Genomic DNA, 53,220 nt, shown 5'->3' with positions numbered 1-53,220 from the left:
TTCCGCTCGCGGACGGTCAGCCCGTCAGCGACGTGGCGTAGCTCTGGTTCGTCTTGAGCCACTCGTCGACGGCCTGGTCGGGCTTGCCCTTGTACTTGTTCTCCATCAGGTCCTCAAGCGAGCCCAGCTGCTTGTCGTCCATCCGGAACTTCTTCAGCCAGCCGGCGACCTCCGGCTGGTCCTTGCCGAAGTCCTCGCGGGCGACCGTGTAGATGCCGTCCGGCTTGCCCATCGCGCCCTTCGGGTCCTTCAGGTCGCGGATCGGGAACTTCGTGTACGCCCAGTGCGGGCGCCACAGCGTGACGACGATGTCCTTCTTGCCGTCGATCGCCTTCTTCAGCTCGGTCAGCATCGCCGCCGTCGAGGACGTCGTCACCTTGTACTCGTCCTTCAAGCCGTACGCGGGAAGCATCTCCTCCTGCGACACCCGGTACAGGCCCGAGCTCTTCTCGATGCCGACGATCTTGCCGTCGTACTGGCCGCCCTTGCCCTTGAGGTCCTCCAGGGACTGCAGCGGCGAGTAGTTCGGCACCGCGATCGTCAGCGGGGCCGAGTCGTACCAGGCGCCGATCTTCTCCAGCTTCTTGCCGTACTGGTTCCAGTAGTCCTCGTGGGTACCGGGGAGCCAGGCGTCCACGAAGAGGTCGACGTCGCCCTTCGACATGCCCGCGTACAGCGGCCCGGTGTCGAGGGTCTTGACCTCGACCTTGTAGCCCTTGTCGGTCAGGAGCCGCTTCCACAGCGCCGTCGCGGCCTCACCCTCGGCCCAGCCGGAGACCATGCCGATGGTGATGTTCTTGTCGTTCTCACCCCCACCGGAGTCGGAGTCGCCGCACGCGGCGGCGCTCAGGCCCAGCGTGAGCGTCAGCGCCGCGACCGTGAGGCCCTTGAACTTGAAGCGCATGCCCATCCTTTCGTCGGCTTGCATGGTGTGGGGGGAACGGGTAGAAGGCGTCGAACCGGCCGGGGCCGCGGCTAGTCGGCGCCTGCGGTGACCGCGACGGCCGGGGTACCGCGGGAGAACAGCGCGCGCAGCAGTCCGGCGCCGCCGCCGAGCGAACCGGTCAGCCGGTCCAGGTAGATGGCCAGGACGACGACGGCGATGCCGCCCTCGAAGCCCTTGGCGACGTCGACCCGGTTGATGCCCTCCAGCACCTCGCCGCCGAGGCCGCCCGCACCGACCATGCCCGCGATGACCACCATGGACAGCGACAGCATGATCAGCTGGTTGACGCCCGCCATGATCGACGGCATCGCGAGCGGGATCTGGATCCGGGTCAGGATCCGGTTCGGCGGCGTCCCGAACGCCTCGCCCGCCTCGACCATCTCCGGGTCGACGCCGCGGATGCCGAGCTCGGTCAGCCGCACCCCCGGCGGCATCGCGAAGATCACCGTCGCGACCACGCCGGGCACCGCGCCGATGCTGAAGAAGAAGATCGCCGGGATCAGGTACACGAACGCCGGCATCGTCTGCATGAAGTCGAGGACCGGCCGCACGATCCGGCTCACCACGTCGCTGCGCGCCGCCGCGATCCCGATCGGTATCGACAGGACGGTCGCCACCACCGCCGACACCAGCACCAGCGCCAGCGAGTCCATCGCCGGCTCCCACAGCTCCATGCTGTCGATCAGCGCGAACCCGAGGATCGTGAAGACGCCCAGCTTCCAGCCGCTCACCACGAGCGCGAGCACCGCCAGCACCAGCGTCAGCGCCAGCGGCGGCAACACGGTCAGGACGTCCGTCAGCACCTCGACCGACGAGTCGATCGCGGAGCCGATCCCATCGAACAACCACCCCAGGTTGTCCGTACACCAGTTCACCAGGCTGTCGAACCACTCGCCCACCGGAACCCTGGGCAGCTCGACCGCACTACTCACCGTCAACGCCACTGCCCTCCTTCGTCAGCGCGAGTTCCGTCTCGGCCACGACCTCGTCCACATGGGAGTTGATCGCACCCAGTGCCGCCAGCAGCGTCACCCGCGGGATCACGCCGAGCAGCGTCCCGTCCTCGTCCGCCACGGGGACCGGCAGGTCGCTCTCGGCGCACCGCACGAACAGGTCCGCGACCGGCGTGTCCGGCGCCACCGGCGCCGGGTCCTCCGGGTCGACCAGCCCGTCCAGCGTCTGCACGTTCTTCTGCACCGCGTCGGCGATCACCGTCGCCCGCACCCGGCCGACCAGCTTCCGGTCGCGCCCGACCACGAACGCCGCCGACGTCTGGTGCTCGCGCATCGTCCGCAGCGCCGTCCGCGGCCCCGTCGACGCCAGCACCGTGACCAGCGGCTTCTCCATCACCGAGGACGCCGTCAGCACCCTGGTACGGTCCACGTCCGCGACGAACTGGGCGACGTAGTCGTTCGCGGGGTCGGTCAGGATCTCCTCGGCCGTGCCGATCTGCACGATCCGGCCCTCCCGCATCACCGCGATCCGGTCGCCGATGCGCATGGCCTCGTTCAGGTCGTGCGTGATGAACACGATCGTCTTGCCGAACCGCCCCTGCAGGTCGAGCAGCAGGTCCTGGACCTCCCGCCGGATCAGCGGGTCGAGCGCGCTGAACGCCTCGTCCATCAGGATGATGTCGGTGCCGGCCGTCAGCGCCCGCGCCAGCCCCACCCGCTGCTGCATCCCGCCGGACAGCTCCCGGGGAATTTTGCTCTCCCAGCCTTCCAGGCCGACCAGGGCCAGGAACTCTCGGGCCTTCTTCTCCCGTTCCTCCTTCGGGACGCCCCGGACCTCCAGTCCGTACGCGGCGTTCGCCAGGACCGTCCGATGGGGGAACAGCGCGAAGTGCTGGAAGACCATGCTGATCTTGTTCTGCCGGAGCGCACGCAGCGCCTTCGGCGACATCTTCGCGATGTCCTGGCCGTCGATCTCGACACTTCCGGACGTGACCCCGAGAAGCCCGTTCAGCATCCGGATGAGGGTCGACTTCCCCGACCCCGACAGGCCCATGACCACGAAGATCTCGCCCTGGCGGACCTCGAACGAGGCGTCCACCACCGCGGGGGTGACCCCCAGGTCGCGGACCGCCTCCAGGTCGGCGCCCGCCTTGAGCTTCCGCTGTGCCTCGGCCGTCTTACGTCCGAAGAGCTTGGTGACGCTTTCCGCGCGGAGTACTGACACGATCTCCTTTCGGGTTCCCACGGCATAGCGCGGAAACGGGTCGCCCTGTCCGTCCGAGCGTCCGGAGTCTCATGTAAAGAGACTGTCAACCAGACGCCAACGTTGTGCGTCGCCCGAAACTACCCGTCCAGAGAACATGTTTCATCTTTTGGTGATCTCCGTCACGTTCAGGTCACGAACCGACTACACCTTCGTCCGATGAAAGTTCAGGTAGGACCGCGACGGCGTCGGTCCCCGCTGGTCCTGGTACCGCGACCCGTACTTCTCCGACCCGTAGGGGTACTCCGCCGGCGAGCTCGTCCGGAACAGGCACATCTGCCCGATCTTCATCCCCGGCCACAACTTGATCGGCAGCGTCGCCACGTTCGACAGCTCCAGCGTGACGTGCCCGCTGAACCCCGGATCGATCCACCCGGCCGTCGAGTGCGTGAGCAGCCCCAGCCTCCCCAGGCTGGACTTCCCCTCCAGCCTGGCCGCCAGATCGTCCGGCAGTGCGAACACCTCGTACGTCGACGCCAGCACGAACTCCCCGGGATGCAGGACGAACGCCTCCTCGGGATCGACCTCCACCAGCCGCGTCAGATCCGGCTGCTCCACCGCCGGATCGATATGCGGATACCTGTGGTTCTCGAACACCCGGAAGTACCGGTCCAGCCTCACGTCCACACTGGATGGCTGGACCATCCCCGGCTCAAACGGGTCGATCTTCACCCGTCCGGACCCGAGTTCGGCCCTGATGTCGCGATCGGAGAGCAGCACCCCGAAACGCTATCCCACACCCCACCCCACCCGGCGATCCGGTACAGTAACCACAGCATGGAGCCCCGCGGGGCCCCACGCGGGTGTAGTTCAATGGTAGAACTTCAGCTTCCCAAGCTGACAGCGCGGGTTCGATTCCCGTCACCCGCTCCACCGCGAAGGCCCAGGCCAGGGACATGATCCCCGACACTGGGCCTTGATCGTTTTTGATTGACATCACTGTCGTGCAATTAGCGTGCAACTAGGCCACGGGCACCAGCGACCCCGCCGCCCCGTCATCGTCGTCCCCGTCCCGCTTCTGGTCGGCCTGGACGAGCGCGTTGAGCCCGTCCGCGATCGCACGGTCAGCGGTGCTCGACCGGTGCTGATACCGCAGCGCCGCCCGCTCGTTGTCGTGCCCCATGCGCGCCATCAGGTTGCGCAGGGAGACGCCCATGTCGGCGGCGAGCGTGTTCCCCGTGTGCCGAAGGTCATGGAAGTGCAGGTTCGGGACGCCGAGCGCCTCCACGACCGGCGTCCACCGGGTCAGCTTGTTGAACCCGCTACGCCGCAGCGGCCCGCCCTTGACGCCCGTGAAGACGAGGGCATTGTCACCCTTCGTCGTGTACTTGGTCAGGTGCGCGACCAGGTGAGGGACGATCGCGTCCGGAATCGCGACCGTGCGCAGGCCAGCCCGTGACTTGGTCGGCCCCAGGATCATCTGACCGTTCGCCCGCTCGACGTAGGCACCGCGGACCCGGACCGTACGGTTCACGACGTCGATGTCACACCGCCGGAGTGCCGTCACCTCGCCCCAGCGCAGGCTTGCGAACGCGGCGAGGAGGATGAGCGCCCGCAGGCGATCGTCTCTGGTCACGTCCGCCCGCCCGTCCTCGGCCAGCTTCCACAGCGCCCGATCGGCGTCCGGCCGGGTCGCGAAGGTCTGGGGGAGCCGCCGCATGTCGCCGTCTTTGGCCCGGTACCGGACGCGGTACTCGCCGGAGTCGAGTTTGCGGATGTTGCCGACCGGCCGCACGCCGACCCGTTCGGCCAGTTCGAAGACCTGCGCCACGGTGAGGACGGGACGCTCGGCCGCCTCTTCAGTGCCGGCACCGCGCACGCGGCACGGGTTCCGAAGGAGGATCTTGTCCTCTTCGACGGCCGTCATGAGGACGGCCCGCAGCAGCCGGTACGCCTTGGCGGTCATGGTCCCCGACACCCCGGAGGCGAGGAGCGTCGACCGCCACTCGCGGATCATGGCCGTACTCAGCTTGCCGAGGGGCACGGCGCCCAGGTGCGGGACGATGTACTTCCCGAGAAGCCACGTGTACAGCTCGACCGTCCGAGGCCGCAGGCCCGCACGCTGCTCGACCCACTTCGCGGCGTAGTCGCCGACCGTGACCTTGGCCCGCTCAGGGTCGGTCCACTCGCCGCTGAGGATCTGGGCCTCAGCGAGCGTCAGCCACTTCTCGGCGTCGCTCTTGCGCGCGAAGGTCTTGGGAGCCGTCCGGCGCTGCCCGTTCGGCGCGAGGTAGCTTGCTTGGAACCGCCCGGAGGGCAGTTGCCGGATGTTGCCGAAGCGCCGGTGTCCCGCCTTGTTGCCCTTGGCCATTACGCAGCCCTCCAGACGTCGGACGCGGTCATGGGCTCGACGAGACCGGCCGCGATGAACTCGTGAAGTGCGGATTCGGGGATGCGGACGAAGCGTCCGAGCTTGACGAAGCGGATGCGCCGTTCGGCGACGAGCCGACGAGGGAACCGGGGGGAGGTGTTCAGCCGCTCGGCCGCTTCGGTGATCGTCAACAGCCGTTCGTTCGGGTCGATCGAGGCTGTCTGGGGCCTTGCCTTGGTCAAGCTGCGCTCCTAGCGGTCGCTTGTGACGGAGGTGGGAGAGGTCTTCCGGTGAGCGCGGCAGTGACGAGCGCCTCGCCGCGTGTGAGGCCCTGGCCGTGGAATCGCCATTCGCCGATGGCCAGGACGAGGTCAGGGTTTTGGTCGTCGGTCGGCAGCCAGCCGGGGGACTGCTCGCGGACGTAGGCGATGCGAGCGGCCCGCAGCGCGCCGAGGGTGGTGGAGTAGCGGCGGGACTTGGTGGAGAAGTGGCCCCGGAACCCGAGCATGTGAGCCCACTGGACGAGCCGGAGATCGGCGAACTCGTCCAGGGCACCCAAGGTCAGGCATGCGCTCATGAGCCGCCGGGCATGTGCGGTGATCGGCAACGCGTCCAGGTCGTCAGAAGGTTGAAGCCGCCGGTCGAGGGTGCCGACGCATTCGGCGGCCTTGGTGGCGTACTTGGCGATGTAGCCCGCTACGGCCTGCTGCGTGAGCGCGCCCGAGGAGGCGATGGCCCGGATGTCGACTTGCGGACCCCAGGACAGGGGCCGGGCCGGGTGACCGGGGGCGGCCGGAGTGGTGACCGACACGGCGCCGGCGGCGTGCCGGACGGCGTCCTCCAGGAGCCGGACGTTGACCCAGCCGGGCGGGGGCGTGGACGGCCCGTCCGGACCGTCGAAGCGGATGACCGCATGGAAGTGGACGACGCCGCGCCGCTGGTATTCGGCGACCTTGGCGAAGGAGACCGCGAGCGTCTCGCGGAACTCTTTCTGTGTCAGCCCGGCCGACTTGGCGAGGTACCGGCGCAGGGCGAGTGTGAAGCGCCGCCACAGTTCCGGCGCCAGGGCGTTGAACAGGACCGACCCGGCGTAGTCATAGCAGTCGACGCAGAGCGGTTCGCCGAGGCGAGGGTCATCGTCGGAGTGCCGGACGCCGCAGGAGGCCACCACGCCATGCGGGCACGGGGTGGCGTTGCGTCGAGGGTGGCAGCGTTCGACCCGTCCGCCGTTGCGCACCCGCCGAGCGTGGACGGGACCGAACGAGGGCGCGGTCAGCGTGACGAAGGCCGCCGGGTGGCCGGAGACGCTTTCCGGGATGCCCTTCCCACCGGCCAGGCCCGCCCGGATGAGTTGATAGGTGTCGGCCCGGTAGATCTCGGCGCAGGCCGGGCAGCGGGAGGCGCGCCGGGTCTTGCAAGCCACGGGGAGCGCGCCGTCCGGTTCGGAGTCGGTGGAGTAGTTGTGCAGCAGTTCGCCGGTACCGGTGTGGACGTGCTTGACGGTTCCGGTCAGGAAGACCGGTTGAGCGCAACCGCCGGTTGCGCGGGCACGAGCGGCCCAGCGCTCGAAATCGGGCCGGTCAATGATCTTCGCCATCAGCCGGGCGTCCTGCGGCGTGACGACAGGGTGAGGCACGATGAACGGGTCTCCTTACCGATTCATGCGGGACAGGGGATGGCCCCCGACGTGACGGCGTGACTTGGCGGTTGAGCGGTCACGCCGGGGGCGTTCAGGTCACTGGCAGTTGCCGAGGCCGGAGCAGTGCGGGCAGGTGTCGCCGTAGGAGTCCAGGCCGGTCCCGCCGCAGTTGCAGCACTGCCACCACTCGCCGACCGGCGCGAGCGGCCGCGGGAAGGCGACGGCCGATCCGGTCGCGGAGTCCTGCGCGGTCACCTCGGTGGAGCCGCAGGCCGAGCACGAGGGACCACCACGAAGGCCGAGCAGGGTCACCCAGCCGAGCCCGCCGGCGGTGACGTTGCAGTCCCGGCAGCGGAGCCGCCACGTCGACAGGTTCTCGACCGTCATCAGGCCGCCCGCCCGGTGTCCTGGTCGCCGTTCTGGTCGTCCTGGTGGGTGTCGTCGAGGGTGATGTTGTCGCGGTAGCTGGTCTCGGCGCGGTACTGGAGGCGGCGGCGTTCGGGAATGTGGACCATGCGGTAGGTGACGCGGCCGAAGGTGCGGGTGGCGATGTAGTGGCCGCCCCGGTGGGTGTCGTCGGTGACCTCGACGCCCAGGAGGGCCGCCGTCCGGTCGACCAGCGCGGCGGCCGAGGCGTCGTCCATGTTGCGGACGCTGAAGGTGAGGTCGTAGCCGTACTCCTCGACGGGCACGGCGGGGTTGGCCTCCAGGAAGTCGGCCAGGGCGCGCAGGCCGGTGATGGTCTGGTGCCGGGCGAACAGGTCACCGGGCACGACCGGGGCCGTCTGGCCGGTGGGGTTGGTGTGGGTGGTCATGGCGGTTTCCTCCAGTGGTCAGGCGAGGGATGCGGTTTCGGTGCGGAGTTGGCGAAGCAGGTCGGAGGCGAGCTGGTTGGAGACCCCGAGACGTGCGCGGAGCGCGTCACGGGTGATGGGCCGCCCGTGCTCGGTTTGGTGTTCGGTGGCGACACGGCGCGCGAAGTCGACCAGCGGACCGGCCGGAGCCGACGAGCCCGACGCGGCCGAGGACGACGCGGCCGAGGACGACGAGGCGGACGGCGTCGAGGCGGAGTGTTCGGCGGGCACCGGGATGGAGGTCTGGCCGTCCTGCTCGTCCTGGCCCCGCTTGTTGCCGTGCTGGACGGCCGGGACGGCAGCGGCGACCGTGGGCCGCTCGTCCTCCCACACCACCCACGGCGACGAGACCGAGGACGAGACGGACGAGCCAGCCGAGGACGGGGACCGCGTCGAGGACGGGGACGGGTGGCCGAAGGAGTCCGGGACCGGCGAGGGGCGAGCCGCCGCACGGGCGCCGGCCTTGCGGCGTTCGAGCATGGAGACGGCGACCAGGAACGCGCCCGCCGGGGTGCCCGCGGTGATCCAGCCCCAGACCGAGGGGTCGGCCTGTGCGAGGTTGGCGGCCAGTGACAGCAGGATCCCGCCGACCAGGACGAGGGTCGGCCAGGACAGCCGCCCGGTGTCACGTCCGGTGTTCTTGTCGCGCTGCCGTTCTCCGGCGGCCATGACGCATGTCAGGTCGATGCAGACGGCGATGGCCCAGGCCATCCAGCCGCGTTGGCCGTGTTCGGTGGCGGTGTCGCGGATGTGGGTGAACGAGCCCGCCGCCGCGATCCCGGCCAGGACCACCACCGGCCCCGAGTCGGCGACCGCGCCGAGGATGCGGCGGGTCATGCCGCCCGCCGCACGTCGACCAGGGCCAGCAGCGCGGCCAGTTCGGCGTCACAGCGGTGCGTGTCCGCCCAGTCGTCGACCTCGCCGCAGGACGAGGAGGCGAACGACTCGGCGCAGCGCTGGCAGCGGGCGACGTGCAGGGAGCGGAACTCGTCCCACTCGACCCCGACCGGCCACACGTCCCAGGACGACACCACCGACGACGACCCGGACGGCGAGGACGAGCCGGAGGGCGACGGGCCGGACGGGGACGAGGGGGACGGGACGACGACGAACCGGGGACGAGGACGAGGACGGGGACGATTGACACGGACGCGGGCGACCATCGGGCAGCCTCCAGGGGGACGGTTTTGGGCATGGGTCGGGTAGGGACGTGGCGCGAACGGGCTCGCGCCGAGCCGGGAGAGAGGAAGGGAGAGGGAGCCGGGCCGGTTATGCGGCCGGGTCGATGGCCGGGACGGAGCCGATCAGCGCGTCCCAGTCCGGGGTCAGGTGCGCGTATTCACGCGCGGCCTGTTCGGCCTCGCACTCGGGGACGTAGACCGACCGGGCGCGGTGCCACGAGCCGTCTTGGCCAGCGACCACGCACACGCCCGGTGTCTCGGCGGGGATGGCGCGGGCGGCGTCGAGGGCGGCGGGGTCGAGGTCCCCGAGGGTCATGTTGGCGGTTTCGGGGTCGTTGACCCGGTGGCACACCCGCCCGGACAGTTGGGCGCGCAGGGCGGTGACGCCGGGTCCGAGGTCGGAGCCGATGCGCTGCCCGCACACGATCAGGTGGACTGCGAACGCCCGCCCGAGCTGGGCGAGGCGCAGCAGCGCGGTAGCCGTCCGCGACACCTCCTCCTTCTCGGACTTGTCGGCCATCAGGAACAGCTCGGCGACCTCGTCCACCAGGACGACGACGGGGACCGGCCGCAGGTGCTCGGGGAGCGTCCAGACGTTGCGCGCACCGTGCGCGCGGCACAACGCCATCCGGTTCTCGACCTCGCCGACCAGATCCGACAGCAGGTCAACCGACTCTTTCCGAGTGGTGGCCAGCGCCGACAGACGCGGCGCGTAGGGGGTGAACTCGACCCCGCCTTTGAGGTCGAAGCCGACCAGCGCGACCGGCTGAGGAGCCAGGCCCTTAATCAGGGCATTGGCCAGGTTGGACTTACCCGATTGGGTTGCCCCGGCGTTGAGCCAGTGCGGCACGGTGCGGAAGTCGATCAGCCAGTCACGTCCGTTCTCCAGCTTGCCGGGACGGACGGTCAGCAGTTCGCCGGTTTCGGGTTCGGTGACCACGTCGACCAGCGGGTCACGCATCGTGGCCCACAGGGTGACGTAGCCGGGCCGGACGTCGACCACGCGCACCGAGTGGACGCGCCAGGCGTGCGCGATCCCCTCAGCAGCCTTTTCATAGTCGGCAGGGACTTGCCCGTCGTGGAGCCGCAGCCGCATGCGCCACCCGAGCCGGGTACGGCGAGGCACGCCGAGGCGGGGAGCCCGCTCGACGTCGACCCGCCGCACCCGCCGCTTCTGCTCGACCACCGTCGCCGCGTGACGGCTTGCCGGCCCCACCACCGGGATGGCGTCCAGGGTGAGCCGGAACCGCCGCCGGTTGCGGGTGAGCTTGCAGCCCGAGGCGACGTGATGCCACGTCAGATACACCAGCAGCAGCCGGAGCGGGAAGGCGACGCCGTACCAGAACGAGGCCGGGTGATACCGGCGCCAGGCCCAGAGCCCGACCGCCGCAGCGGCCAGGACTCCGAGCACCAGGGCGAAGTCAGTCATGACCGGGCCGCCGTTCAGGCCACGCCCGCCGAAGCGGACGCGTCCGACGAGGAGGCCAAGGGCGGGGCGACCGAGGAGACAGGCGCGATGCGGTCGGCGCGGTAGGCCACACCCCAGCGCTTCTCACCGCCGAGCACCGCCTCCCACGGGAACGCCACCAGGCCGACCGGCGTCACCACCTCCCCGATCGTCACCGACTGGTCCCCGACCACCGCGACGTTGAGCAGGTCCACCCGCCCCGACACGTCGGCGGCCGACAGACCGACCGTGAACACCGTGTGCCCGTTGCGGTCCGTCTTCACCTCCCCCGTCTCCTGGTTGACCAGCTTGGGACGCGGCGGCGACACGCACACGAACGTCAGCGCCGACACGTCCACCGGAATGTTTCGCACGTCAGCCTCCAGGCCATCGCTTGCTACCTACATTCCTAGGTTACATAGGAAAGTGAGTAGGTCAAGCAGGTGACCGAAACTTTTCTAGGAACCCACGAACCTGAGTGGGCCGGTTATGCTGCTGACATGGGAAAACCTGGTGCAGCGGACCGCCGGAAGGTCTACGTCCGCATCGCTGACGAGCTGCGTAGAGACATCGCAGGAGGGCGGTACCCGGTGGGGGAGGCGCTACCGTCCATAGCCAAGTTGGGTGAACGGTTCGGCGCGGCCGGCGCCACCGTGGAACGCGCGCTAGCGGTCCTGCGCGAAGAGAACATCATCATGAGCAGGCAGGGCACGCCGAGCATTGTTACGAGACGGCCGGAGGAGGAGGCGGCGGGCGAACCCTCTGCGGAGACGGCCGAAGGCCCAAGCGAAGAGTTCACTCTCCTTCTTGGACAGCTCAAGGAGATCCGGGAGCAGGTACGTCGCCTCAGCGTGAAGGTTGATGACCTGGACGAGCGAACGAGGGATCTCTAAGCCGAGCATCGCCAACCGCCCCGCCCGCCCACAAAAAGCGACGACCGCACGGCACAGGAACCCACGGTGCCCCACCGTTACCCCCGCGCCGCACGGCCGTCACGGCCACGGCCAGCCGTCAGGATGCGTGATGGCCATGGCCAGCTCTCGAACCGACACCGCCTCAACCAGCCGCCACCCACGGTCGCAGCGCACTAGCGCCCACAGCGACCGCGTGTAGTGCCCCCGCCAGCACGTGACCCCGAAGTGGTCCGAGATCTCGGCGAGGGCTGCCCCGGCGTCCATCAGACCCCGTCCGTCCTCCAGGACGAGCCTGCCGCCGCGATCCACCGATCTAGCGACGTCATCACCCGCAGGACGGCCAGCTCCACATCCGAGCACGGCGCCAGCAGTTCCCCCGTACTGGACCGGTACCACCACCCCCCATCCCCGCCGACGACGGTGACGCTCTCACCCAGGCCCGCAACATCGGGGAAGTGCACCCGCAGCACGGGCAAGGTCTCGGCGTAACGGTGCTCCACCCTCCACCCGCGCCGCCGCAGCGCCCGGCCGAGCCGGTTGAGCAGCAGTCGCGCAGTGAACGGCCGAGGCAGCGCGGCCAGTGCATCCGGGGGGATAGGCACCCGCCGCGCCGCCTCAGCCTCCCCCGAGGCCGCCCCACCCAGCGCAGGGACGGCCTCCTCCGGTGATGGCGGGGGAGTCCATGCCACCATCACCAGGCCCTTTTCAACACCGGACGCCCCGCACGCTGCCGCTCCTGCATCAGCGCCTCACGCAGCGCCGCCGAGTCCGACCGGATCACCGTCGCATCGACGCCCGAGGCCGAGTCGTGAAGCGTCGCGACCCAGTCGCCGAGACGCCCGTCCCAACGCCGAGCCCGCCAGATCCGGTGACCGGTGAACTCCTCCTGAAGCCGACGAAGCACCGGGTCATCGTTGTGCGCACGCGTTTCCATCGCAGGGTTCCTCAGTTGAAGTCGTTGGTCTCAGGCCGCCCCGGTCTCGTGAACCGGCGACGCCGTACCGGCCCGGTGAAGCCGAGCCGCGATCTGCCGTGTCCGGACGTGGAGTTCATCGAGTTCCGCAGTGACCTCGGCGAGCACCGCGAGAAGGACCTGACGCTCTTCTTCGGTCAGCCCGCCGGCCCGCCCCGAGTCATTGCCGCGCAGACGCGGCATGGCGAGCCGCACCACCTTGTCTTCCGAACGCACACGACCGCTCATGCCAACCACGGTGTCGTGTCGGCCGCGCCTTTCCCATGTCCTGACACCGACGCAGCACTGAACTTGTCCTGCACCCGGCCATGTGAGCAGCCCATATCTACTGACAGACTGAGCCCCATGGCTGAACTCAACGGCGTACCTGTCACCCCGGATGAGCTCAAAGCGCTAGCTCTGGTGAACTACGGTCATTTCACCTCGATGCGCATGGAAGACCAGCACATCAGAGGCTTTTCGCACCACCTAGAGCGACTCGTCCGAGACTGCCGCGTTCTCTTCGGCCAGGAGCTCGACCGCCTACAGGTCCGGGAGTACGTCAGACAGGCCACCGCCGGACGAGACGGCGCGTTCGTCGTCCGCGTGACGATCTACGACCCCGACCTAGAGCTAGGCCACCCCGGAGCCCAAGCCGAGCCGAAGATACTCGTCACGACCCGGCCGTCCGGGACATGGCCGATGGCCCCCATGCGGGTGCAATCCGTCCCGTACGTGCGCGAACTACCCGAACAGAAGCACGTCGGCCTGTTCGGCGCCCTATGGCACCGCCGCAACGCCCAACTCGACGGATTCGACGATTGCGTTTTCACCGACCCGGAGCTGTACGTCTCTGAGGGCGCAACGTGGAACATCGGCTTCTACGACGGACAGCAAGTCATCTGGCCCAACGCCGAAGTTCTTCCCGGCGTGACCATGCGCCTACTCCACCAGGTGCACGACGCGACATCCCTTGGCCCCGTCAACCTCTCCGACCTACCGCGCATGGAAGCCGCGTTCGCCACCAACACCGCCATTGGCGTACGAGCGATCACGGCTATCAACGACGTGGAGTTCCCAGACGCGCACCCGATCTTGGCGACTCTCCGCAAGGAATACGAAGAGATCCCCGCCGAAGCCGTCTGAGCACCGCCCCGCTACGGAGAACCCGACATGCCCCCCACAGTCTCACGCTGGACCGGCAAGGAAGCCCGCGCCCTACGGGACGCCAAGCGCGTCAGCCAGGTGGAGTTCGCCGCAGAACTCGGCGTCAGTGAACGCATGATCGTCAGATGGGAGAAGGGGAACGTCACGCCCCGCCCCATCAACCAGCAGGGCCTAGACACCATCCTCGCCGCCTGCAGCCCCGACGTGCAGGCACGCTTCGCCGAGATGATCGGCTTGACGAGCCCGGCCACGTCCGCCCAAGATCCGGGCGTGTCCTCAGAGCAGCCAGCAAGCCCCCAGTCAGAGCCGGACGTGCCCGTCGGCGACGAAGACCAGGTCAGGCACCCCATCGACGGGAAGTTGATGACGCTCGTCCCGGCCGGCGTCTACTTCGCGGGCGAGAACAGCGAACCCGTCTACCTCCCGGCGTTCTACATCGACGTGTTCCCCACCACAAACGCCGACTACGCCCGGTTCGTCACAGCGACCGACCACAAGCCGCCGCAGCACTGGGAGAACGGCGTCATCCCCGAGGGACTCGACAACCACCCGGTCGTGTTCGTCACCTGGCACGACGCCCACGCCTACGCCCAGTGGTCCGCCAAGGCCCTCCCCAGCGCCCAGCAGTGGGAGAAGGCAGCCAGAGGGACACGAGGCGAGATCTACCCATGGGGCAACCAGCGGACCCCAGCGAAGGTCAACTGCCGAGAGGGCGGAAAGCGCAGCACGACCCCCGTTGACTGCTACGCCAGCGGCGTAAGCCCGTACGGCGTCTACGACATGTGCGGCAACACCTGGGACTGGTGCTCCACCGAGACCGAGCCAGGCCGCTACGAGCTGAAGGGAAGCGCGTTCACGAGCCCCTTCCTGCGCTGCGCACCCGCCACGTTCAACGACGCCTCAGCAGACATGCTCGACGACGACACTGGCTTTCGCTGCGTGACCCCAGCCGAGACCATGCGAGCCCTGCTCAACGTGAGAGGCCAGTCAGCCACCTGACGCCACGACCGGCGCACGGGACCGGATGAGAACTTTCTTTACGTCTTCAAGGGCGCCCGCTACGCGGCCGCCGCCGGCCGCCCGCCCCGGCGCGCCGGGCGTGCGGCCTGTCCCGTCCGGTCCCGCCACGCCGCGTCGCCCGTCCGCCCAGCAAGCCAGCATCGACCATGGGCCGCTTGTTCGCGAGTTGGACAGAGGCTCGGTCGCTCCCGAGGGACAGTCAAGCGCGTGTGACTGGGGAACCCCGTGGTCCCCCAGACCCCTCGTGGGACCGGGGTGCGTCGTTAACGGGTACCTGCTCTTAGGGGCCGGGGCCGGGGCGTGAGTGTGTGGTTGGTGGACCGGTTCCAGCTGTGGCGGGGCTGCCGAGTAGGTCAACGGACATCGCTGGACGGGCGTGAACCTTGCTCGTCAGACTGTTAATGAAAAGTGCAGAGAGCAGCTTCTTAGCACCTGATGCCGTCACTTCTTGGCATGGAGTATCGAATCAGCGTCCCTTTTTCAAAGGGCACGGAGAGAGTGATGACTTGGTGCCGGACTGGCCAAAGATAATGATTCCATCTCTCAAGTACGGCATCCTAAATTCAGACTCCGGGAGTCGGCAGTACTGTCGATTCAAAATTTGGTCGTTATGAACCAACTCAAGGCCGCCTTGATAATGAAGTATCGACGTATATTTTTCGTCAACGTTTAGGATGTATACGGTTTGCGGAGCGCGTCCTGTGACGGATACGACTTCAGTCGGGATCCATGACGCCGTGGATGCTGGAAGCGCATTGACCAGTTGGAGGGCGATTATGACAGCAAAAGTCAAGCTGAAGAATCGCCATGGCTTGTGTTCATCTCCGACCTTCAGTGCGACACCTCGCATCGCAACACCTAGAATTGCCCCGGCGATCGCAGCTATCAGTCCGACTTTGCCAGACGATAGCAAGCCGAAGAAAAATCCGCCGGTACCAAACGCCGTATAATAGGCAGGGGGGAGGTGGTAGTACAGAACTGCCATTGCGACACCTATGACGGCTGGCCACATGGCTATTACGGTGGAGGTCAAAATTGCAATAATATCCAGCCCCCTCAGGAGGGCGGTGAATGTTTCGAGGTCACCCTCGGCGAGCGAAATCGTGCGGAGGACGGAAATGACAACCGGGGAAATAGTTGCAAAATATGCAATGATTCGGAGTGAAGTGGCGAGTTCCAACTCTTCATGCTCCGCCGATCGCGACGAATCATCTCGCTCCTCGGTGGCTTCTGTATCGCGTGAGGCTCTGCCTTCGCTGTCATCCTGGGCAGTCATGGAAAGGGAGCGTAGCCGAGACGATGGTCACATGTGTGCGTTTGTGTCGGTTGGTCGGCAAGGCTGCAACGATCGATTTCGATCAAGATCGGTACGAGAGTAACTGTGTGTGCTAACACGGATGGTAACAACGGTGCTGGATGGACCTCGGACGAGCGTGATTGTCCGGGAGGCTGCGCAGCTGGTCAGAGGAAGGGCCGGTGCGGAGCGCTTGGGCTTGCTAACGCAGGTGCTAACGGCGGGTCTGGACAGGCCGGGACGGTGGTGGAACCCAGGGGCTTGCGGGAACCTCTCCAGCAGATCAGCGGACGAGGCTGGACGAATGTGGATCTTGCTCGTGAGACTCGTGATGAAACGCTCCGTGGCTCAGCCCTACGATCGCCACAGCCTGGCTGAGGTGGGTTGCGTAGTTGGGGGCGATCGCTGCCGCGCGGCTTCCGGTGCTCGGGCCGTGGCCGGCCCTGCGCTCCGGGTCCGCTTGCCCTCGGATGACCGGGTGCTGTCCTGGTCTCGAGCAGGCTGAAGACACGCAGCTCAGCACCTACGACGGCGTGCAATTAGCGTGCAATTAGGCAGGGTGATCAAGGGGCAGTCACGGTCACTAGCGGTATGAGTGGAGGCCAGGTCAGCCGGTATGACGGCCTAGATCGGCTTGATTCCCAAGCTGACAGCGCGGGTTCGATTCCCGTCACCCGCTCACGCGGAAGGCCCAGGTCAGGGACATGATCCCCAAGCCTGGGCCTTGATCATTTCTGCTGCCGTTATTGACGGGCCATTAGCGGGCCATTAGGCCACCGGCACCAACGTCCCACCCGCGCCGTCGTCCTCCCCCTCGTCCTGGTCACGCTCCGCACGGACGAGGGCGTCAAGACCATCGGCGATGATGCGGTCACCCTTGGCCGACCGGTGTTGGTAGCGCAGCGCGGCCCGCTCGTTGTCATGGCCCATGCGCGCCATCAGGTTCTTGGTCGAGACGCCCATGTCGGCCGCGAGCTGGTTTCCGGTGTGCCGGAGGTCGTGGAAGTGCAGGTTCGGGACGCCGAACGCGTTCACCACGTGGCGCCAGTTGGTGACCTCGTTGAACCCGCTACGGCGAAGCGGCCCGCCCTTAAGGCCCGTGAAGATCAGGGCCTGCGCCTCCTTCTCGGTGTACTTGTTCAGGTGCGCCGTCAGAGGCGGGACGATCGCCGCCGGGATCGTGACCGTTCGGACCCCCGCCCTGGACTTGGGAGGCCCGAGCAGCATCCGACCGTTGGCCTGTTCGACGTAGGCGTGACGTACCCGGACGGTGCGCGTGGTGAGGTCGATGTCGCAGCGGCGAAGCGCCGTGATCTCGCCCCAGCGCAGGCTTGCGAAGGTGGCGAGCAGGATGAACGCCCGCAGCCGTTCGTCCCGGATCACGTCGGCGTGCCCGTCCTCAGCCATCTTCCACAGCGCCCGTTCAGCCGCCGCGCGAGTGGCGAAGGTCTGCGGGAAGCGCCGCATGATCCCGTCCTTGACGCGGTAGCGGAGCCGGTACTCACCCGAATCCAACTTGCGGAAGTTGCCGACCGGCCGGGCGCCGACCCGTTCGGCCAGCTCGAAGACCTGAGCGATGGTGAGAGTGGAACGTTCTTCGGCGTGCTCGGTGCCGGCCCCGAGCACCTGGCAAGGGTTGCGGGACAGAAACTTGTCTTCCACGACCGCCGTCATCAAGACGGCCCCCAACAGCCGATACGCCTTGGCGCGCGAGGTCGCCCCGACCCCGGCGTTGGCAAGGGTCGTCAACCACTCCGGATCATTGGCGTGCTGAGCCTGCCCAGGCTCACGCTGCCAAGGTGGGGAGCGATGTGCTTGCGGAGCAGCCACGCGTACAGTTCGCGCGTGCGCGGCCGGAGCGTCTGACGTTGCTCGATCCACAGTTCGGCGTAGGCACCGAGCTTGATCTTGGCCCGCTCAGGGTCGGTCCATGTCCCGCTGAGTATCTCCGCTTCGATCAGCGTCAGGGCGCGTTCTGCCTCTGTCTTGGAGGCGAACGTCTTGGGCGCAGTGCGTATCCGTCCGTCCGGGCCGGGATAGCGGACTTGGTACCGCCCGGACTCGCGCTTGCGGACGTTGCCGAACCGGCGGTGCCCGCCCCTGTTCGCCATTAGGCAGCCCTCCAGACGTCGGATGCGGTCATGGGCTCGACGAGACCGGCCGCGATGAACTCGTGAAGTGCGGATTCGGGGATGCGGACGAAACGCCCGAGCTTGACGAAGCGGATGCGCCGTTCGGCCACGAGCCGACGAGGGAACCGCGGGGAGGTGTTCAGACGCTCAGCCGCCTCAGCGATCGTCAACAGCCGCTCGTTCAGGTCGATGGGGGTTGTCCGCGGCCTTGCCCTACTCAAGCTGCGCTCCTAGCGGTCGCTTCTGACGGAGGCGGGAGGGGTCTTCCGGTGAGTGCGGCGGTGACGAGGGCTTCGCCGCGTGTGAGGCCCTGGCTGTGGAACCGCCATTCGCCGATGGCGAGGATCAGGTCAGGGTCTTGGTCGTCGGGGGGTTGCCAGCCGGGGAACTGTTCGCCGACGTAGTCGATGCGCGCCTGTCGGAGTGCGCCGAGGGTGGTGGAGTACCGGCGGGATTTGGTGGAGAAGTGGCCGCGGAACCCGAGCATGTGAGCCCAGTGGACGAGCCGGAGGTCTGTGAATTCCTCCAGGGCACCCAAGCGGAGGCATTCGCTCATCAGCCGCCGGGCGTGCGGCGTGATCGGTAGCTCGGCCAGGTCGTCAGCGGGACGTAGTCGCCGGTCCAGGGTGCCGACGCATTCGGCTGCCTTGGTGGCGTATTTGGCGATGTAGCCCGCTACGGCTTGCTGCGTGAGGGTGCCTGATGAGGTGATGGTTCGGATGTCGACCTGTGCGCCCCAGGACAGCGACCGTTCCGGGATGCCGGGGGCGGCCGGTGTGGTGACCGAGACGGCGCCGGCGGCGTGCCGGATGGCGTCGGCCAGGAGTTCGACGGTTGCCCAGCCGGGCGGGGGTGTGGTCGGGCCGTCGGGGCCGTCGAAGCGGATGACGGCGTGGAAGTGGACGACGCCGCGCCGCTGGTATTCGGCGACCTTGGCGAACGACACGGCCAGGGTTTCGCGGAACTCTTTCTGTGTGAGCCCGGCCGATTTGGCGAGGTAGCGGCGCAGCGCGAGGGTGAAGCGTCGCCACAGTTCCGGGGCCGTGGCGTTGAACAGCACCGACCCGGCGTAGTCGTAGCAGTCGGGGCACAGCGGCTCACCGAGCCGGGGGTCATCGGCTGAGTGCCGGACGCCGCAGGATGCCACCACGCCATGCGGGCAGGGTTTGGCGTCCCGCCGGGGGTGGCAACGCTGGACCCGCCCGCCGTTGCGTTCGCGGCGTGCGTGGACGGGACCGAACGAGGGTGCGGTCAGGGTGACGAAGGCGGCCGGGTGTGCGGAGACGGTTTCGGGGATGCCTTTGCCGCCGGCCAGGCCCGCGCGGATGAGCTGGTAGGTGTTGGCCCGGTAGATCTCGGCGCAGGCGGGGCAGCGGGAGGCCCGCCGCGTCTTGCACGCCACCGGAAGCGCGCCGTCGGGTTCGCGGTCGGTGGAGTAGTGGTGCAGCAGTTCCCCGGTACCGGTGTGGACATGATCGACGGTTCCGGTGAGGAAGACCGGCTGTGAGCAGCCGCCGGTGGCGCGGGCTGGCTCAAATTCCGTGAAGCGGTCACGGTCTGTGCAGAGTCACTCGGTGAAGGCATGGGCGGTAAGGACGCGAACCATGACGCCCCCGAAACCGGCCCCCTGAAGGTGCTCCCGCCAACGCTTCGGGGCCCGGGGCATCCCAGGGGAGCGACATGACGAACAGACCGCGCACGTCCAGGGCGAAAACGACCGGCGCGTCGCCGATCAGGATCGCGGCGACGATGCCCGCGCCGGCCACCGCCAGGACGATCAGAACGATCAGCCCCGTCCGGAAGTCCGGCTGAACCACGAGATCATCCTGAACACCGCTCACACCGACATCAGCCCCTTCTCCGGCCGCTCAAGAACTTGCCGCATCGGCGGCGATGCTCCGGCCGCGCGCCCTCCCGGGACGTGTGGCGGTGGGTCCTATCGCAAGAAGTCCGAGCGGCGAGGATTACCCCGGGCATCGGGACGCGGGACGATCGCGATCATCGCGGGCGCGGTGGACCGATCAGACGCCGTTCGGTGCGCGGAGCCAGAAGTCGGGTCGGACAGGGGAGCCTCATGCTGCACCGTTCAGGGCATCAACGAACGGTGACCGCGGCAGCCAGTCAGCCGTTGACCCGGGAAGAGGTGAAGGGGCCTGGATGCTGCCAGGCCCCCTAGTGTGAGGGCTTCAGCTCGGCGCTGAAGCCTTGGTGATGTGTGACGGCCGTTGCTCGTGGCGGGTCAGGCGCTGTTGCGAAGAGTCTTCTCCCCGCAGTTGCTGCCGAACTTCACGGCCTTTTCCTTCCATGTACCGCAGAGGCGGACGGCCCCACCCCAAGAATCGATCCGGAGCAACTGGGGGGCATCCGCCATGATCCGCACACGCCCACCGAGCGTATGCACCCGGAGCTCACCGCTGGTCTTGCCGACCTTGAAGGAGCTCCCCGCGCGATATGTGGACAGATAGGCGCTGGAGGCCGAGGTGATCTCCTCGACCTCGATGCTTCGGCCGGCGGTCAGACTCATGTTCCTGACCGGTCCGAAAGCGATGATCATGCCTCGGGTGTGCACCCAGAGGAGCTTGTCGAAGCCAACTGGGACGCGGATGGTGATGCCCATGACGGGCCCACCCCACCCCGGCGAGTCACCCTCGATGTTGAGGCGTTCCCCGTTGACGCGGATCAGACGCGTTTCCTTGGGCATCCTGCCGAAGCTGAGGGCCGTCACAAGGACCTGAATGTCCTCACGGACCTCGGCGACGATGGTTACCGGGGCGCGCCCGCCGGAGACGAAGGGTTCGTAGGTGGGCTGCACGACCAACTGGCCCCGCTGGAGAAAGGGAAGCATGCAGTGCTCCTGAGTGTGAGTTGCGTTGCACACGCGCCGTTTGCGCGGGTGCCATGTCTCACCGTTCGGAGGGTCAGCCCATCCGCAAATAAGGGCTCTGGCTCAAACCGTGAAGCGGTCACAGAGTGTGTTTCGTGGTTGGTGCGACGGCCGAATCGCGGTTGGGTAACTCTGCGCGCATGGGCGCGGCCGCATCGTCAGGATCTTGTTGATCCCGGAACTGATCCCTACGAGCGGCCGCGAGGTCATTGTGCTGCATGCCCGCACGGGCGAAAACCCCTGCTGCGTCGACCTGGTCTTCCCGCACCTGAAGGATGTGCCGGCCGGGCGCACGCCCACCCGCTGCGGGAGCTCGAAGACCTGGGCGACCGTGAGCGTCGGTCGCTCGGCCGCGTGCTCGGTGCCGGCCTCGCGCACCTGGCACGGGTTGCGGGCGAGAATCTGGTCCTCGACGGCGGCCGTCATCAAGACCGCCCGCAGGACGGCAACCCGAAGGATGCCGCCCTGCCCCCCGCACAGGTCGGTGCCTTCGGCGGCGTGTCCGTCAAGCCCGCGCGCTGAGGCGCTCGGCCAGGACGACGGGAACGGTGGCCGCGGCGAGCCCGGCGCCGATCCACGCGACGGTGGTGATGGCCGCCCCCGCGTTGAGCGAGATGCCCGCCAGCAGCGGGACGAGGCTGATGCCGAGCTGGAAGGCCGACACCGTGGTCGCCCCTGCCAGCGTGGTCGCGTCCGAGGCGATCGTGAACACGCGGCCGTAGATGGCGGGGTTCAGCACGAACCCGGTCACGCCGAGGAGCAGCACGAGCGGGACGACCGTCACCGCGTGCCCGGCCAGCGTGGCGATGAGCACCGAGGACACGCCGATCCCGGCCGCTCCGGCGACGAGCGCGTGGTGCGGCCGCCGGTCGGAGATGCGGCCGCCGATCGCCAGGCCGATGTAGGCGCCGACGCCGAACAGCACCAGGACGGCGGCGATCCAGCCGTCCGGGATGCCGGTGACGTGGGTGAGCAACCGGGCCAGGTAGTTGAACGTGATCATGTAGGACGCGGTGCTCAGCAGCGTGGCGGCGTAGACGAGCCACAGCCGCGGCCGCCGCATCGCGCGCAGTTCCCTTCCGATGCCGGAGGGCTGCCCGCCGGCCGTCCGGGGCATCGCGGCGGTGACGGCGGCGGCAGCGGCGAGGGTGAGGGCGACCACGAGCCAGAAGCCACCCTCCCAGCCGGTGCGGTAGCCGATCAAAGTCCCGGCGGGGCCACCGAGGATCATGGCCATGCTGAGGCCGCTCACCACGACGCCCGAGGCGCGCGCGGCGCGGTCGGGGGGGACCAGGCTGACCGCGGTGGCGGCGGCGACGGCGAAGAAGCCCGCGTAGGCGAGCCCGGCGACGAACCGGGTGACCAGCAGCGCGGGATAGGTGCCGATGAGGATCCCGGCGGCGATGCAGCCGGCGAAGACCAGCAGGGTCAGCACGAGGGCCGTGCGGCGCGGCCACCCCAGGCTGATGACCGCGAACGGCGGTCCGCCGATCACCACTCCGATCGCGAACGCGGTGATGAGCCCGCCCGCGGTGGCCAGACTGACGTCGATGTCGGCGGCCACCGCGGGAAGGACCCCGGCGAGCAGGAACTCCGCGCTGCCCATGGCGAACAGGCTGAACGACAGGAAGTACACGCCGAGCGGAAGGAGCCGCCCGGTCGCCTGCGCCGGCCGTGCGGCGGTGTCGACGCTCATCGGCGCTCACCCCGTTCCGCCGCGTCCATGTCCGCCTCCAGAAGCCAGGACGTCATCGCGATGCCGGCGGTGGACGCCTCGCCCGCGGCCGTGACGACCTGCGCCCGCGGGTTCGTCACGTTCCCGGCCGCCCAGACGCCCGGCACGCTCGTCGCTCCCGAGGCGCCGACGCGGACCCAGCCCGTGTCGGGATCCTGCTCGCAGCCGAGCGCCCGCAGGATCCCGTCGTTCGGACGCGGCCTGGGCGCGACGAAGACCGAATCGCACTTCTAGACGCCGCCGTCTTCGAGCTCGACTCCGCAGAGACCGCTCTCGCCGCCGACGAGTCCGGTGACGGCCCCGTCGACGATCCGCACGCCGAAGGCGCGCAGCCGCGCCAGTTCGGCGTCGGAGACGTCCATGCCGTTGGGGCAGAGCGTCACGCGGTCGCTGTAGCGGCGCAGCAGCGCGGCCTGGTGGAGGGTCACGGCTGGAACCGCGCCGCCGATGACGACGAGTTCCCGCCCGCGCACCTCGTAGCCGTGGCAGTGGGGGGCAGTGGTGCACCGCCGCCCCCCACCGCTCGCGGAGTCCGTCACAACATCGCGATGGTCGTCCACCTCGAATCACCTCCGGGACGACCGTCACGCGACCGGACCCTGGACGGCAACTTGTGTTGCCGGAACAGGAACGACCTAGTGTCCTGGGGGGATGGAGTCACACCCCGCGGTTGACGCGACCCTCAGCCAGATCGGCGGCCGCCTGCGCCGGCTGCGCGAGAGGAAGGACGTCTCCCTCGCCGAGCTGAGCCGCCGCACCGGCATTTCCAAAAGCACCCTGTCGCGCCTGGAGACCGGGCACCGCAAGCCGAGCCTGGAGCTGCTCCTGCCGGTCGCCGCCGCCCTGGCCGTCCCGCTCGACGAGATCGTCGCCGCGCCGCGCATCGTCGACCCGCGGATGCCGCAGGAGCCCCGGAAGATGCGGGGGCGCGTCATCGTTCCGCTGTCGCGGACGCAGGGCGAGCCCAAGGCGTACAAGCTGACGATCCCGGCGAACGAGTCGGAGCCGTTCACGCGGACCCACGCCGGATACGAGTGGCTCTACGTGCTCAGCGGACGCCTCCGACTCGTCCTCGGCGACTATGACCTGGTCCTCGGCCCGGGCGAAGTCGCCGAGTTCGACACCCAGCACCCCCACTGGTTCGGCTCGACCGGCCGCGGCCCCGTCGAGGTCCTCAGCCTCTTCGGCGGCCAGGGGGAGCGCACCCACATCAGAGCGAGACCGGTCATCCGCAGGCCCACCGGCCCGGAGGCGGAAGACGGAACGTGACCATCCGAGGGGCTGCGGGCGCACGGGACCGTCCTGGTCGCGACGTTCCGCCGTCATGTCCGTCGCCGGCGGCTAATTCCGTACGTGGAGGCCGAAGCCCTTGCGGCCCGGCGCTTCCAGGCCCTCCTTCAACCGCAGTGACGGCATCTCGTAGTCACCGAAGTTCTGGCGCCGGAACGCGATCGGCTCGGTCGACTCCAGGGTGAGCAGGCGCCGCTCCCATGCCTTGGCGACGTCCGGGTAGTCCTCGTCGGTCATCCGGTCGGTGCCGTACAGCACGAACGGCGGCAGCACCTCCATACCCGGGTAGTACAAGATTCCGTGGTGGATCGGGAACAGCAGGTCCTCGATCGGGCCGTTGATCCCGCGATCGGTGTAGTGGGACTCCAGGCCCCCGATGGTCACCGACAGGATCGCCCGCCGCCCCTGCAGCGTCCCCTCACCGAAACGCTCGCCATACCGGGTCTCATCGTGCGCTCCGACGCCGTATGCGAAGTGGAAGGAGAACACCCGGTCCACCCAGCCTTTGAGGATCGCCGGCATCGTGTACCACCACATCGGGAACTGGAAGATCACCATGTCGGCCCACAGCAGCTTCTCCTGCTCGGCGGCCACGTCGGGCGTGAGTGCGCCGGCGTCGTATGCCCCGGCCGAACTCGGTATCACCTGCAGGGGGCTCGTGGCGTGCTCGCCGAAGTCCGCCGCGTCCACCACGGCCTTCCAATTCATCGCGTACAGGTCACTCACCCGCACCTGGTGCCCGGCGGCTTCGAGAGTGGCCACGGCGAGGTCCTTCAGAGAGCCGTTCAGCGAACGCGGCTCGGGGTGGGCGTAGACGATGAGCGTCTTCATGGCCGTCCCTTCAACGAGGTGTGTCGCCATAGATCCTCGGTGGCCGAGGCCTCGTCATTCAGGGGCGCCTCTTCCATTGGACGGGACTTCCTGGTAATAGCAGGACCACCTTCACGTGCGTTGCCGGAGCCATACTGGAGACATGGACGATCTCGCGGGCTTCCTTCGCACCCGGCGCTCCCGGGTCGACCCGGCGGCCGTCGGCATCCCCACCGACAGCCGCCGCCGCGTCGAAGGGCTGCGCCGCGAAGAGGTCGCGCACCTTTCCGGGGTCAGCGTCGACTACTACGTACGCCTGGAGCAGGGCCGCGCCACCCAGCCGTCCGAACAGGTCCTCGACGCGCTCGCCCGCGTCCTCGGCCTCGACGAGACCGAACGCGGGCACCTGTACCGGCTCGCCCGGCAGCGCCGCCGCCGCCCGAAGTCGCCCAGCGGGCGCCTGCGGCCGGAGCTGCTGCGCGTACTCGACCTGGTCACCGACGCACCCGCCCTGATCATGGACCACCGGATGGACGTGGCCGCCGCGAACCGCCTCGCCGGGCTCCTCTACGGTCGGGAGATGCCGGGCCTGAACACCGCCCGGCACATCTTCCTCGATGAGGACGAGCGCGGCCTGTACGCCGACTGGGAGAAATGCACCCTCGACGCGGTCGGGCACCTGCGCCTGGCGGCCGGGAAGTTCCCTGATGACCCGCGCCTGGCTTCACTTATCGGCGAGCTGGCGATGGGCAGCCAGCGCTTCCGCCGCCTCTGGGCCCGCGCGGACGTACGCGCCCGCACACATGGACGCAAGGCGTACCGGCACCCGCTGGTCGGACTGCTGGAATTGCACCAGGAGAACTTCGCGTTGCCGGATGAATCGGGAATGGAGCTGCTGGTGCTGTCCGCGGCCCCCGGGAGCCCCACCGAGGACGGGCTGCGCCTGCTGGGCGCGCTCAGTGGTGATGGACAACCCACAGTTAAGGCTCGCCGATAACTACCTGACGCTGCCGAAACGAGTGTGACGGGCACGGTCCCTACTGCCTGGAGTCCCGTTTCATCGTGAAGGGGGAGTGGTGTGTGTCCGCCGGCAGGCTTTTAGTCGTTCCGGTCACTCTCACGCTGCCGGGCAAGTAAGCCACCGGCACCAGCGCCCCTGCCCCTCCGTCGCCGTCCGGACTGCCCGCCATCAGGCCCCGTCGAGGCGCAGAACTCAAGAACGAGGCGGAGGGCCCCCATCGGCGGTGCGTATGAGATGAGGTATGCACACAACGCCGCACGCCCCTGACTTATAGTCATCCTCGCCGGACACCACCGGACCGCGAGGGCGCCGTGGGTCAGCCTCCGCCTCCGCCTCCATCGCCGCCTCCGCCTCCATCGGAGCTGCCCCCTCCGTCGTTCGAACCCGAGTCCCCGCCGTAGAAGGGCGGGGAGCCGCCGTACGATTGGCGCCTGGACGTGCCGCCACGGGACCCGCCACCCGATACCGCGACCATCAGGACGCACAGGAACACAAGCGCGATCAGGAAGATTGCCCAAGCCCCGCCGTTCATCTCGTCTCCTTTTCGAAAGGCAGCTTTCGGAATTGGACGTCGCATTGGGTGGGCCGGTTCGTTGGAGGACCGTCAGTTGGTCGTGGTCGCCCTCGGGGACAGGACCGTGTGCGCGGACCACCTCGCGCGCCACCGGGCGGCGTTGAGGTCGGCGGCCAAACCCGCCCTGCGGGAGACGTCCAGATGGCGAACAAGCGTGGGAGAGCACCCAGCTCAGCGCATACGCGTCGTAGTGGCCGCCGACCGAGACGCTCCGGGCGACCGGGCTCGACCGGGCGCTTTCGGTTGGGTTGGAGCGGTGGCGCAGGCCGCGTGCGGTGCACGTTCGCCCGCGCCCGGGCCTGGGAACTGGCCGGCGAGCACGCCCCCTGGGGCGGTGGCGGCTTGAAGCATCCTCCGGAGGAGTTGAAGGCCGACGCGGTGACGTTGTTCCTGGCCGATCCGTCCAGCACCTACTTGGCGGGTCCGTGTGGTGAATCCGTACCATGGCGAGGATCGGTTGAGGCGCTGAGTGTCCTGCGGCTGGCTGGTGGGCTGGACAGCATGCCAGGGACGGCCGAGCTTGTTAGAGGTGTCGGATGAATGAGGCCGGGCTTCCGCCGGGGATCGATCCTCGGCTGGCGGAGGTCGAGATGGTCGTAGGTGCCTGGGCAAGGACCTTCGGCTATCGGGTGCGATCTTTTCGTGGAGCGCTTCCGCTCTGGGGCATCGACGATGTCCGCCCTTACCTGCGTGTCGACCTCGTCGATGGTCGAGACGATGTTGTCGATGTGATTCCACTGGACGGCGGTGGTCTGGTGGTCGGCATGGTTAACGGGTCGAGCGGGATTTGCAAGGGGTGGGAGTGTGACCCTGACCAGCTCCTCGACGTGCTCAAGGAGGCGGATGAGCACTCACGGTCCTGCGAGCACTTCGCAGGTGGCGGCCTGCACTGATCGCGGCGCCGTTGAGGATTCGAGGGCCACGCCCAAAGCCCTGTGGAGGTGTCTGCGAACTGTGGTGGAGCTTCGCGGAACCAGGGGGCTCCAGGCCCCTGGACTCCCGGAGCCGGAGCACTCATTCGCGCGAATCGGTCCTCCCCCCCGGCCGTTCGCGCGGAGAACCTCACTGAAAAGTCCGGCTGCCACCTGAGAACCCTCAGATGACAGCCGGTCAATAGCTGTCAAGTATCGAATCAGAAGAAATCGGCTTCCCAGCCGGCCTGAGATTTGGCCGATTCCATGGCTTGGTTCCAAGCGCCTTCGGGACCGTGTCCGTCGACGAACTCGCCGTAGATCTTCGCGAAGCGCTCGGCGATCTTGGCGCTGGCCCACTTTTTCTGCTCGGTGTCCGGCTTAAGCCCTCGATTGTCGATCACCGACTGCAGGATGTTTCCCGCGACGTTCTCGGCTGAGCTAAGGGCAAGCGTTTGAGCGGCCATGAGGCCCTCCTTCAAAGGACCCACGTCGTGGCCAACCACCTCCCCTACGCCACCGGCCCGTCGACAGCGCGTCACCACGATCATGGAAAGCACCTTTAACGGGCCTGGCATGAGGGACGCGCGATCGCGAGGCGAAGGCGGCTATGCGCTCCGGGCCCGCCTGCCCTCGGATGATCCGGGTGCTGTCGCCGTTCCGAGTAGGCCGAGGACGAGCAGCTCAGCTGGCTGCGGTGGCGTGCAATTGCCTGCAATTAGGCACGGTGATCAAGGAGCAGTCACGGAACTTTTTCAACGTGCGTTGAGCTCGCGGTTCTGGAGGACGTGGATGGCCTTGGCCAGGTGACCGGCCCGGTGGGGGCAGCAACGTAGCTTGGTCAGGATCTTCCATTGCTTGAGCTGGGCGTTGGCGCGTTCACCGGGGCCGCGGAGCTTGGTGTGGGAGCGGTTGGCGTCCTTGAGCGGCTCGGGCTTGTTCTTGCCCTTGTAGGGCGTCTTGACGTGCGGGCCGGCGCCGACGTAGCCCTTGTCGGCCGGCACCAGGATCCCGGCGGCGGCCAGTGCGCGGACCAGGGTCCGCATCGCCGCGGAGGCCGACGACACATCGCAACTGTTGATTCGTCGATGTACCGGGCGACCTGCGCAATGTGGACGTCCAGCCTGGTCAGGGATTCGGCGGGCCGTACCCGGCGAGGCATGGCCGGCATCTCGCCGTGGATTGCCTCATGCGCGAGTGGCCGGTCGATACCGGCGGCGGGCGCCGGGGGCATATCCGCCCAGCCGGGCGTAGCGCTACATTGCCGGGGCCGATGTCGTCCTCTCCGGGAGCGACCGGTGCCCGCAGCCGGCGGGCGTTATGCGGCCGGCAGGTGGGCACCGGGACCGTCGGTCCGCCGCAATCGGCGGCGAGATCCGGCAGGGTGGTACCGGCCCCCGTACTTCTCCGTCAGCGCCATCGGACTCCGACGTGAGGGTGCCCGCTGCGCGGCCGCCCGCCCCAAGACGCCGGGCGTGTGGTCTGTTCCGCCGGGGCCCGCCGCGCCGTGCCGTCCGTCCGCCGCACCAAGAGCCGTCACTGCTTAACGCCGAACATGTCAAGGCAGTCGTGCAGACCACTAACGGTGACCGGTAGCCGGTCGGTCAGTTCCCACTCTTTGCGTGACAGCCTTAGCCGCTGCGACACGACGGTTTGGCCGTCCAACACGTCGCGAGTGATCCCATCTGGTCGGTAACCGAGCTTGCGAGAGATCCTCAGAGGAGCAGCGTTGTCGACAAAAGACATGGTCGTTGCCTCCAGACATCCGAGCCCAGCGAAGGCGAGGTGCAACACGGCCGCTCGCATCTCGGTTCCGAACCCCTGGCCCTGGTGCCCCAGCCCTAGCCAGGATCCGGTCGAGACCTCACGCCTGACCGCAAAGTCCTGCGCCCGCACGTCTTGCATGCCCACCGGCCGCCGCTCGTGGAACACCGCCAGGTCCAGTGCCCAATCCTGGGGACTCCAGTTGCCAAGGCGTTGCCAATGCTGCTGAAGGACGAATCGTGCCCGCTCAGCCGGGGACCCGTCCGTCCACGGCGTGAGAAAGGGTCTCTCTTCGGGCCGGTGGACGCCATGCGCTGCCAAGTCGGCAAGCTCGGCCAGTTCTTCCTCGGTGGGTAGCCGCAGTTCCAGCGCCGGAGTCGTGAGACGGAGCCCCCGCAAGGGCCAATAGGTGGTCAGCACGTGTGGCAGTCTGTCGTCGCGCCCGACAAGGCCGCATCTGGTTTTCCCGCGCTCGGCGGACTTAGAGGGCGTGCGTCTTGAGGGTCACCGGGGGCCCATCCCGGAGAGAGCTTTCTGGGAGACCGCCGCGATGCTCAGCGGAGGGTGAGTGGGTTTTCGGCGACGACGTGGGTCAGCTTGTGCGGATTGCGGACGAAGTAGAGACCGGTGATGCGGGTGTCCTCGACCCGCACTGCGAGGACGCCGTCGAGTTTCCCATCGACGTGCAGCGCCAGTGCGGGGCTGCCGTTGATCACGGTTGGTTCGACGGTGAGCGCGACGTCGTGCCTGGCGAGGCCCCTGACCGCGAAACGCGCGACCGTGTCCGCGCCGATGACGGGCCGTGGGGTGGCCTGCCTGATGCCGCCGCCGTCGTTGATCGCCACCACCTCGGGAGCGAGGACGTCGAGCAGGCCCTGCAGGTCCCGGGTCTCGAGCGCGCGCCGGAACGCGTCGACAACCGCTTGCGCCTCGCGTGCGGTGACCGTGCGGCGCGGTCGGCGGGCTTCGACGTGGCGGCGGGCGCGGTGCGCGATCTGGTACACGGCGGCGGTGGACTTCTCCACTGCAGCCGCGATCTCGTCATAGGCCAGTCCGAACGCCTCGCGCAGCACGAATACCGCTCGTTCGGTCGGGGACAAGGTCTCGAGCACGACCATCAGTCCCATCGACACGCTTTCGGCGAGTTCCACATCGGCGGCGATATCCGGACTGGTGAGCAGCGGCTCCGGCAGCCAGGAGCCCACGTACGCCTCCCGCCGGCGCTTCACCGAACGCAGCCGGTTGAGCGCCTGCCGTGTGGTGATGCGGACCAGGTAGGCGCGCGGGTCGTCGATGTGCGCCGCGTCGACACCGACCCAACGCAACCAGGTTTCCTGCAGGACGTCGTCGGCGTCTGCCCCGGATCCGAGCATCTCGTAAGCGACGGTGAACAGCAGATTGCGGTGCGCGACGAACATATCCGTCGCCGCCAGGGTGGCTCGGTCGCTGTCGCCGCCGCTCGCCGCCTCGCCCGCGGCTCGCCGGTCCGCACCGGCTTCCCCCGTCGTGTGCATGAATTCCTCTCCTGGAGCTGGTCGTGGATCGGGGTGCACGAGGCGCGGCGAACGCCGCCGCACACCGTGCCACTGGTGATGCGACGGAACAGCGTCTACTCGCTTGGTGTCTTCACGTTCTCATTCCGGGCTCGTAGCAGGGCGAGCCGGTGTTCCGACCACCTCGATCCTCTTGTCCATGGCGTCTCCTCCGACCTGAGCGGGTTGAGAACAAGACACCGCATCGACGCAGATCCTGACGTCATGTGAACCGGATCACATCGTCGTTCGGTTCTGTCAGAGAGTCGCGACTGGCGGTGTTTTCATGCCCGACCAGTCACCATGGGAAGCCGACAGGGATGCCCGCGGACGGCATCGTCCGGCAGCCCGTCGGCGATGAACGGCTCGGCGGATCGAAGGCCGGCCCGAGTCGCCCCGCACCTGAAGGCAGCTCATGAACCTCGCCCTGTGGATCGTTGCCGGGCTACTTGCCGCCCTGGCCCTGTTCAGTGGCGCCACCAAAGTGTTCTTGCCTAAGTCCAAGCTGGACGAATCAACGGATTGGACCGAGAGCGCAAGCACCGGCTTCGTCAAAACCATCGGGGGCCTCGAGATCCTGGCCGCGGTGGGCCTGCTCCTGCCCGCAGCGCTCGACATCGCGCCGGTGATGGTGGCGGTGACCGCCGTCTGCTGGATTCTGTTGATGATCGGCGGGATGATCACTCACGCCCGCTACGGGCACTACAAGAACGTCGCGCTGTGTCTCGCCTTGCTCGCTGCGGCCGCCTTCGTGGCCTGGGGCCGCTTCGGCCCCGAGCCGTTCACCGGCTGAGGTGAGGCGCGCCCGACCCTCTGGAGCACGCCCGCGACCTTGACCTTCAACCCTGTCCGCCAGGGGCACGCTGCGCGCCGGTCGCGGTGAGGCAGCCCCACCGCAGACTCGCGAACGCGGCGGGGAGAATGAACGCCCGGACGGTCATCGTTGTACTGAGCACATCGAGGGCGACCGTCCCTGGTGCAGTGCGCAACCAGCCCAGGATCGGCCTGAGGATCAGAGACCGAAAAGCAAGGTTGACGTTTCTCTGTGGAACCACTCCCAGAAGGGACGGGTTTCGACCACGTTCATATCTTGATGGTCGAATGTAGCCACGAGGCAGTGGTCCCGCTGGCCAGCATCGCCCGGAACGATGACGCTGTATTGCATGCCGGGAGGGTAGGACGCAAGCAGTCGATGATCATCGTACGTGATGAAGTCTTCCTCGTCGTATGCGTACTCCATATCGTCGTCGTCATCATCGTCCTCCCGCCACTGTTCGAACTGCTCGCGCAGAGCGTCACCGAGCGAGGCCTTCAGCATGCCGGTATCCATCGACCACTCGGCATCTGGCGCTGCCAATGTGGCGTGCACAGAGGCGATGATGCGGACCGGGTCGGGTACCTCGAACTCCGCACCGGCGGCACCGACGACGTCCAGTGATGTCGGTGGCCCGCCCCAGAACCAATGAAGCTGTCCGTCCTCCGCCAAGGAAGGCAGTTCTGAAACATCCGATGGTGCGCGCACTGTACGGCCGCCGCGGGGTATGAAGGCGATGTAGCCCAAGCGGAACTCGTTTTTCGCCCGGACCAGCAGGACGCCCATCACTTCGCGGGACAGCGTCCGAACGAACTGGGGGCACTCGGCCGCGGCCGGCGCCCAGACCTGCTGGAGCAATGCAGTCAGGTCGCCGTCGTCCGGGAGCGCCCATGGATTGTCCGAGGCAAAAGCCGACCTTCCACCGCCGCGAAGCACCACCCCGCAGACATCGTCTTCGTCGGTGAGCCGCAGATCTCGCCGGACCAAATCGGCGATTGTCGCCGTCTCGCCGGTCGCAACGGCTGCGAGGAGTTCGTCAGGTGAGGTAAAGGCATATGTGTGCATGTCCGTCATGGAGGCCGAGGATAACACCGCCGGGTGACATCACGTCTCAGCGACGTTTGTCAGGGACACAACACAGCGAGAGCCCTGGACCTCGGCCCTGACGCGGCCTCAAGAAGCGCGGACGGCCAGGCGCCCAGCTTGCCGAAAGCCGCGTTCGCTGGAATCGACTTCATGCCAACGGGCGTCAGTGAGCGCTACTCGAACGGCCGCAGCGTGGGGGCCCGCCTGCGGCAGAGGCTTATCCCACTCGTACTCGACGTCGCCTGGCAGTTCCCGCCTGATGCCGTCGGCGACGGCGTCGGCGAACTCCGACGGAAGATCCGCCTCGTCGAGGAAATTAACGAAGTCGAACTCGGTCTCGTCGTCTGGCAACGGTTCGAAGTCGACGGTGATGGCGGCGTACGGACCGCAGCCGCCGATGTTCCTGCGGTAATGGACGTGCACATCGCGCACCGCATCCAGGAAAAGCCCGGGCATCGACGACCTCTCCTATTCTCAATACATCGCCACGCAGGCCCCGCCTCAACCGGGCGAGATAACCGCATCTGCACCAAGGGGTAGCTGACGAGCAGCGCCGTCCTTATGCCTAAAGGGGCTGCTTGGACGAGTGTGGACCCTCGTTCGTGCTCTACAGATGCTGTCGTCGCGAGGGTGATGGCCTAGTTCGCGATGGTTCCCAAGTTCAAGCGCCGCTTCAATTCGGACATCGGGCCTTGATTGTTTGGTGCTCTGGCGCCGTTGGGGCAATTACACGGCCTGGGCCTGGCGGCGGTGTTGCAATGCGTCGGTTGGTAGACGCGTCCGCCGCTCAGGCCCGGGCCGGTCCGCCTTGGTCAGAGGGTGGGGTTGATGACGAACATTGCGCCCTTCTGGGAGACGGAGGAGAGCTTGGAGGCGCTGATGGTGTGCTTGCCGCCGGTCGCCTTCCACGGATCCCAGACGGTGATGGTCTTCTTGCTGGCGTTGTAGCCGTACACGACGACCGCGTGCCCGGTCTTGTTGGGGAAGCCCTGCTTGCTGTTCCAGGGCAGATCGTCGGCCCATACGCCGAGGATCGTGGCCCGGTGCAGGATGCCCACGTCGTACTTGACCTTGTTCAGCAGTTTCGTGCCACTGCTGATGTCGTCCCCGACCCGGTAGGCGAGGTGCTTCGGCTTGGCGTAGGCGTTGAGCACCGGGAGCGCCTGCTTGGCCGTGGTGCCGGGGCCCGAGGTCTTCATCTTCTTGGCGAGCGTGGCCTGGCTCACCTTGACGCCGAGAGTGCGCAGGCTGATCGAACTCGACGTCGGCACGCACCAGTTGCTCTTGCTCTGGTACTGCCCGGTGATCTTCACGGTGTACGAGCTGGGCGCGAACGCGGCCTTCTTCAGGGCGGGCTGGTCGCGGGGTGTGGGCACGGGCTCGTAGGGCATGCCCTGGGGGACCGCGGCAGGCTTGGTGGGCAAGGCCTGGGCGGCTCCGGCGGCGCCGACCTGGCCGCCGTCCCGGGTGTCCGCCGTCGAGACGACGATCCCGGTCGTGACGGCGGCGGTGGCGGCCAGGGTGGCGACGCCTCCGATGATCCAGCGGGAAACGGGCACCTTGCTACTCCTTGTGGTCGGGGGGCAACCGAAGTGACTCGATTGCGGGGTGAGACGCACCATGATCGCTGGCGGTTTCGGGAGATCACCCGAAATCTGCGTTCGTTGGATCGTCGTTGACGTCCCGACGGTGGCCCGGCCGAAGGCACCGGTTACCGCTGGGTGAGGCGCGCTCTGAGTGGCCTCGCCGGCACACTGGCGCTGGGCCCGTCCAGGTCATGGCGGTGCACCCGATCCTGCGGGGCGCGATGTGGGAACCGCTCGCCGGCGTGCCACGGCCGCTGGTTGGAGGGCAGGATGGCGCCGTTCGGGAATGGGTTGGGGTCGCCATGCTGTCGCGGCCATGGCAAGCAGGAGCGCCGTAAGTGTCAACCAGTAGCCGATGTCCTGGGTGTTCCGTGGTGGGTTGATGAGCGGGGAGGCCGCGCCGGGCAGTTGGCCGCCAGGGTTACGGCTCCGATCGCGAGGACGCCGTAGGGGGCCAGCGAAATCCAGTTGTGGTAAGCCGGGCCGAAGGACTGCGACGGCCAAGACGTCGCCTCCGCCCCCAGCAGCATGGCGCGGCCGGTGGCGAACGCTACGGCCAGGGCGAATGGCACGGCCACCAGTGCCCAGCCGCGCAGCAGCGCCCCCACCAGCACTGCCGAAGCGGCCAGCCACCAGGGCGACGCATGGTCGGCGACGCCGTGTGCCAGACCTGCCAGCGCCAGCATCAGCAAGCCGAGTTGCAGTCCGTCGGCCCACCAAGGAGCGGCCGTGGCCGCCCGAACCCGCGTGGCCAAGCCCGCGGTCAGAAGTCCGACCGTCTCCCGCACCGAAGGACGCGGCTCGAGCTGTCGTCGACGAGGATGCCGAGGATCTCGCCGCCGTGCTCGGCGCGGTGGCCGGGCGGGAACGCCGTCAGGAACAGCCGGTACCAGGCTTCGGTGAATGATCGGCTCATGCCCCGGCGTCCCCGGTCGCCGGGGAGATCCGGCCGGTGACGACCCGGGCTGCCTGCTCCAACCGCAAGGCCTCCCGGGTGACGGCCAGGCGCCCGTCCTCGGTCAATCGGAAGTAGCGGCGCGGACGGCCCTGGACGGTCTCCTCGCGGTCCACGACGATCAGTCCATCGTTCGCCAGCCGGTCGAGTGCGCCGTAGAGGGTGCCCACGGCCAGCCGGACGCGACCGCCCGACTGCTCCTGTGCCTTCTTGATGATCCCGTAGCCGTGCACCGGCCCGTCCAGTAGCGCGGCCAGCACGAAGTACGTGGGCTCGCTCATCACCGTGGCTCGCTTGACCATACGGGAGACGATATATCATTCGACGAAGTATCGCAGCGAGGTCGATCACGTTGCCCGAGGTCGCCCCTGGTGGTGCCTGGTGAAGCCGCCCAGCGGACATTTCGCGTCGTCCGTTCTCGCCGACCCGGCAGCTCCTAGCCATCTTGCCGAGTGACGAGGCGATCTCGCGGTCACGCTCCCGTCACGCGGCCGTAAGACCTCTGCACCCCGAGTGACCAGTACCCCGTCCGGGTCACTCGGGCCGCCGAGGCTCGGCCTCCCCTGACGCCGATGAACCCAAAGCCCTTTCAGGCTGGGCGTACACGTCCAGGTGCTTGGGAGGACGGCCGGCGCGCGGCGGCTGCCTTCCGACTTGAGCGTTCCCTGGCCAGGGGCGGCGGCGCTTGGGCCGTCGGCACGACACTGCGGCAGGCCGTTCGGAGCGTGCGGCGTGGGCACCAATCACAGGACGGCAGCGTGCCCTGCCGGCGCCGCCTCGTCCGGCAGTTGTCGGTGGTGTCGGGGCGCGCCAGGCCCGTCCTCCGGTCGGATGTGGTCGGGGCGTCCTATGACTCCGGCGGGGCCCTATGGCTCCGGAGGCAGGGGCTTGTCCGGGCGGTCGCGGGGTTTGGGGGTGTTGGTCGAAGGCGGCGTGTGAGCGGAGGTGCGGCGGTCACCAGACTCCGCAAGCTCGGGTATCTCCATGAGGCTGACGCTAGAGGCGGCAGTGATCGACTCAGTGCGATACTCCCCGATCCTCGGCATTACGCCGGTCGGGCTCCGGCGGCTGACCTCGGAGTGCTCCGGTCAGTACGCCGGAGTCGGGGAAGAGCGGAGAACCGAGCCCGTCAGAGTGCACCGCCCTGGGCCCTCATCGGGCGGGAGGCCGTCCCCGACTTCGCGGTCATCGTCGCGACGGCCTTGGTCTACAGGTCGATGACGATCTTGCCGTGGACGTGGCGGCCGGCCTGGAGCTCGGTCGCACGGCGGATCTGCTCGACCGGGAAGCTCGCTGCGATCGGCACCCGGAGCCGGCCCGTCGCGACCAGGCGGGCGATCTCTTCCAGTGCGCCGGGGGCGGAGTTCGCGCCGTTGGCCGCTGTCACGCCCTCGACCTGGGCGGCGATGGTGCAGATGCGGCCGTCCGGGACGCCGAGTTCCCTTGCGGCGTGTACCGTCTCCGTCCCGTACAGGTCGATGGCGGCGGTGACACCGTCGGGAGCGAGGGCTCGGACGCGGGCGGCCAGACCTTCGCCGTAGGCGACCGGCTCGGCTCCGAGATCGCGGAGGAAATCGGCGGACGTCGCCGATCCCGTCCCGATCACGCGCGCTCCTGCGATCCTGGCCAGCTGGACGGCGAACACCCCGACTCCGCCCGCCGCGCCGCCGATCAGTACCGTGTCGTCCGGGCCGAGGTCGACCACGGCGAGGGCGGTGGACGCCGTGCGCCCGGCGATCGCGAGGGTGGCGGCGGTGCGGTCGTCGACGCCGTCGGGAGTGTGATGGGCCTCGCTCACCGCGCCGCCCTCGGCCACGTCGATGACCACGAAGTCGGCGACCGCGCGGGACAGGGCGCCCCCGAACACCCGGTCACCGGACGCGAAGCCGGTCACCCCGTCCCCGACCTGGTCGACGACCCCCGCGTAGTCGGTCCCGAAACCGGCCGGGAGGCTCAAGCCGAACCGGGCGGCGGTGTCCGCGTCGGCGGTGATGATCCAGTCCATCGGGTTCAGACCGGCCGCGGTGACTCGCACGCGGATCTGTCCCGGGCCTGCCTGCGGAGCGACAACCTCGCGGACGTCCAGTACTTCGGGGCCACCGAATGAATCGAGCCGGACCGCCCTGCTCTTGACCGTCGGCGGTGATCGCTCTGTTCCTGCATGTACGCCTGTCTCCTTGGGCATCGAGGGGACACCTTGAAACGGACTATGCTCCGTTTCATGATCGACCCTAACACAACCGGAGCGTGATCCGTTTTGTCTGAGGCGAAGATGCGCGCGCCACGGGCGGACGCGGCCCGCAACCGCGACCAGTTGCTCGCGGTGGCGACCCGCGTGTTCGCGTCGGCCGACGAGGAGCCGTCGATGCGCGCGATCGCCCGCGAGGCCGGAGTCGGCATCGCCACGCTCTACCGGCACTTCCCGACCCGCGAGTCGCTGGTCGATGCGGTCTACCGGGACCAGGTCATGCGGCTGACGACCGGCGCCCGCGAGTTGCTCGGCCAACTGCCCCCGGCCGCGGCGATGCGGCGATGGATGGACCTGTTCGGGGACTGGATCGCGACCAAGAGCGGCATGCTCGACACGCTGCACGCGATGATCGAGTCAGGTGAGATCGCCCATGCGCAGACCCGGAGCGAGCTCCTGGCGGCCATCACCACGATGCTCGACGCCGGTCGCGCGGCCGGCGACCTCCGCTCGGACGTCACCGCCGAAGACATCGCCGCGTCCCTCATCGGCATCTTCACCGTGGCCCCCCGGCGCGAGCAAGAAGCCAGGGCCGGACGCCTGCTGGACCTCCTGATGGACGGCCTTCACCCCGCCGCCCGCCCCACCTGACCCCGGATCGATGTGACTACCGCGATGACCGCTGCTGCTGGGATCGGACGATGGCCGGATCGGCAGGGTGACGGCCGATACCGCAAAGATGGCGCCCTGTTCGTCTACGGAAGCCTCCCGTTCCCCGAGGTCCTGGTCACCCTGATCGACAGGGTTCCCGACCGCCGTCCCGCCATGGCCGAAGGCTGGAGAGCCGCAGCAATCCCCAACGAGGTCTATCCAGGGCTCGTCCCAGGCGAGAGCATCGTCCGCGGTTACCTCCTCACCGGACTCACCCCGGAGGAATGGCGCCTGTTGGACGCGTTCGAGAGCCCGTTCTACGAGCTGAAGAGGGTCGAGTTGACCGACGGCAGCCATGGGTGGGCCTATGCCTGCACACCTGACGTGGTCGGGCCGGAAGATTGGTCCGCCGAACAGTTCGAGGCCCAGCACCTCGCGGCCTTCGCCGAACGGTGCGCAGCATGGCGCGGCGGCTACGAAGTCCAGGAGTAAGTCAGCTGAACAGGCCGTTGGTGACAGTCGCTCGGGATGTACGGCTGATGGATTCTTCGTCCCTCGAGGGTGTTCATTGCCGCTTGCGAGTCGTGGTTCCCCACAATGATCGATACGGCCCAGCCAGGCATCTTGATCGTCCGCCAGGGGCTCTTTCAGTGGCAGCGGCTCGAAACAAGCGGGTAGAGAGCCTTCGCACCAGCGTGCGGAAGTCACGGAGGGCAGCCGGGACGACAGGCTCCGCCAGTTCGATCACCAGTGTCGGACCGGGCATGCCGGGACCCTAGCCCCTCAACCGGCCCCATCACCGCTCCCTTCGCCCAGCGCCGAAACCAACGGCCCGGACACCGACGCAGGGCCCCCTGTTTGTCGTCCCCGATGACGAGCGCCTGGCCATCCGCAGCAGGTTCGACCACTACAACCAGTTCGTTTGGCCTGTGGCGTTGAGACAGAGGACTGGGATGATCTCCTTTGAGGACAGGAGGCTGTATGACGGTGTTCGGGTGTGTCGGGTGCGACGCCGTGTTGAGTGCCCCCTTGTCGCAGGTTGCGCTTCCAGTTCACGCCCACCAGACGTGGGGGCATGCGTTGCTTCCCGTGCTCATGGAGCCGGGCACGTATGCGGTCGACCCTGCTCCTTCTGGGCCGCCACGGCGGCGGTGGAGCGAGATCGGAGCGGATGAGGCCGCAGCCCGCGGTGTGTTCGCGCCGGTGTCCGCCCTGTCCTTCGGCGCTTCGGGAGCGATCGTCGTTGCACCCGGTGACACACGTGGCATGGTTCTGATCCTGGAGAGGTGCGAGGGGTACTGCTGCGGACTGGACGGCAGCGGCGGCCCGAACCTCGCGTGCGAACAGTGCGGGCGGGCGGTGGCGACCCGCATCGACGACTGCTCGTTCTGGCAGTCGGTGTGGCTTGCCCCGGATGCCGTACACGCCCTGTCCACCGATGAGCCTGCCGATCGAGCACTTGACTGGGAGGCGGTGACCGGGGAGCGGAGAGGCCCAGCACCGATCGATCAATCCGGGCATTTTGGCCCGGGGTGGGAGGCGGCCATCGGTTCGGGACTGGCTCACCTGCTGGCTGCATCGTCAGGGGCACCCGTGACGCTTCCCAACGGCCTTATCGCGGACTTGTTCGGCCCGGCGCTCGCCATCTTGCTCCCGGCTGGGGCGCCGGCAAAGACCGTGGGCTTGGCCGGACCGGATCTGCCCGTCCCGGAAGCCGGCCCAGACATTCTCGTGGTGCCACGGCATCCGCGGACCGGTGAACCGTGGCAGCCCTCCAGCACGGCCCGGACTGTGCCTCTGCCAGCCGATGTGTGGGCTCACCTGGCCTTTTCCGCTGAACGGCCTCTGGTCCACACGACAGCCAGACTGCCGGACGGCGCACTCCGCGACGACCCATCGCCCTTGCTTCCAGCGAGCTCCTTCCGGCCGGACTGGGCGATCTTCCTTCACACGCTGGCACGGCTTCCCGCCGTCCGGCAGCCGTGGCTGCGCAAGATCTACGACCGAGTGCAGGGCCGCCCGTACGCCCACCCGTTCTAGGCACTACAAGGCTGATCACGACCTGTACGTCGCGCTCGATCACGCACGTTCGGTTCGCCGTTCTGGAACTCTGATCAAGGCTCTCTGTCCCTGTAGCCTGCCGCGAACGGTCGTGGCGGTGACCGGGAGGTCTTGTGGATGAGCTGAGATTACTGGTCGTCCTGGCGGGCTGCCTTATCGTGGCCGGGCTCGTCCTGCTGCTCAGAGCCAGGCCTGACTGAACGACGTGATCTGGCATGCTCTGGCGGCCCAGATCAGGTGTGGGAGGGCTTGCCGTAGAGGGAGACCCTGTCGTCGCGTTCGACGCTGTAGCGGCGTCCGAGGAACATGGTGCTTTCTGGAGCTTCGTTGGCGATGCTGACTGCCCAGTCGCAGTACGTCCAGGTCATTGAGTAGCCGGAGAACCGGAAGTTGGCCTGGTACCACGCGCTCTGGCCCGGTGCGAGAGTTCCGAGGTGGACCATTCGCCTGGTGACGGGAAAGGAGGCCGAGACCGGCTGGCGCTCGACTCGGATCGCGCCGCTGGGTTCGCGTTTCAGGCGCAGCCAGTCCACCTGAGAAAGGTCGCCGTAGGTATGGAAGTCCTCGGCAGGGACATACCCGTCGGCCTCTCGCAGCCAGACCTCGTGCACGAGCACTTCCCCGCTTCCTTCGCTCTCTGGGAGGGGGAATGCCTTGGGAAGCCGGCCGCGCATGGTCGCCTCAGCCGCACCTCTGCCGCGTCCGGTCCACAGGGTGCGAACCCGTTGGATGACCAGCACGACACCGATCATGCCACCCGGTAGGCGCTAGGCACGTCCCGGCGCGGTTCAGGCCGCTCATGAGTTGCGAGCAGATATTCCTTGACGAATAATTCGCTGTCGAACTATGTTGGGCCGTGTCGGCTCCGTGGTCTCGGTGGCGTTGGGGGCCGCTGACCGCCTCCTTTGAAGAGAGGTCTCATGTCCGAATCCGTGACTCCGCGCGAGATCTTTCTGAGGCTGGTCCATGGCGTCTGCGAGGAACGTTGGGACGACGTGATCGAGCTCTACGCCGAGAAGGCCCACGTGGAGCACCCATTCCACCCACTTGCGGCGCCTCCACTGCGGTCTCTTGACGAGTTGCGTGCGCACTTCGGGATCGGCGCACCGCCTGGCGCCTATACGGGGCACACGCTGCGCCGCAGGCCGGTCGGCATCACTGTTCACGAGACCGCGGACCCCGAGGTCATCGTGGCCGAGTTCCGGTACGAGGGGACCGTGGTGGAGACCGGCGAGCCGTTCGCCGTTCCGGCGATCTTCGTCATGCGGGTCCGCGACGGAAAGATCGTCGAGTCCCGCGACTACCTCGACCACCTGCGTTCTGCCCGAGCGCGTGGTCAGCTGGGCGATGTCCTCGCTGCTGCTGGGTGGTACTCCGACCCCGAAGGGTGAGAACGATCACCGACATCGCGCCCACTCCTCCGCACGCGACGCTGCCAGAACGTTAGAACCCCCGGCGGGTCAGGATCGCCGAGTAGGACGCGCAGCGTCGGAACGGTGGCGCGGACGGCCTTGGGCGTGCGCGGTCGCCTCGAATCGGCTGCCCTGGTGGAAGATGTTGCCGTACAGCTCGTGCCTGGCCTTGTCGCGCTCGCCGGCTGACTCTGGCGCGAGCGCACGGAGCAGGTCGGGCACGTCATCGGCCTGGCCGTAGGCCTGTTCCAGGCCCTTAGCAAGCCGGGTAACCCGTAAGCTCCACATGCCAGACCGGGTAGAAGTTCACGGCGTAGAAATGCGAACCTGCGGGCGGGTAGCAGGCGATCTCGCTGTGGTCCCTTCTCTGCGTGATCGCTACTGCATTGCCGAACTGATTGTTCTGTAGCTCGCTTTGACCGCGGTAGCCGAATCCGCTGAGGTAGTACGTTCCGTACTCCCAAAGGCCGAACGTGGCCCAGGTCTGGTTGTTGTCGTCGAGCCGGACGGGTGTATGCAGGCATACTTGGCCCTTGACCGGACACTTCAAGAACGACCGAGAGCTCACTCCGCGCGGCCTCGATGTAATAATGGGCGGAATGTCACCTCCGTAGGGATCGGTGACTTCCGCGTCGTAGATGATGATGTCATCCGCGGTGCTGGGCGAGGGGCTTCCGGCGGCCAGGGCCGTTCCGGACACCGCCATCGTGGCTGTGAGCGCAGTGGCCGTCGCGAAAGCAAGGCCCCGAATCGGCAGCCGGCTTCTCTTCATCATGCCTCCTGATGTTCCGGGCCACGGAAAGTTACACGGCTGACCGTTCCGATTTGCGTCAGGGCAGCGTGTCGACCTTCCGTGAAGGTCCTTTCGACGTCCATGCAATGATGCAGTCTGCGAACAGTTTTGTAATTACGTGTTAGTGCACTCTCCTTTAATCTGAGCGCACAGTCGCGTCCTGCCGGCGGAGCCCCGCGCGGTGACCGGCACACCGTGCGCTCCCGCTGCCCAGAGCAGCCCTCTCCCCCCGAGCGGGGACCCGGCGCTCTGGTGAGCGGTGTGGACAATGGGCGCCGAGGTGAGACTTAATGTCGACATGAAGTCGATCGGCGAGGTGGCGGCCCAGTTCGGGCTTCCGGCGCACGTGCTGCGCTACTGGGAGGCGGAAGGGCTGCTGGCACCGGCCCGCGCGGGCGACCGCCGCCGCTACACCGACGCTGACGTGCGGCAGGTGGCGGCGATCCTGATCGCGAAAGAGGCGGGGTTCGAGCTCGCGGACATCCGGACGATGCTGTCCGCCCGGTCCGCACCGGCCCGCCGCGAGCTGGGGGCCCGGCACCGCGAGCGGCTGCTGACACGGATCGCGCGGGCCCAGGCCGCGCTCCACATGATCGAGGGCGACTGCCCGCACGACGACATCATGACGTGCCCGCATTTCCAGAGCCTTCTGGCCGATCGCCTGGAGCAGGCCGGCACGGGCGGCTGACGCGGTCGGGACGCGGGTGGCCACCTTTTCGTGGGGTTCATCCGCGTCACCGAGGCGATGGGAGCCCCTGGGTAGGGTCGTCCCATGGTGATCTTCGGACCGGCCGTCGACGTTCGTCCGCTGTTCCCCCGCGAGCGGCGGGCGCTGCTCGACCTGCTCGGCGGCCTGGCCCCCGCCGACTGGGCCGCGCCGACGGTGTGCCCCGGCTGGGACGTCCACGACGTCGTCGCGCACGTGCTCAACGACTACATGCGCCGCCTGTCGGGCGGCCGCGACGGGCACGGCGGAGCCGTCTTCGCCGATGACGAGACGCTGCCCGCCTATCTGGCCCGGACCAACGAGGAGTTCGTCCGGGCCGCCCGGCAGCTCAGCCCGCGGCTGATGACCGAGTTGCTCGATCACCTGGGGCCGCGGCTCGACGCCCTGTGGGCGGCGCGGGACCTCCAGACCAAGGCGGATCTGAACGTCTCGTGGGCCGCCACAGACGTCGACAGCCCCGCCTGGCTGGACATCGGCCGCGACTACACCGAGTTCTGGGTCCACCAGCAGCAGGTGCGGGACGCGGTCTCAGCTCCCGGTGCCGTCGAACCCGACCTCATGGCCCCGGTGCTGGACATCTTCGCCCGCGCCCTGCCGGAGACGCTGCGGACGCACGTCCGCCCCGAGAACACCACGGCCCATCTGGAGGTACGCGGCCCGGCGGGCGGACGATGGGGCGTGGTCCGGCAGGACGGGCGCTGGCGCATGGCCGACCCCGAAGGGGAGCCGGCCGCGTACGTCTCGATGGACCAGGACACTTTCTGGCGTCTGGCGACCAGAGGGATCACCGCGGAGGAGGCCCGCCGCCGGTCGACGTCGGAGGGCGACCAGGAACTCACCACGGCCATGACGGCCCTGCTCGCGATCGTCGCCTAGCGTCCGGTCCGCCCGCCGAAGCTGAGCTCGTTGCCCTCGGGATCGCGGTACATCACCTTGGTGACGCCGTTGCCGTAGGTCTCGCGGTCCGCGGGTTCGAGGCCCCGCTCGGAGATCGCGGCGACCCGTTCGTCGAGGTCGTCGACGAACGACAGCACCAGCGCCTTACCCGCACGTTCCGGGTTCTGGACGATGTAGATGTAGCGGCTCCCGGCGACCTCCCACACCGCCTCGGTGTCGTTCGGCAGGAATGACGGCTTCCCGCCGAAGAATCGCTCGTACCACGGCAAAGCCGCCTGGAAATCGGTGACGGGGACTCCGGCGAAGAGATCGAGTGACATGTCGTCCTTCCGTCCGTGCTCGATGTGTCACCGGTGTCGACCACGGAAACACCGGGAACTCATCGCCGGCCGCGCGGGCGGGTCTCGGCGGGCCCGGGCCGGACGGCCCTGCCGTAGGGGAGGGCCGGGCCCCGCCTCGGCGCTACGGGGGCAAAGCGCCGAGGCGGGGCGGGCAGGGTGTCCCGCGATCGTGCGCCTCCGACCGCGAGTCACCAACCAGGACCGTCCGTGAACGCCCGGGTCGGCAACCCGCCCATCCGAGGCGAAATTCTCCGGGCGGCCATGTCCCCCGCGCGACGCCGACCGAGTCCGATTCTGATGTTGCCGAGCGCTGATTTCTCCGAACTGTTTCCTCTGGATGTCGCGCGTCGTTCGTCGTCGGGTAATCCGGAGATGGGAGAACACATGTCGGAATCCGATTCCACTGACAATCGCTCGAAGGACATCGTGGCGGGGGAACAGGCGGAACCGAGGCCGCGCCGGCGGGAGAGCGTCGAACCGCCGGACGAGGGCGCCCTGGACCAGATGCTCGGCCGTGATCTCCCGGGCTACTGGGCCCTGGTGTCCGTCCGGGTGGAGGGACTCGCCGCGCTCGGGGACGAGGCCGCCGTTCAGGCCCGCTGCCGTATGGCCGATCGGCTCGACGAGATCCTCAACGACCAGGCGGCGGTGTACCGGACCCGCGGCGGGATCGCCATGCTGGTCGGTCCGAGTGACGACCTTGCCAGGACGAGGATCGGAGCCTCCCTGCTGATGAAGGCGACGCGGCGCCATCTCGCGGGCTTCGGGCTCCCGCAGTTCGGAACGTCCGCGCCGACCTACAGGGTCGACGCGTACGGCGCCGAACTGCCGGAGCTGCGGCGGCGGGTGAGGGAGCCGGAGGGAAGCCGGGTGGGCGTCTGAAAGCCCGCCAGCGGCCGTGTGATCCACGTCCACGGCCTCGTGTCCGATCGAGCCCGCCCGGGTCGCGGCCACCGGGCGGGTCCCACGAGTGCCTGGCCGTCAGGCGTCCTTGATCGCCTTCTCGATCCACCCCATCACGCCGGGTCCGTTCCCGCCGACCCGCCATGCGTAGAGTTCACCGGTCTTCCGCAGATCCCGGTCCCCCGTCTTCCAGTCATGGATCTGGGCGGGCCCGTCCGGGGTGTCGATGAGCCACTCGTAGCGGATCTCGTCCACGTCCAGGTCGCGGTAGTCGTCCGGGTAGGCGCCGATGTCGGGGGGCCCGAACACGGCGGCGAGACGGCCGTAGGTGGTGGTGATGGTGCCCTGGTCGTAGCCGCCGGCCGTCACTCCGCCGGCGGGGCCGCGGACGATCGTCCCGTCTTCGTTGATCTTTGCCATGGTGTCTCCGACCGTGCGTGGAACGTCTCGGGTGTCAACGCCGCGACCGCCGTCAGACGGTGGCGAGCGGCTCGTGGAGCTTGGCCAGCGCCTTCTGCTGGATCTGCCGGACGCCCTCCCGGGAGAGCCCGAGGCGCTCGCCGATGACGCGGAGCGACTCCTCCGGCTCGCCGTCCAGCCCGAAGCGGCGGGTCAGCACGTAGAGCTCCCGGCCGTCCAGGTTCGGCAGGCCCTCGCGGGTGACGATGCGCAGGTGCAGCCTGAGCAGCACCTCGTCCTCGATGCTCGAGGAGGAGTCCGCCAGCCGGTCCTCCCACTGGACCGGGTGCCCCTCCTCGCACCTCAGCGGGGTCTGCAGGCTGTCCAGCCGGGGCGCGTCGAGGACGCGGCGGACCTGCGCCTCCGACACCCCCGCCCGCCGGGCGATGGCGGCGTGCTCCACGCTGACCTCCGGCCCGGCCTCGTCGCAGAGCGCCCGCTCCGCCGCCAGGATGACCGGCCGCTTCTCGAAGTCGCCGAGATTGAGGTTCGGGTAGTCGGCGTCCCGGACGGCGCGCAGCACCTCGCGCTGGATCGGCTTGAACGCCCAGCTCGCGAACGGGCCGCGGGCCGGATCGTAGGAGGAGATGGCCCACAGCAGCCCGACCTTGCCGGCGCTCTCGAAGTCCTGGCTGTGCTCGTTGGACTTGGAGGTGAACATGGAGACGTACTGCCTGACCAGGCCGTAGTTCGCGATCATGATCTCGTAGGTGAGGTCGTCGAGCTCGCGCTCGACCCGGTGCACCTCGGCCTCGTCGGCGCCGGTGGCGCGCAGGGCGGCGAGCCGGTCCTTGAGCGCGGTGCGCCGTTCGAAGAGATCGTCGTTGTAGCTCTTGTACGTGTCGGTGGTGGGGTGGCCGTCGCGGTGCGGGTGCACGATGTCCATCTCCCTCGGCTGCTCGCGTGGTGTGCCGCTCGACGATCACCCAAAACAGGCCGCCGTCTTGACACGTGTTGACAGGGCCCCCGAGGTGGTTTCCGCGGCGCACGCACGGAGACGAAGGTGACACGGAGCGGTGAACACCGAGGTCGCGGCCCCTGTCTCCGCCGGGGGCCGCCTTCCGGGAATTGCGGCGGGGCGCCAGTGCGTTGATCTGGAATTGATCTTGTATCGGACGCCCGTTGCGGCTGCGGTGGGCGTCCGGTGCAGCCGCGGTGTGCGATCTCGCCCCGGTCCTCGTTCGGATGCCCGGAGCCGGTTGCCGATTCACGAGCGCACGGACCTTAGAGGGGGCGGGGGGATACGCCGAAGGCGGCCGACGACGGGCGGTGTCCCCCGCCTCCCACAGGACGAGAGGAACCATTACGGTGCGAACGATGAGCTATCCCGGCCCCAATTCACCGCCCGCCGGGAGGGCGGCCACCGCGCACCTCCTCCGTCCGGGCGGTCCCGCCCCGGCCACCGGCTGAGGTGTCGCGACCCGATGCTTCCCGTGTGCGTGCATTCCCGTTCGGGCGCCCCGCCCGGCCGGCTGGAGGATGTGACCGGCGATCCCGGTACGGCTTTGGACGAGGCGTCGCTCATCACCGCCGGGCAGGCGATGAGCTGGCAGTCGACGTTCACCTGCGGCGCCGTCACCGCGGTCCCGCTGACGCCGGCGTCCGCCATGATCTTCAACACTCCCGGGCCGGCGGACCCGCAGCGCTGGCACGACCGGTTCACCCGGGGGCTCGCCCACCGGATGGCCGGCGAGCTCACCATCGCGGCGGTGTCGACCGAGCTGCTCGGTCACGCGGCGATGGGGGAGACGAACGAGGACGCGGAACTGCTGGGCTCGGCCATCGACGCGCTGGGCCGGCTGCTCGCCGACCTGACCGAGGCGCAGCGGCCGGAGGAGGGTGCGGACCGGATCGTCGCGGACGCCAAGCGCACCCACGAGGCCCTGCTCGGCGCGGTCATCCGTCAGCGAGTGCACGCCCGGCGGCAGAAGGAGTTCACCGTTCATACCGTGCGGTCGGTCACGAAGAACAGGAACCGGGCCGACCTCGAACGGGCGGTCGCGCGGGTCGGCCTGCCGTGGCCGTCCAGGGCCGGTCAGGGGATCGGCGGAGAGCTCGGCCTCGCGCGGTGGCGGGCGGCGATGCAGGCGCACGGGCACCAGATGTGGTCGCGGGCCGAGCGCGAGGACGTCCTCGTCACTGAGTTGTGGTTGCGCGATCCCCCGGAGGCGCGGGGATCAGGTAGCCGTATCCCGTCTGGGTCATGATCAGGTCGTCGCCGAGCTTGCGGCGCAGCCGCGAGATGTGCTCGGCGAGGGTCCGGGACACGCCCCGGCTGGTGCCCCACACGCTCAGCATGAGCTCTTCCTTGGAGACCGCCCGTCCGCGGTTGACCGCCAGGAACTCCAGGACGGCGTATTCCAGGGGGGCGAGCCGCACCGGCATGCCCTCCTTGTACGCCAGCCGGGCGGTGAGGTCGATCGTGACCGGCGGGATCTCCAGGTGCTCGTTGCGGGGGGTCTCGGTCCGGCTCGGGGTGCCGGGGGTGCTGCGCCGCAGCACGGCGTCGATCCGGGCGAGCAGCACCTCGGGGTTGAACGGTTTGACGATGTAGTCGTCGCCGCCGAGGCGGAGACCGAGCGCCTGCTCGTGCACCTCGGTGCGGACGGTCAGCAGGATGATCGGTGTGGTGTTGCCCTCCTCGCGGAGCTGGAAGATCAGCGAGAGGCCGTTGACATCCGGGAGGTTGACGTCCAGCAGGGCGAGGTCGATGTCGCCGCGGCGCAGGGCTTGGCGGCCGAGTTCGCCGTTGGGGACGGACTCGACCTGGAACTCGTGCTTGCGCAGTAGATTCGCGACCACTTTCACCAGCCGCGGATCGTCGTCCACCACTAGTACGCGTGCCACGCAAGTCATGTTATCTGGGGGAACGGTCGATGTGCATGAGGTGATCGGACGGTCACGCGCCGCCTCCATCTGTCTTAATCGACTCTTCGGTCGGCATTGGACGGTCTGGGGCGTCTCGGGGGTTCCGGGGTGTTTCGAGGTTTTCGGGCGCCTCGGGGTTCCGGGGTCTCCCTGGGGCGCGGGGGGTGCCCGGGCGCAGGACGGCCCCCTGGTAACCTCCGCGTCGGTCACGCCGGTGTCGTCGTGACGCCTCCAGAGCAGAGGACGGAACGTGCGGGTGCTTATCGTCGAGGACTCCCGGGTCGGTCAGCTCCTCCGTGCCGTCCTGCAGCGTGACGGTCACGAGCCGGTTCTCGCCGAGGACGGGGAGAACGGCTGGACGCTGCTCGGCCAGGCCCCCGCGCCGGACCTGGTCGTGCTCGACCGGATGCTGCCCGACATGGACGGCGCCGACTTCCTGGGCAGGCTCCGCGGCGACGCCCGCACGGCGGAGCTGCCGGTGCTGATGGTCACCGCCTCCGCCCAGGCGTCGGCCCACCTGGACGACGGCGCGCTGACCCGCGTCCTCGGCAAGCCGTTCGACCTCGGGGAGCTCAGGGCCCTCGTGGCCTCGCTGACGGATCACTGACCCTCAGTTCCGCCGGGCTTCCATCGTCACCCGCCACGACGCGGTGTCGGTCGTGTGCTCCTCCGCCGGGGCCACCGGAGCCGCGGGCGCCAGCGGCAGCCACAGGCTGACCATGAGGCCGCCCGACGGCGCGTCCGCCAGCTCGATCCGGCCGTCCATCGCGGTCATCAGCGTCTCGGCGATGTGCAGCCCCAGCCCGGAACCGGGCCGGTCCCGCGTGGCGGGCAGCCGGTAGTACGGCTTGAAGGCCAGATGGCGCCGGGCGGGCGGGATCCCCGGGCCCTCGTCCGCGATGTCGATCACGCCGTACGTGCCGTCGCCGCGCGTGGTGATGGTGATCGTCCCCTCGGGGGCGTACTTCTCGGCGTTGTTGAGCAGCAGGAGGAGGCACTGCCTCAGATGCACGGGTTCGGCCATGACGGTGACGCCCGGCTCCGCCGAGATGACGGTACGCGTCCCCACGGACGGGACGCTCAGCAGCGTCCTGTGGATCAGCGGTTTCACCGCGGTGGGCTCCGCCGCCGTGGCGGGCCGCTCCGTCCCGTCGGTGTCGACGAGCGTGACCAGGTCGGCGATGACGTGCTGCATCATGTCGACCGCTTCGGCGATCGCCCCCAGCGACTCGGCCGAGGACTCGTTGGAGACCGCCGGTTCGAGCAGCTGGGCGTGCCCGCGGATCATCGTGAGCGGACCGTGCAGTTCGTGGTGGATGGAGGCGAGGACCAGGTGCCGCGTGTATTCGAGCTGCCGGTTCGCCGACTTGTCCACGAACACCGCGGTCAGCAGCTTCGGCGCGGTTCCGTCCGGCATGGCCGAGGACGAGAACTCCACCCAGCGGGAGCGGCCGGCGGTCGAGGTCAGCCGGGCGCTGCCCCGGGGCCGCTCGGCGATGCTCACCGCGTCGCCGTCCTCGTCGGTCAGCGTGAACAGGTCCTCGATGCGCTTCCCCATGGCGGCCGGCCCGGTCAGGCCGGTCAGCTCCGCCATCGCCGCGTTCCAGGTGACGACCTTGCCGCGCGCGTCGACGGCCAGGATCGCGACGTCGGAGTGGTCGATCACGGTGCTGAGTCTGGAGCGTTCGCGCTCCAGCTCGTCCGCCCTCCACGGGCCCGTCCAGAAGGTGGCGATCCTCTTGCCCAGCCTGGACAGCGCCGCGCTCATGGGTGGGGACGTGAGCCGCCGTGCGTTCACCGGATGCCGCCCGGCCGGTGCCGTCCGGGCGGGGGCTGGACGGCGGCGAAGGTCACGATGGGAACTGCCCGGGACGCGGGCCCGCTGGCAGTGCGGACCGTCGGCTGATGTTCCATGGAGCCCTCTTGCAGATGGGACGGTTTCTCGAGGTATGGGGGAGATGGCCGCGGCGGACCTCGTACGACCTGGTCCGGGGACCACGGGTCCGCCTGCGGCGTGCGGCCGCGGGCAGGTGGACGCCACCGTTCCGGCGTCCCGGTCGGTAAAGAATGATCTTGGTCGACTCGGTCATTGTGCCACGGGGGACGGGCGACGTGGGACGGGTTCACTGCGTTGACCTGGGGCGACCACTCGTGATGGCGTGCTCTGGGGGAGCGACGACGGTGCGCTTGGCTCCGACGTCCTCGCTCCCGTCGGCGCCCGCCGTCGGGTCAGGGCGGGGCCGGGTACGGTCAAGAGGCGTGTCAATTGAAAAGACAACCGATCACGATGATCGGGCCGGACCATTTTAACAAGAAGGACGCGAAAGATTCAGGCCGGCTGAGTAGCCTAGTTCGGCTGATGTTCGTAGACGGCCCCAATTGGCACCTCTGCGAAGACCTTTTCCTCCAGCGGGGTTCGCGAACGGTCCTCGCGAAGTGATTCGCGGGCACCGGCGTCCGGGGCCGCCTCGATCTCTACGCGCTCGTTCGCGGAGAACGGCTTTCCCTCGGCGGCTTCCATCGCCGGAAGGTGGCCACGACCGGATCCACGCTGCCACGTGTACTCGAAGAGATCGCCCGCCGCGGCATGGGCCTCCAGCGTCTCGGTGTGGGAGGCCGCTTCACGTGCGCGGATGTAGTCGCTCAGCGAGATGCCCCGCCTGACCGCCGCGACCACCTCGTCCTCCGGGATGTTCATCCGGACCGCCGTGGTGTAACCGCGGGCCCGCTCACCCCAGAAGGCCAGCCACAGGACCCTGCGCGCTGAGGCACCCGCCTTCCGCGACTCGATCAGATTCCAGATCATCGCTCCCCTTGACCGTCCACGTCCGATGGGCACGCCACTGTGCCTATCGGTGGGTACTGTCCGGGGGAGTTCGGCGATGGCAAGAGCCGATATCGAATAGTTCGCCCGCCTGGCCAGGGAAATTGCTTAGCTTGGCTATGCGGGGGCGGTGTCTATTTCAGCCCACATGCCCTCGTAATCGTCCGAGCGGCGGGTGCCGAACGTCGCCGGAGTCAGGTCGAGGCCGGTGAACCTGGCGGACCAGTCGCTCTCGTCCGGCCACCCCGGAGCGGTGTGGGACACCTCGATCCTGACGAAGCGCCTCTCGCGCTTGCGCACGAGCCGGATCGTGATGTCGAGGTCGTCGGAACGGCCCGCGTCCTGCCGGTCGCGCACGGCGTTGCCCGCGAGCTCGCTGGCGGCGACCTGCGCGGCGGCGATGACCTTGAAGTCCCGGATCCCCCATCCCCGGAGGGCCGCGCGGAGAAGGCCCTCCGCGGCGCGCACCGCCCCGAGCGTGGGTTCGTGCGCGACGACCCAGCGGGCGTCGTCGTGGGCGGGGAGAACCGTGTCCGTGGCAGTTGTCTCGATCATGAGGTCTCTTCCCTCGTGGCCTGTGGTGCCCGACCGTCCGGAAATTCGCCGCCGCGACAACTCCCGCTCCCATGCCGGTGTCCGCGCGCCGGTGTCCGCGCCGATGTGACTGAGGTCACACATGCGCGATGTCACGTGCCTCGTCGTCAGGAATGTCGTATTCACGGTGTACGTCGATGCGGAAGGGTGGAGGTGGAATGGCTCACCACGTGCTCGTGATCGGCGGCGGTTACGCCGGGCTGCTGGCGGCGAAGCGCGTCGCGCGGCAGGTCCGCCTTGACGAGGTCCGGGTCACCCTCGTCAACGACCACGAGAATTTCGTCGAACGCGTCCGGCTCCACCAGATGGCGACAGGGCAGAAGCTGTCCACCCGCACCCTCGCCGGCTCGGTGCGCGGCAGCGGCGTCAGGGTCGTCGTCGGCGAGGTGGTCGCGCTCGACCGCCGGGCCGGGCAGGTGATTCTGCGGACGGAGGAGCGCTCACGGGTCATCGGCTACGACACGCTGGTCTACGCGCTCGGCAGCGGCGCCGACACCGAGACCGTGCCGGGCGTGGCGGACCACGCGTACTCGCTGGCCGATGTCGAGCACGCGCGGGCCTTCGCGAGCAAGGCGCTCGGCGAGCTCGCCGTGTCCGGCCGCCGCGTCTGCGTCGTCGGCGGAGGGCTGACCGGGATCGAGACGGCGGCCGAGCTCGCCGAGTTCTACCCCGACCTGCGCGTGTGCCTGGTCTCGGGCGAGGTGCTCGGCCCGGGGCTGTCGAAGGGCGGACGCGCCCACGTGCGGCGCGTCATGTCGTCCCTCGACGTCGAGGTCATGGAGTACGCCAAGGTCAAGGAGGTGACGGCCGACGGCCTGGTGCTCGTCGACGGCACCTGCGTGGAGGCCGGCGCCGTGATCTGGAACGCGGGCTTCTCGGTGCCCACGCTCGCCCGCGAGTCGGGCCTGGAGGTGGACGGCGACGGGCGTGCGCTCGTCGACGACACCCAGCGCTCCGTGTCGGACGCCAACGTGTACGTCATCGGCGACGCGGCCCGGGTGCTCGGCTCCGACGGGCGGGAGCTGCGCATGGCGTGCGCCACGGGGATCCCGATGGCGGTGATCGCCGCCGACGCCATCGCCGCCCGGCTGACCGGGCGGACCCTGCGCAACCACCGGTTCCAGTACATCGCGCAGATCGTCAGCCTCGGACGCGGGGACGGCCTGTGCCAGTTCGTCCGTCCCGACGACACGCCGCGGCGCGTGTTCTTCACGGGCCGGCCGGCCGCGAGGATGAAGGAGTTGCTGGTGCGCCTCGCGACCCTTCGCTCCCTGTACCTGACCGGCCCGTTCCCGGTCAGGCGCCGGCACCTGGTCCGGATGCCCTGACCCTCCTCAAGGCGACGGCTACTTCTGCCAGGGGAAGCGGTCGGTGAAGGCGGGTTTGAGGTCGTCCAGCCAGACGGCGTCGGGGTCGTAGTGGGCGAAGAAGGGCTTGCCGACCAGGTCGGCGTCGCGGCACTGGAT

At 68.4% G+C, this 53,220-nt stretch carries 63 protein-coding genes, 1 tRNA gene and 3 pseudogenes; 20 read left to right on the top strand and 47 right to left on the bottom strand.

The annotated features are described in order from the left end of the window. Positions 1-16 precede the first annotated feature (16 nt). The 4 genes and pseudogenes from ABGB11_RS19360 to dcd form a co-directional block, all read right to left on the bottom strand. Positions 17-904 (bottom strand): glycine betaine ABC transporter substrate-binding protein, encoded by an 888-nt coding sequence (locus tag ABGB11_RS19360; RefSeq protein ID WP_347634664.1) that lies wholly within the window; start codon positions 902-904, stop codon positions 17-19. Positions 905-975: 71 nt separating this feature from the next. Beyond that, positions 976-1,716: pseudogene (locus tag ABGB11_RS19355) on the bottom strand (ABC transporter permease subunit); the annotation flags it as partial. Between the two features lie 154 nt (positions 1,717-1,870). After that, positions 1,871-3,124, bottom strand: a complete 1,254-nt coding sequence (locus ABGB11_RS19350) for a glycine betaine/L-proline ABC transporter ATP-binding protein (protein ID WP_347634662.1) — start codon at positions 3,122-3,124, stop codon at positions 1,871-1,873. 183 nt (positions 3,125-3,307) lie between these two features. Then, complete coding sequence (dcd, locus tag ABGB11_RS19345) at positions 3,308-3,883, bottom strand: dCTP deaminase (protein WP_347634660.1); 576 nt, start codon at positions 3,881-3,883, stop codon at positions 3,308-3,310. A 79-nt stretch (positions 3,884-3,962) separates the two neighbouring features. Between dcd and ABGB11_RS19340 the strand changes: the two genes are divergently transcribed. Beyond that, positions 3,963-4,036 (top strand) — tRNA-Gly (locus ABGB11_RS19340). A gap of 88 nt (positions 4,037-4,124) precedes the next feature. On the opposite strand, the gene ABGB11_RS19335 is transcribed toward ABGB11_RS19340, so the two are convergent. The 9 genes from ABGB11_RS19335 to ABGB11_RS19295 form a co-directional block, all read right to left on the bottom strand. After that, positions 4,125-5,474, bottom strand: a complete 1,350-nt coding sequence (locus tag ABGB11_RS19335; RefSeq protein ID WP_347634658.1) for a tyrosine-type recombinase/integrase — start codon at positions 5,472-5,474, stop codon at positions 4,125-4,127. Beyond that, positions 5,474-5,716 (bottom strand): helix-turn-helix domain-containing protein, encoded by a 243-nt coding sequence (locus tag ABGB11_RS19330; RefSeq protein WP_347634656.1) that lies wholly within the window; start codon positions 5,714-5,716, stop codon positions 5,474-5,476. The genes ABGB11_RS19335 and ABGB11_RS19330 overlap by 1 nt, the downstream gene beginning before the upstream one ends. Continuing rightward, a complete protein-coding gene (locus tag ABGB11_RS19325) occupies positions 5,713-7,110 on the bottom strand; it encodes a replication initiator (protein WP_347634654.1) in 1,398 nt (465 codons plus the stop codon). The genes ABGB11_RS19330 and ABGB11_RS19325 overlap by 4 nt, the downstream gene beginning before the upstream one ends. 99 nt (positions 7,111-7,209) lie before the next feature. After that, the gene (locus tag ABGB11_RS19320) at positions 7,210-7,500 is read right to left on the bottom strand and encodes a hypothetical protein (protein ID WP_347634652.1); all 291 of its coding nucleotides are present in this window, start codon (positions 7,498-7,500) and stop codon (positions 7,210-7,212) included. Beyond that, positions 7,500-7,928, bottom strand: coding sequence for a hypothetical protein (locus ABGB11_RS19315; RefSeq protein ID WP_347634650.1), 429 nt, complete (start codon positions 7,926-7,928; stop codon positions 7,500-7,502). The genes ABGB11_RS19320 and ABGB11_RS19315 overlap by 1 nt, the downstream gene beginning before the upstream one ends. Positions 7,929-7,946: 18 nt before the next feature. Then, entirely contained in the window at positions 7,947-8,804 is an 858-nt protein-coding gene (locus ABGB11_RS19310; protein WP_347634648.1) for a DUF2637 domain-containing protein, read from the bottom strand. Beyond that, complete coding sequence (locus ABGB11_RS19305) at positions 8,801-9,130, bottom strand: hypothetical protein (protein ID WP_347634646.1); 330 nt, start codon at positions 9,128-9,130, stop codon at positions 8,801-8,803. Before ABGB11_RS19305 ends, ABGB11_RS19310 begins: the two co-directional genes overlap by 4 nt. Before the next feature lie 106 nt (positions 9,131-9,236). Beyond that, positions 9,237-10,577, bottom strand: coding sequence for an FtsK/SpoIIIE domain-containing protein (locus tag ABGB11_RS19300; protein ID WP_347634644.1), 1,341 nt, complete (start codon positions 10,575-10,577; stop codon positions 9,237-9,239). A gap of 14 nt (positions 10,578-10,591) precedes the next feature. Next, positions 10,592-10,969 (bottom strand): hypothetical protein, encoded by a 378-nt coding sequence (locus ABGB11_RS19295; RefSeq protein ID WP_347634642.1) that lies wholly within the window; start codon positions 10,967-10,969, stop codon positions 10,592-10,594. Between the two features lie 126 nt (positions 10,970-11,095). Between ABGB11_RS19295 and ABGB11_RS19290 the strand changes: the two genes are divergently transcribed. Continuing rightward, a complete protein-coding gene (locus ABGB11_RS19290) occupies positions 11,096-11,488 on the top strand; it encodes a winged helix-turn-helix domain-containing protein (RefSeq protein WP_347634640.1) in 393 nt (130 codons plus the stop codon). A 99-nt stretch (positions 11,489-11,587) separates the two neighbouring features. Here the strand turns inward: ABGB11_RS19290 and ABGB11_RS19285 are convergent, their stop codons facing one another. The 4 genes from ABGB11_RS19285 to ABGB11_RS19270 form a co-directional block, all read right to left on the bottom strand. Next, a complete protein-coding gene (locus tag ABGB11_RS19285; RefSeq protein WP_347634638.1) occupies positions 11,588-11,773 on the bottom strand; it encodes a hypothetical protein in 186 nt (61 codons plus the stop codon). Continuing rightward, positions 11,773-12,111: a hypothetical protein gene (locus tag ABGB11_RS19280; protein WP_347634636.1), complete on the bottom strand. Its 339-nt coding sequence runs from the start codon at positions 12,109-12,111 to the stop codon at positions 11,773-11,775. Before ABGB11_RS19280 ends, ABGB11_RS19285 begins: the two co-directional genes overlap by 1 nt. A gap of 89 nt (positions 12,112-12,200) precedes the next feature. Then, complete coding sequence (locus ABGB11_RS19275; protein WP_347634634.1) at positions 12,201-12,443, bottom strand: hypothetical protein; 243 nt, start codon at positions 12,441-12,443, stop codon at positions 12,201-12,203. A gap of 30 nt (positions 12,444-12,473) precedes the next feature. Further along, entirely contained in the window at positions 12,474-12,710 is a 237-nt protein-coding gene (locus ABGB11_RS19270; protein WP_347634632.1) for a hypothetical protein, read from the bottom strand. Between the two features lie 117 nt (positions 12,711-12,827). Between ABGB11_RS19270 and ABGB11_RS19265 the strand changes: the two genes are divergently transcribed. After that, a complete protein-coding gene (locus ABGB11_RS19265) occupies positions 12,828-13,607 on the top strand; it encodes an aminotransferase class IV family protein (RefSeq protein ID WP_347634630.1) in 780 nt (259 codons plus the stop codon). Positions 13,608-13,634: 27 nt separating this feature from the next. Beyond that, positions 13,635-14,627: an SUMF1/EgtB/PvdO family nonheme iron enzyme gene (locus ABGB11_RS19260; protein ID WP_347634628.1), complete on the top strand. Its 993-nt coding sequence runs from the start codon at positions 13,635-13,637 to the stop codon at positions 14,625-14,627. Between the two features lie 487 nt (positions 14,628-15,114). Here the strand turns inward: ABGB11_RS19260 and ABGB11_RS19255 are convergent, their stop codons facing one another. The 7 genes and pseudogenes from ABGB11_RS19255 to ABGB11_RS19225 all read right to left on the bottom strand — a co-directional run bounded on the left by ABGB11_RS19255 (position 15,115) and on the right by ABGB11_RS19225 (position 20,919). Then, the gene (locus tag ABGB11_RS19255; RefSeq protein ID WP_347634626.1) at positions 15,115-15,924 is read right to left on the bottom strand and encodes a hypothetical protein; all 810 of its coding nucleotides are present in this window, start codon (positions 15,922-15,924) and stop codon (positions 15,115-15,117) included. Positions 15,925-16,710: 786 nt separating this feature from the next. Continuing rightward, entirely contained in the window at positions 16,711-17,772 is a 1,062-nt protein-coding gene (locus ABGB11_RS19250; RefSeq protein ID WP_347634624.1) for a site-specific integrase, read from the bottom strand. Continuing rightward, positions 17,688-18,053, bottom strand: coding sequence for a hypothetical protein (locus ABGB11_RS19245; RefSeq protein WP_347634622.1), 366 nt, complete (start codon positions 18,051-18,053; stop codon positions 17,688-17,690). The genes ABGB11_RS19250 and ABGB11_RS19245 overlap by 85 nt, the downstream gene beginning before the upstream one ends. Continuing rightward, positions 18,053-18,244: a helix-turn-helix domain-containing protein gene (locus ABGB11_RS19240; RefSeq protein WP_347634620.1), complete on the bottom strand. Its 192-nt coding sequence runs from the start codon at positions 18,242-18,244 to the stop codon at positions 18,053-18,055. Before ABGB11_RS19240 ends, ABGB11_RS19245 begins: the two co-directional genes overlap by 1 nt. 47 nt (positions 18,245-18,291) lie before the next feature. Beyond that, positions 18,292-19,542: pseudogene (locus ABGB11_RS19235) on the bottom strand (replication initiator); the annotation flags it as partial. An 82-nt stretch (positions 19,543-19,624) separates the two neighbouring features. Beyond that, positions 19,625-19,915: a hypothetical protein gene (locus ABGB11_RS19230; RefSeq protein WP_347634618.1), complete on the bottom strand. Its 291-nt coding sequence runs from the start codon at positions 19,913-19,915 to the stop codon at positions 19,625-19,627. Positions 19,916-20,313: 398 nt separating this feature from the next. After that, complete coding sequence (locus ABGB11_RS19225; RefSeq protein WP_347634616.1) at positions 20,314-20,919, bottom strand: hypothetical protein; 606 nt, start codon at positions 20,917-20,919, stop codon at positions 20,314-20,316. A 393-nt stretch (positions 20,920-21,312) separates the two neighbouring features. Between ABGB11_RS19225 and ABGB11_RS19220 the strand changes: the two genes are divergently transcribed. Further along, positions 21,313-21,480, top strand: coding sequence for a hypothetical protein (locus ABGB11_RS19220; RefSeq protein WP_347634614.1), 168 nt, complete (start codon positions 21,313-21,315; stop codon positions 21,478-21,480). Here ABGB11_RS19220 and ABGB11_RS19215 read toward each other — a convergent pair. Next, a complete protein-coding gene (locus tag ABGB11_RS19215) occupies positions 21,464-22,654 on the bottom strand; it encodes an MFS transporter (protein ID WP_347634612.1) in 1,191 nt (396 codons plus the stop codon). The two genes, ABGB11_RS19220 and ABGB11_RS19215, sit on opposite strands and share 17 nt — an antisense overlap. 27 nt (positions 22,655-22,681) lie before the next feature. Between ABGB11_RS19215 and ABGB11_RS19210 the strand changes: the two genes are divergently transcribed. Beyond that, complete coding sequence (locus ABGB11_RS19210) at positions 22,682-22,927, top strand: hypothetical protein (RefSeq protein ID WP_347634610.1); 246 nt, start codon at positions 22,682-22,684, stop codon at positions 22,925-22,927. On the opposite strand, the gene ABGB11_RS19205 is transcribed toward ABGB11_RS19210, so the two are convergent. Continuing rightward, on the bottom strand, positions 22,924-23,232 hold the full coding sequence (locus ABGB11_RS19205) for a hypothetical protein (protein ID WP_347634608.1): 309 nt from the start codon (positions 23,230-23,232) through the stop codon (positions 22,924-22,926). The two genes, ABGB11_RS19210 and ABGB11_RS19205, sit on opposite strands and share 4 nt — an antisense overlap. Before the next feature lie 112 nt (positions 23,233-23,344). Between ABGB11_RS19205 and ABGB11_RS19200 the strand changes: the two genes are divergently transcribed. Next, positions 23,345-23,962 (top strand): XRE family transcriptional regulator, encoded by a 618-nt coding sequence (locus ABGB11_RS19200; protein WP_347634606.1) that lies wholly within the window; start codon positions 23,345-23,347, stop codon positions 23,960-23,962. A gap of 72 nt (positions 23,963-24,034) precedes the next feature. Here the strand turns inward: ABGB11_RS19200 and ABGB11_RS19195 are convergent, their stop codons facing one another. Next, a complete protein-coding gene (locus ABGB11_RS19195; protein WP_347634604.1) occupies positions 24,035-24,814 on the bottom strand; it encodes an NAD(P)H-dependent oxidoreductase in 780 nt (259 codons plus the stop codon). Positions 24,815-24,956: 142 nt separating this feature from the next. Here ABGB11_RS19195 and ABGB11_RS19190 point away from each other — a divergent pair, with 142 nt between their 5' ends. Both ABGB11_RS19190 and ABGB11_RS19185 read left to right on the top strand, forming a co-directional pair. Continuing rightward, positions 24,957-25,790: a helix-turn-helix transcriptional regulator gene (locus ABGB11_RS19190; RefSeq protein WP_347634602.1), complete on the top strand. Its 834-nt coding sequence runs from the start codon at positions 24,957-24,959 to the stop codon at positions 25,788-25,790. 1,134 nt (positions 25,791-26,924) lie between these two features. Then, complete coding sequence (locus ABGB11_RS19185; protein ID WP_347634600.1) at positions 26,925-27,281, top strand: hypothetical protein; 357 nt, start codon at positions 26,925-26,927, stop codon at positions 27,279-27,281. A gap of 239 nt (positions 27,282-27,520) precedes the next feature. Here the strand turns inward: ABGB11_RS19185 and ABGB11_RS19180 are convergent, their stop codons facing one another. From ABGB11_RS19180 to ABGB11_RS19165, 4 genes and pseudogenes are all read right to left on the bottom strand, one after another. Continuing rightward, on the bottom strand, positions 27,521-27,850 hold the full coding sequence (locus ABGB11_RS19180; RefSeq protein WP_347634598.1) for a hypothetical protein: 330 nt from the start codon (positions 27,848-27,850) through the stop codon (positions 27,521-27,523). Between the two features lie 204 nt (positions 27,851-28,054). After that, positions 28,055-28,360, bottom strand: a pseudogene (locus tag ABGB11_RS19175) (transposase family protein); the annotation flags it as partial. A 475-nt stretch (positions 28,361-28,835) separates the two neighbouring features. Next, on the bottom strand, positions 28,836-29,483 hold the full coding sequence (locus tag ABGB11_RS19170) for a GNAT family protein (protein ID WP_347634596.1): 648 nt from the start codon (positions 29,481-29,483) through the stop codon (positions 28,836-28,838). A 134-nt stretch (positions 29,484-29,617) separates the two neighbouring features. Beyond that, a complete protein-coding gene (locus tag ABGB11_RS19165) occupies positions 29,618-30,577 on the bottom strand; it encodes an RNA polymerase sigma-70 factor (protein WP_347634594.1) in 960 nt (319 codons plus the stop codon). Positions 30,578-31,010: 433 nt separating this feature from the next. Between ABGB11_RS19165 and ABGB11_RS19160 the strand changes: the two genes are divergently transcribed. Then, positions 31,011-31,388, top strand: a complete 378-nt coding sequence (locus tag ABGB11_RS19160) for a DoxX family protein (RefSeq protein WP_347634592.1) — start codon at positions 31,011-31,013, stop codon at positions 31,386-31,388. Positions 31,389-31,607: 219 nt separating this feature from the next. Here the strand turns inward: ABGB11_RS19160 and ABGB11_RS19155 are convergent, their stop codons facing one another. From ABGB11_RS19155 to ABGB11_RS19125, 7 genes are all read right to left on the bottom strand, one after another. Next, positions 31,608-32,483, bottom strand: coding sequence for a hypothetical protein (locus ABGB11_RS19155; RefSeq protein ID WP_347634590.1), 876 nt, complete (start codon positions 32,481-32,483; stop codon positions 31,608-31,610). A 99-nt stretch (positions 32,484-32,582) separates the two neighbouring features. Beyond that, the gene (locus ABGB11_RS19150; RefSeq protein ID WP_347634588.1) at positions 32,583-32,951 is read right to left on the bottom strand and encodes a hypothetical protein; all 369 of its coding nucleotides are present in this window, start codon (positions 32,949-32,951) and stop codon (positions 32,583-32,585) included. Positions 32,952-33,307: 356 nt separating this feature from the next. After that, positions 33,308-34,054: a C39 family peptidase gene (locus ABGB11_RS19145; RefSeq protein WP_347634586.1), complete on the bottom strand. Its 747-nt coding sequence runs from the start codon at positions 34,052-34,054 to the stop codon at positions 33,308-33,310. Positions 34,055-34,422: 368 nt separating this feature from the next. Further along, positions 34,423-34,773, bottom strand: coding sequence for a hypothetical protein (locus tag ABGB11_RS19140; RefSeq protein WP_347634584.1), 351 nt, complete (start codon positions 34,771-34,773; stop codon positions 34,423-34,425). Positions 34,774-34,844: 71 nt separating this feature from the next. Continuing rightward, positions 34,845-34,997, bottom strand: a complete 153-nt coding sequence (locus ABGB11_RS19135; protein ID WP_347634582.1) for a hypothetical protein — start codon at positions 34,995-34,997, stop codon at positions 34,845-34,847. Next, positions 34,994-35,338 carry a PadR family transcriptional regulator gene (locus ABGB11_RS19130; RefSeq protein ID WP_347634580.1) on the bottom strand — a complete coding sequence of 115 codons (345 nt, stop codon included), beginning with the start codon at positions 35,336-35,338 and terminating at the stop codon, positions 34,994-34,996. Before ABGB11_RS19130 ends, ABGB11_RS19135 begins: the two co-directional genes overlap by 4 nt. A gap of 905 nt (positions 35,339-36,243) precedes the next feature. Next, positions 36,244-37,221, bottom strand: coding sequence for an NADP-dependent oxidoreductase (locus ABGB11_RS19125; protein WP_347634578.1), 978 nt, complete (start codon positions 37,219-37,221; stop codon positions 36,244-36,246). 87 nt (positions 37,222-37,308) lie between these two features. Between ABGB11_RS19125 and ABGB11_RS19120 the strand changes: the two genes are divergently transcribed. The 3 genes from ABGB11_RS19120 (at position 37,309) to ABGB11_RS19110 (ending at position 39,915) form a co-directional block, all read left to right on the top strand. Then, positions 37,309-37,875, top strand: coding sequence for a helix-turn-helix domain-containing protein (locus tag ABGB11_RS19120; protein WP_347634576.1), 567 nt, complete (start codon positions 37,309-37,311; stop codon positions 37,873-37,875). Between the two features lie 24 nt (positions 37,876-37,899). After that, on the top strand, positions 37,900-38,367 hold the full coding sequence (locus ABGB11_RS19115; protein ID WP_347634574.1) for a gamma-glutamylcyclotransferase family protein: 468 nt from the start codon (positions 37,900-37,902) through the stop codon (positions 38,365-38,367). A gap of 1,410 nt (positions 38,368-39,777) precedes the next feature. Beyond that, entirely contained in the window at positions 39,778-39,915 is a 138-nt protein-coding gene (locus ABGB11_RS19110; RefSeq protein ID WP_347634572.1) for a hypothetical protein, read from the top strand. A 254-nt stretch (positions 39,916-40,169) separates the two neighbouring features. Here the strand turns inward: ABGB11_RS19110 and ABGB11_RS19105 are convergent, their stop codons facing one another. Beyond that, positions 40,170-40,688, bottom strand: a complete 519-nt coding sequence (locus ABGB11_RS19105) for a hypothetical protein (RefSeq protein ID WP_347634570.1) — start codon at positions 40,686-40,688, stop codon at positions 40,170-40,172. A gap of 168 nt (positions 40,689-40,856) precedes the next feature. Here ABGB11_RS19105 and ABGB11_RS19100 point away from each other — a divergent pair, with 168 nt between their 5' ends. Further along, positions 40,857-41,327, top strand: coding sequence for a nuclear transport factor 2 family protein (locus ABGB11_RS19100; RefSeq protein ID WP_347634568.1), 471 nt, complete (start codon positions 40,857-40,859; stop codon positions 41,325-41,327). 277 nt (positions 41,328-41,604) lie between these two features. Here ABGB11_RS19100 and ABGB11_RS19095 read toward each other — a convergent pair whose 3' ends face one another. Further along, positions 41,605-42,123, bottom strand: a complete 519-nt coding sequence (locus ABGB11_RS19095) for a hypothetical protein (RefSeq protein ID WP_347634566.1) — start codon at positions 42,121-42,123, stop codon at positions 41,605-41,607. Positions 42,124-42,439: 316 nt separating this feature from the next. On the opposite strand from ABGB11_RS19095, the gene ABGB11_RS19090 reads away from it, so the two are divergent. Together ABGB11_RS19090 and ABGB11_RS19085 are read left to right on the top strand one after the other, a co-directional pair. Then, positions 42,440-42,829, top strand: a complete 390-nt coding sequence (locus ABGB11_RS19090; RefSeq protein ID WP_347634564.1) for a MerR family transcriptional regulator — start codon at positions 42,440-42,442, stop codon at positions 42,827-42,829. Positions 42,830-42,913: 84 nt separating this feature from the next. Next, the gene (locus ABGB11_RS19085) at positions 42,914-43,744 is read left to right on the top strand and encodes a maleylpyruvate isomerase family mycothiol-dependent enzyme (protein WP_347634562.1); all 831 of its coding nucleotides are present in this window, start codon (positions 42,914-42,916) and stop codon (positions 43,742-43,744) included. On the opposite strand, the gene ABGB11_RS19080 is transcribed toward ABGB11_RS19085, so the two are convergent. Continuing rightward, positions 43,741-44,085, bottom strand: coding sequence for a VOC family protein (locus ABGB11_RS19080; protein ID WP_347634560.1), 345 nt, complete (start codon positions 44,083-44,085; stop codon positions 43,741-43,743). The genes ABGB11_RS19085 and ABGB11_RS19080 overlap by 4 nt on opposite strands. A gap of 447 nt (positions 44,086-44,532) precedes the next feature. Between ABGB11_RS19080 and ABGB11_RS19075 the strand changes: the two genes are divergently transcribed. Further along, positions 44,533-44,988: a hypothetical protein gene (locus ABGB11_RS19075; RefSeq protein ID WP_347634558.1), complete on the top strand. Its 456-nt coding sequence runs from the start codon at positions 44,533-44,535 to the stop codon at positions 44,986-44,988. Positions 44,989-45,087: 99 nt separating this feature from the next. On the opposite strand, the gene ABGB11_RS19070 is transcribed toward ABGB11_RS19075, so the two are convergent. Both ABGB11_RS19070 and ABGB11_RS19065 read right to left on the bottom strand, forming a co-directional pair. After that, a complete protein-coding gene (locus ABGB11_RS19070; RefSeq protein ID WP_347634556.1) occupies positions 45,088-45,429 on the bottom strand; it encodes a hypothetical protein in 342 nt (113 codons plus the stop codon). 52 nt (positions 45,430-45,481) lie between these two features. After that, a complete protein-coding gene (locus ABGB11_RS19065) occupies positions 45,482-46,354 on the bottom strand; it encodes a sigma-70 family RNA polymerase sigma factor (RefSeq protein ID WP_347634554.1) in 873 nt (290 codons plus the stop codon). Between the two features lie 553 nt (positions 46,355-46,907). On the opposite strand from ABGB11_RS19065, the gene ABGB11_RS19060 reads away from it, so the two are divergent. After that, the gene (locus ABGB11_RS19060) at positions 46,908-47,675 is read left to right on the top strand and encodes a hypothetical protein (protein ID WP_347634552.1); all 768 of its coding nucleotides are present in this window, start codon (positions 46,908-46,910) and stop codon (positions 47,673-47,675) included. Here the strand turns inward: ABGB11_RS19060 and ABGB11_RS19055 are convergent. Beyond that, a complete protein-coding gene (locus tag ABGB11_RS19055) occupies positions 47,605-48,315 on the bottom strand; it encodes a response regulator transcription factor (protein WP_347634550.1) in 711 nt (236 codons plus the stop codon). The two genes, ABGB11_RS19060 and ABGB11_RS19055, sit on opposite strands and share 71 nt — an antisense overlap. 271 nt (positions 48,316-48,586) lie before the next feature. Between ABGB11_RS19055 and ABGB11_RS19050 the strand changes: the two genes are divergently transcribed. Continuing rightward, positions 48,587-48,943 (top strand): response regulator, encoded by a 357-nt coding sequence (locus tag ABGB11_RS19050; RefSeq protein ID WP_347634548.1) that lies wholly within the window; start codon positions 48,587-48,589, stop codon positions 48,941-48,943. A 3-nt stretch (positions 48,944-48,946) separates the two neighbouring features. Here ABGB11_RS19050 and ABGB11_RS19045 read toward each other — a convergent pair whose 3' ends face one another. The 3 genes from ABGB11_RS19045 to ABGB11_RS19035 all read right to left on the bottom strand — a co-directional run bounded on the left by ABGB11_RS19045 (position 48,947) and on the right by ABGB11_RS19035 (position 51,715). Then, a complete protein-coding gene (locus tag ABGB11_RS19045) occupies positions 48,947-50,104 on the bottom strand; it encodes an ATP-binding protein (RefSeq protein ID WP_347634546.1) in 1,158 nt (385 codons plus the stop codon). Between the two features lie 579 nt (positions 50,105-50,683). After that, the gene (locus ABGB11_RS19040; protein WP_347634544.1) at positions 50,684-51,034 is read right to left on the bottom strand and encodes a hypothetical protein; all 351 of its coding nucleotides are present in this window, start codon (positions 51,032-51,034) and stop codon (positions 50,684-50,686) included. A 243-nt stretch (positions 51,035-51,277) separates the two neighbouring features. Then, positions 51,278-51,715, bottom strand: a complete 438-nt coding sequence (locus ABGB11_RS19035; RefSeq protein WP_347634542.1) for a hypothetical protein — start codon at positions 51,713-51,715, stop codon at positions 51,278-51,280. Positions 51,716-51,912: 197 nt separating this feature from the next. On the opposite strand from ABGB11_RS19035, the gene ABGB11_RS19030 reads away from it, so the two are divergent. Then, a complete protein-coding gene (locus ABGB11_RS19030) occupies positions 51,913-53,082 on the top strand; it encodes an FAD-dependent oxidoreductase (protein WP_347634540.1) in 1,170 nt (389 codons plus the stop codon). Positions 53,083-53,220 lie beyond the last annotated feature (138 nt).

Origin of the sequence: Actinomadura sp. B10D3 (genome assembly GCF_039871695.1) — a bacterium.
Lineage (GTDB): Bacteria > Actinomycetota > Actinomycetes > Streptosporangiales > Streptosporangiaceae > Spirillospora > Spirillospora madurae.
This window is presented reverse-complemented; position numbering and strand designations above follow the sequence as displayed.

Excerpts from the sequence above, each read along its gene's own strand:
- ABGB11_RS19200 (WP_347634606.1), top strand. The coding sequence starts at position 23,345 with ATGGAGTCACACCCCGCGGTTGACGCGACCCTCAGCCAGATCGGCGGC.
- ABGB11_RS19185 (WP_347634600.1), top strand. The coding sequence starts at position 26,925 with ATGAATGAGGCCGGGCTTCCGCCGGGGATCGATCCTCGGCTGGCGGAG.
- ABGB11_RS19165 (WP_347634594.1), bottom strand. The coding sequence starts at position 30,577 with ATGCACACGACGGGGGAAGCCGGTGCGGACCGGCGAGCCGCGGGCGAG.
- ABGB11_RS19270 (WP_347634632.1), bottom strand. The coding sequence starts at position 12,710 with ATGAGCGGTCGTGTGCGTTCGGAAGACAAGGTGGTGCGGCTCGCCATG.
- ABGB11_RS19180 (WP_347634598.1), bottom strand. The coding sequence starts at position 27,850 with ATGATCGTGGTGACGCGCTGTCGACGGGCCGGTGGCGTAGGGGAGGTG.
- ABGB11_RS19150 (WP_347634588.1), bottom strand. The coding sequence starts at position 32,951 with ATGCCCGGGCTTTTCCTGGATGCGGTGCGCGATGTGCACGTCCATTAC.
- ABGB11_RS19290 (WP_347634640.1), top strand. The coding sequence starts at position 11,096 with ATGGGAAAACCTGGTGCAGCGGACCGCCGGAAGGTCTACGTCCGCATC.
- ABGB11_RS19125 (WP_347634578.1), bottom strand. The coding sequence starts at position 37,221 with ATGCCCAAGGAGACAGGCGTACATGCAGGAACAGAGCGATCACCGCCG.
- ABGB11_RS19285 (WP_347634638.1), bottom strand. The coding sequence starts at position 11,773 with ATGGACGCCGGGGCAGCCCTCGCCGAGATCTCGGACCACTTCGGGGTC.
- ABGB11_RS19045 (WP_347634546.1), bottom strand. The coding sequence starts at position 50,104 with ATGAGCGCGGCGCTGTCCAGGCTGGGCAAGAGGATCGCCACCTTCTGG.
- ABGB11_RS19035 (WP_347634542.1), bottom strand. The coding sequence starts at position 51,715 with ATGATCGAGACAACTGCCACGGACACGGTTCTCCCCGCCCACGACGAC.
- ABGB11_RS19030 (WP_347634540.1), top strand. The coding sequence starts at position 51,913 with ATGGCTCACCACGTGCTCGTGATCGGCGGCGGTTACGCCGGGCTGCTG.
- ABGB11_RS19160 (WP_347634592.1), top strand. The coding sequence starts at position 31,011 with ATGAACCTCGCCCTGTGGATCGTTGCCGGGCTACTTGCCGCCCTGGCC.
- ABGB11_RS19120 (WP_347634576.1), top strand. The coding sequence starts at position 37,309 with ATGCGCGCGCCACGGGCGGACGCGGCCCGCAACCGCGACCAGTTGCTC.
- ABGB11_RS19275 (WP_347634634.1), bottom strand. The coding sequence starts at position 12,443 with ATGGAAACGCGTGCGCACAACGATGACCCGGTGCTTCGTCGGCTTCAG.
- ABGB11_RS19190 (WP_347634602.1), top strand. The coding sequence starts at position 24,957 with ATGGACGATCTCGCGGGCTTCCTTCGCACCCGGCGCTCCCGGGTCGAC.
- ABGB11_RS19260 (WP_347634628.1), top strand. The coding sequence starts at position 13,635 with ATGCCCCCCACAGTCTCACGCTGGACCGGCAAGGAAGCCCGCGCCCTA.
- ABGB11_RS19310 (WP_347634648.1), bottom strand. The coding sequence starts at position 8,804 with ATGACCCGCCGCATCCTCGGCGCGGTCGCCGACTCGGGGCCGGTGGTG.
- ABGB11_RS19100 (WP_347634568.1), top strand. The coding sequence starts at position 40,857 with ATGTCCGAATCCGTGACTCCGCGCGAGATCTTTCTGAGGCTGGTCCAT.
- ABGB11_RS19245 (WP_347634622.1), bottom strand. The coding sequence starts at position 18,053 with ATGGCGAACAGGGGCGGGCACCGCCGGTTCGGCAACGTCCGCAAGCGC.
- ABGB11_RS19195 (WP_347634604.1), bottom strand. The coding sequence starts at position 24,814 with ATGAAGACGCTCATCGTCTACGCCCACCCCGAGCCGCGTTCGCTGAAC.
- ABGB11_RS19320 (WP_347634652.1), bottom strand. The coding sequence starts at position 7,500 with ATGACGGTCGAGAACCTGTCGACGTGGCGGCTCCGCTGCCGGGACTGC.
- ABGB11_RS19085 (WP_347634562.1), top strand. The coding sequence starts at position 42,914 with ATGGTGATCTTCGGACCGGCCGTCGACGTTCGTCCGCTGTTCCCCCGC.
- ABGB11_RS19070 (WP_347634556.1), bottom strand. The coding sequence starts at position 45,429 with ATGGCAAAGATCAACGAAGACGGGACGATCGTCCGCGGCCCCGCCGGC.
- ABGB11_RS19090 (WP_347634564.1), top strand. The coding sequence starts at position 42,440 with ATGAAGTCGATCGGCGAGGTGGCGGCCCAGTTCGGGCTTCCGGCGCAC.
- ABGB11_RS19335 (WP_347634658.1), bottom strand. The coding sequence starts at position 5,474 with ATGGCCAAGGGCAACAAGGCGGGACACCGGCGCTTCGGCAACATCCGG.
- ABGB11_RS19065 (WP_347634554.1), bottom strand. The coding sequence starts at position 46,354 with ATGGACATCGTGCACCCGCACCGCGACGGCCACCCCACCACCGACACG.
- ABGB11_RS19265 (WP_347634630.1), top strand. The coding sequence starts at position 12,828 with ATGGCTGAACTCAACGGCGTACCTGTCACCCCGGATGAGCTCAAAGCG.
- ABGB11_RS19215 (WP_347634612.1), bottom strand. The coding sequence starts at position 22,654 with ATGAGCGTCGACACCGCCGCACGGCCGGCGCAGGCGACCGGGCGGCTC.
- ABGB11_RS19130 (WP_347634580.1), bottom strand. The coding sequence starts at position 35,338 with ATGGTCAAGCGAGCCACGGTGATGAGCGAGCCCACGTACTTCGTGCTG.
- ABGB11_RS19360 (WP_347634664.1), bottom strand. The coding sequence starts at position 904 with ATGCGCTTCAAGTTCAAGGGCCTCACGGTCGCGGCGCTGACGCTCACG.
- ABGB11_RS19255 (WP_347634626.1), bottom strand. The coding sequence starts at position 15,924 with ATGACTGCCCAGGATGACAGCGAAGGCAGAGCCTCACGCGATACAGAA.
- ABGB11_RS19225 (WP_347634616.1), bottom strand. The coding sequence starts at position 20,919 with ATGCTTCCCTTTCTCCAGCGGGGCCAGTTGGTCGTGCAGCCCACCTAC.
- ABGB11_RS19315 (WP_347634650.1), bottom strand. The coding sequence starts at position 7,928 with ATGACCACCCACACCAACCCCACCGGCCAGACGGCCCCGGTCGTGCCC.
- ABGB11_RS19105 (WP_347634570.1), bottom strand. The coding sequence starts at position 40,688 with ATGATCGGTGTCGTGCTGGTCATCCAACGGGTTCGCACCCTGTGGACC.
- ABGB11_RS19115 (WP_347634574.1), top strand. The coding sequence starts at position 37,900 with ATGACCGCTGCTGCTGGGATCGGACGATGGCCGGATCGGCAGGGTGAC.
- ABGB11_RS19040 (WP_347634544.1), bottom strand. The coding sequence starts at position 51,034 with ATGAACATCCCGGAGGACGAGGTGGTCGCGGCGGTCAGGCGGGGCATC.
- ABGB11_RS19210 (WP_347634610.1), top strand. The coding sequence starts at position 22,682 with ATGTCCGCCTCCAGAAGCCAGGACGTCATCGCGATGCCGGCGGTGGAC.
- ABGB11_RS19300 (WP_347634644.1), bottom strand. The coding sequence starts at position 10,577 with ATGACTGACTTCGCCCTGGTGCTCGGAGTCCTGGCCGCTGCGGCGGTC.
- ABGB11_RS19080 (WP_347634560.1), bottom strand. The coding sequence starts at position 44,085 with ATGTCACTCGATCTCTTCGCCGGAGTCCCCGTCACCGATTTCCAGGCG.
- ABGB11_RS19155 (WP_347634590.1), bottom strand. The coding sequence starts at position 32,483 with ATGACGGACATGCACACATATGCCTTTACCTCACCTGACGAACTCCTC.
- ABGB11_RS19095 (WP_347634566.1), bottom strand. The coding sequence starts at position 42,123 with ATGATGAAGAGAAGCCGGCTGCCGATTCGGGGCCTTGCTTTCGCGACG.
- ABGB11_RS19305 (WP_347634646.1), bottom strand. The coding sequence starts at position 9,130 with ATGGTCGCCCGCGTCCGTGTCAATCGTCCCCGTCCTCGTCCTCGTCCC.
- ABGB11_RS19135 (WP_347634582.1), bottom strand. The coding sequence starts at position 34,997 with ATGAGCCGATCATTCACCGAAGCCTGGTACCGGCTGTTCCTGACGGCG.